The sequence below is a fragment of the Ruegeria sp. HKCCA4008 genome (assembly GCF_013033125.1).
GTDB lineage: Bacteria > Pseudomonadota > Alphaproteobacteria > Rhodobacterales > Rhodobacteraceae > Ruegeria.
Genome location: NZ_WQDM01000010.1, coordinates 57672 through 115342 on the forward strand (window position 1 = coordinate 57672; position 57671 = coordinate 115342).

48 protein-coding genes, 2 pseudogenes and 1 riboswitch (1 of these 51 only partly in view) are annotated in these 57671 nt (G+C 57.1%); of the genes and pseudogenes, 23 read left to right on the forward strand and 27 right to left on the reverse strand.

From position 1 onward, the window contains the following. Nucleotides 1-190: 190 nt before the first annotated feature. From GOW60_RS18355 to GOW60_RS18380, 6 genes are all read left to right on the forward strand, one after another. Complete coding sequence (locus GOW60_RS18355) at nt 191-1135, forward strand: ABC transporter substrate-binding protein (RefSeq protein WP_171230409.1); 945 nt, start codon at nt 191-193, stop codon at nt 1133-1135. A 74-nt stretch (nt 1136-1209) separates the two neighbouring features. Further along, nucleotides 1210-2232, forward strand: coding sequence for a glycine betaine/L-proline ABC transporter ATP-binding protein (locus GOW60_RS18360; protein ID WP_171230410.1), 1023 nt, complete (start codon nt 1210-1212; stop codon nt 2230-2232). Then, nucleotides 2229-4220, forward strand: coding sequence for a proline/glycine betaine ABC transporter permease (locus GOW60_RS18365; protein ID WP_171230411.1), 1992 nt, complete (start codon nt 2229-2231; stop codon nt 4218-4220). The genes GOW60_RS18360 and GOW60_RS18365 overlap by 4 nt, the downstream gene beginning before the upstream one ends. 1 nt (nt 4221) lies before the next feature. Next, complete coding sequence (locus tag GOW60_RS18370) at nt 4222-5103, forward strand: phosphotransferase (RefSeq protein ID WP_217355637.1); 882 nt, start codon at nt 4222-4224, stop codon at nt 5101-5103. Between the two features lie 8 nt (nt 5104-5111). Beyond that, on the forward strand, nt 5112-7556 hold the full coding sequence (locus tag GOW60_RS18375; RefSeq protein ID WP_171230412.1) for an FAD-dependent oxidoreductase: 2445 nt from the start codon (nt 5112-5114) through the stop codon (nt 7554-7556). 266 nt (nt 7557-7822) lie between these two features. Next, nucleotides 7823-8602, forward strand: a complete 780-nt coding sequence (locus GOW60_RS18380; RefSeq protein WP_171230413.1) for an inositol monophosphatase family protein — start codon at nt 7823-7825, stop codon at nt 8600-8602. Between the two features lie 23 nt (nt 8603-8625). On the opposite strand, the gene GOW60_RS18385 is transcribed toward GOW60_RS18380, so the two are convergent. The 11 genes and pseudogenes from GOW60_RS18385 to GOW60_RS18420 form a co-directional block, all read right to left on the reverse strand. Beyond that, nucleotides 8626-9636, reverse strand: a complete 1011-nt coding sequence (locus GOW60_RS18385) for an iron ABC transporter permease (RefSeq protein ID WP_171230414.1) — start codon at nt 9634-9636, stop codon at nt 8626-8628. 1 nt (nt 9637) lies between these two features. Further along, nucleotides 9638-10588: an ABC transporter substrate-binding protein gene (locus tag GOW60_RS18390; protein WP_254444024.1), complete on the reverse strand. Its 951-nt coding sequence runs from the start codon at nt 10586-10588 to the stop codon at nt 9638-9640. A 13-nt stretch (nt 10589-10601) separates the two neighbouring features. After that, complete coding sequence (locus GOW60_RS18395) at nt 10602-11378, reverse strand: ABC transporter ATP-binding protein (protein WP_171230415.1); 777 nt, start codon at nt 11376-11378, stop codon at nt 10602-10604. Then, the gene (locus GOW60_RS18400; RefSeq protein WP_171230416.1) at nt 11375-11731 is read right to left on the reverse strand and encodes a DUF1636 domain-containing protein; all 357 of its coding nucleotides are present in this window, start codon (nt 11729-11731) and stop codon (nt 11375-11377) included. Before GOW60_RS18400 ends, GOW60_RS18395 begins: the two co-directional genes overlap by 4 nt. 97 nt (nt 11732-11828) lie before the next feature. Then, nucleotides 11829-12026: riboswitch (cobalamin riboswitch) on the reverse strand. A 100-nt stretch (nt 12027-12126) separates the two neighbouring features. Then, nucleotides 12127-12252 (reverse strand): annotated as a pseudogene (locus GOW60_RS21465) (D-lyxose/D-mannose family sugar isomerase); the annotation flags it as partial. A gap of 46 nt (nt 12253-12298) precedes the next feature. Further along, nucleotides 12299-12505 carry a D-lyxose/D-mannose family sugar isomerase gene (locus tag GOW60_RS21470; RefSeq protein WP_371813386.1) on the reverse strand — a complete coding sequence of 69 codons (207 nt, stop codon included), beginning with the start codon at nt 12503-12505 and terminating at the stop codon, nt 12299-12301. Between the two features lie 53 nt (nt 12506-12558). Then, the gene (locus tag GOW60_RS21475; protein WP_371813387.1) at nt 12559-12678 is read right to left on the reverse strand and encodes a D-lyxose/D-mannose family sugar isomerase; all 120 of its coding nucleotides are present in this window, start codon (nt 12676-12678) and stop codon (nt 12559-12561) included. Nucleotides 12679-12796: 118 nt separating this feature from the next. Beyond that, the gene (locus tag GOW60_RS18410) at nt 12797-13723 is read right to left on the reverse strand and encodes a carbohydrate kinase (protein WP_171230417.1); all 927 of its coding nucleotides are present in this window, start codon (nt 13721-13723) and stop codon (nt 12797-12799) included. Nucleotides 13724-13753: 30 nt separating this feature from the next. Continuing rightward, nucleotides 13754-14812: an ROK family protein gene (locus GOW60_RS21220; protein WP_254444027.1), complete on the reverse strand. Its 1059-nt coding sequence runs from the start codon at nt 14810-14812 to the stop codon at nt 13754-13756. Continuing rightward, a pseudogene (locus GOW60_RS21225) lies at nt 14786-16090 on the reverse strand (GH1 family beta-glucosidase); the annotation flags it as partial. The pseudogene GOW60_RS21225 and the gene GOW60_RS21220, both read right to left, overlap by 27 nt. Further along, the gene (locus GOW60_RS18420) at nt 16087-17124 is read right to left on the reverse strand and encodes a LacI family DNA-binding transcriptional regulator (RefSeq protein ID WP_171230419.1); all 1038 of its coding nucleotides are present in this window, start codon (nt 17122-17124) and stop codon (nt 16087-16089) included. The gene GOW60_RS18420 and the pseudogene GOW60_RS21225, both read right to left, overlap by 4 nt. Before the next feature lie 220 nt (nt 17125-17344). Between GOW60_RS18420 and GOW60_RS18425 the strand changes: the two genes are divergently transcribed. From GOW60_RS18425 to GOW60_RS18490, 14 genes are all read left to right on the forward strand, one after another. Continuing rightward, nucleotides 17345-18703: an ABC transporter substrate-binding protein gene (locus tag GOW60_RS18425; RefSeq protein ID WP_171230420.1), complete on the forward strand. Its 1359-nt coding sequence runs from the start codon at nt 17345-17347 to the stop codon at nt 18701-18703. 55 nt (nt 18704-18758) lie between these two features. Continuing rightward, nucleotides 18759-19766 (forward strand): carbohydrate ABC transporter permease, encoded by a 1008-nt coding sequence (locus GOW60_RS18430; RefSeq protein ID WP_171230421.1) that lies wholly within the window; start codon nt 18759-18761, stop codon nt 19764-19766. Between the two features lie 3 nt (nt 19767-19769). Continuing rightward, complete coding sequence (locus GOW60_RS18435) at nt 19770-20918, forward strand: carbohydrate ABC transporter permease (RefSeq protein ID WP_171230422.1); 1149 nt, start codon at nt 19770-19772, stop codon at nt 20916-20918. 9 nt (nt 20919-20927) lie between these two features. Then, the gene (locus GOW60_RS18440) at nt 20928-22583 is read left to right on the forward strand and encodes an alpha-glucosidase (protein ID WP_171230423.1); all 1656 of its coding nucleotides are present in this window, start codon (nt 20928-20930) and stop codon (nt 22581-22583) included. A 3-nt stretch (nt 22584-22586) separates the two neighbouring features. Continuing rightward, complete coding sequence (locus GOW60_RS18445) at nt 22587-23669, forward strand: ABC transporter ATP-binding protein (RefSeq protein WP_171230424.1); 1083 nt, start codon at nt 22587-22589, stop codon at nt 23667-23669. 71 nt (nt 23670-23740) lie between these two features. Beyond that, nucleotides 23741-24490: a sugar phosphate isomerase/epimerase gene (locus tag GOW60_RS18450; protein WP_171230425.1), complete on the forward strand. Its 750-nt coding sequence runs from the start codon at nt 23741-23743 to the stop codon at nt 24488-24490. Continuing rightward, on the forward strand, nt 24490-25536 hold the full coding sequence (locus GOW60_RS18455; RefSeq protein ID WP_171230426.1) for a LacI family DNA-binding transcriptional regulator: 1047 nt from the start codon (nt 24490-24492) through the stop codon (nt 25534-25536). Before GOW60_RS18450 ends, GOW60_RS18455 begins: the two co-directional genes overlap by 1 nt. 22 nt (nt 25537-25558) lie before the next feature. Next, nucleotides 25559-26308 (forward strand): basic amino acid ABC transporter substrate-binding protein, encoded by a 750-nt coding sequence (locus GOW60_RS18460; protein WP_171119251.1) that lies wholly within the window; start codon nt 25559-25561, stop codon nt 26306-26308. A gap of 64 nt (nt 26309-26372) precedes the next feature. Continuing rightward, complete coding sequence (locus GOW60_RS18465; RefSeq protein WP_171230427.1) at nt 26373-28019, forward strand: amino acid ABC transporter permease; 1647 nt, start codon at nt 26373-26375, stop codon at nt 28017-28019. Then, a complete protein-coding gene (locus tag GOW60_RS18470) occupies nt 28016-29980 on the forward strand; it encodes a beta-galactosidase (RefSeq protein ID WP_171230428.1) in 1965 nt (654 codons plus the stop codon). The genes GOW60_RS18465 and GOW60_RS18470 overlap by 4 nt, the downstream gene beginning before the upstream one ends. A gap of 148 nt (nt 29981-30128) precedes the next feature. Beyond that, the gene (locus GOW60_RS18475; RefSeq protein ID WP_171230429.1) at nt 30129-31253 is read left to right on the forward strand and encodes an extracellular solute-binding protein; all 1125 of its coding nucleotides are present in this window, start codon (nt 30129-30131) and stop codon (nt 31251-31253) included. A 116-nt stretch (nt 31254-31369) separates the two neighbouring features. After that, nucleotides 31370-32482, forward strand: a complete 1113-nt coding sequence (locus tag GOW60_RS18480; RefSeq protein WP_171230430.1) for an ABC transporter ATP-binding protein — start codon at nt 31370-31372, stop codon at nt 32480-32482. Between the two features lie 12 nt (nt 32483-32494). Continuing rightward, entirely contained in the window at nt 32495-33415 is a 921-nt protein-coding gene (locus tag GOW60_RS18485) for an ABC transporter permease (RefSeq protein ID WP_171119259.1), read from the forward strand. Next, nucleotides 33412-34683: an ABC transporter permease gene (locus GOW60_RS18490; protein WP_171230431.1), complete on the forward strand. Its 1272-nt coding sequence runs from the start codon at nt 33412-33414 to the stop codon at nt 34681-34683. Before GOW60_RS18485 ends, GOW60_RS18490 begins: the two co-directional genes overlap by 4 nt. 40 nt (nt 34684-34723) lie before the next feature. Here the strand turns inward: GOW60_RS18490 and GOW60_RS18495 are convergent, their stop codons facing one another. The 10 genes from GOW60_RS18495 to GOW60_RS18540 all read right to left on the reverse strand — a co-directional run bounded on the left by GOW60_RS18495 (nt 34724) and on the right by GOW60_RS18540 (nt 45988). Further along, a complete protein-coding gene (locus GOW60_RS18495) occupies nt 34724-36640 on the reverse strand; it encodes a beta-galactosidase (RefSeq protein WP_171230432.1) in 1917 nt (638 codons plus the stop codon). Next, nucleotides 36637-37497, reverse strand: a complete 861-nt coding sequence (locus GOW60_RS18500; RefSeq protein WP_171230433.1) for an SMP-30/gluconolactonase/LRE family protein — start codon at nt 37495-37497, stop codon at nt 36637-36639. The genes GOW60_RS18495 and GOW60_RS18500 overlap by 4 nt, the downstream gene beginning before the upstream one ends. Beyond that, nucleotides 37494-38099 (reverse strand): 2-dehydro-3-deoxy-6-phosphogalactonate aldolase, encoded by a 606-nt coding sequence (locus tag GOW60_RS18505; protein ID WP_171230434.1) that lies wholly within the window; start codon nt 38097-38099, stop codon nt 37494-37496. The genes GOW60_RS18500 and GOW60_RS18505 overlap by 4 nt, the downstream gene beginning before the upstream one ends. Next, nucleotides 38096-38989 carry a 2-dehydro-3-deoxygalactonokinase gene (locus GOW60_RS18510; RefSeq protein WP_171230435.1) on the reverse strand — a complete coding sequence of 298 codons (894 nt, stop codon included), beginning with the start codon at nt 38987-38989 and terminating at the stop codon, nt 38096-38098. The genes GOW60_RS18505 and GOW60_RS18510 overlap by 4 nt, the downstream gene beginning before the upstream one ends. A gap of 4 nt (nt 38990-38993) precedes the next feature. Further along, nucleotides 38994-39758, reverse strand: a complete 765-nt coding sequence (locus GOW60_RS18515) for an SDR family NAD(P)-dependent oxidoreductase (RefSeq protein WP_171230436.1) — start codon at nt 39756-39758, stop codon at nt 38994-38996. Then, nucleotides 39758-41464 carry an IlvD/Edd family dehydratase gene (locus GOW60_RS18520; RefSeq protein WP_171230437.1) on the reverse strand — a complete coding sequence of 569 codons (1707 nt, stop codon included), beginning with the start codon at nt 41462-41464 and terminating at the stop codon, nt 39758-39760. The genes GOW60_RS18515 and GOW60_RS18520 overlap by 1 nt, the downstream gene beginning before the upstream one ends. 58 nt (nt 41465-41522) lie before the next feature. Next, nucleotides 41523-42863, reverse strand: a complete 1341-nt coding sequence (locus GOW60_RS18525) for an alpha-glucosidase/alpha-galactosidase (RefSeq protein WP_171230438.1) — start codon at nt 42861-42863, stop codon at nt 41523-41525. Then, a complete protein-coding gene (locus GOW60_RS18530; RefSeq protein ID WP_170345350.1) occupies nt 42860-43708 on the reverse strand; it encodes a carbohydrate ABC transporter permease in 849 nt (282 codons plus the stop codon). Before GOW60_RS18530 ends, GOW60_RS18525 begins: the two co-directional genes overlap by 4 nt. Before the next feature lies 1 nt (nt 43709). After that, on the reverse strand, nt 43710-44636 hold the full coding sequence (locus GOW60_RS18535) for a carbohydrate ABC transporter permease (protein ID WP_152460265.1): 927 nt from the start codon (nt 44634-44636) through the stop codon (nt 43710-43712). A gap of 92 nt (nt 44637-44728) precedes the next feature. Next, the gene (locus GOW60_RS18540; protein WP_152460266.1) at nt 44729-45988 is read right to left on the reverse strand and encodes an ABC transporter substrate-binding protein; all 1260 of its coding nucleotides are present in this window, start codon (nt 45986-45988) and stop codon (nt 44729-44731) included. A 141-nt stretch (nt 45989-46129) separates the two neighbouring features. Between GOW60_RS18540 and GOW60_RS18545 the strand changes: the two genes are divergently transcribed. The 3 genes from GOW60_RS18545 to GOW60_RS18555 all read left to right on the forward strand — a co-directional run bounded on the left by GOW60_RS18545 (nt 46130) and on the right by GOW60_RS18555 (nt 50523). Further along, complete coding sequence (locus GOW60_RS18545; protein WP_171230439.1) at nt 46130-46936, forward strand: IclR family transcriptional regulator; 807 nt, start codon at nt 46130-46132, stop codon at nt 46934-46936. Beyond that, complete coding sequence (locus tag GOW60_RS18550; RefSeq protein ID WP_171230440.1) at nt 46933-47991, forward strand: ABC transporter ATP-binding protein; 1059 nt, start codon at nt 46933-46935, stop codon at nt 47989-47991. The genes GOW60_RS18545 and GOW60_RS18550 overlap by 4 nt, the downstream gene beginning before the upstream one ends. Nucleotides 47992-48309: 318 nt before the next feature. Beyond that, nucleotides 48310-50523 carry an NADP-dependent isocitrate dehydrogenase gene (locus GOW60_RS18555; protein ID WP_171230441.1) on the forward strand — a complete coding sequence of 738 codons (2214 nt, stop codon included), beginning with the start codon at nt 48310-48312 and terminating at the stop codon, nt 50521-50523. Between the two features lie 574 nt (nt 50524-51097). On the opposite strand, the gene GOW60_RS18560 is transcribed toward GOW60_RS18555, so the two are convergent. From GOW60_RS18560 to GOW60_RS18585, 6 genes are all read right to left on the reverse strand, one after another. Then, entirely contained in the window at nt 51098-52153 is a 1056-nt protein-coding gene (locus tag GOW60_RS18560; protein WP_254444025.1) for a glycosyltransferase family 2 protein, read from the reverse strand. A gap of 173 nt (nt 52154-52326) precedes the next feature. Beyond that, nucleotides 52327-53436 carry a LysM peptidoglycan-binding domain-containing protein gene (locus tag GOW60_RS18565; RefSeq protein WP_152460270.1) on the reverse strand — a complete coding sequence of 370 codons (1110 nt, stop codon included), beginning with the start codon at nt 53434-53436 and terminating at the stop codon, nt 52327-52329. A gap of 44 nt (nt 53437-53480) precedes the next feature. Then, nucleotides 53481-54743 carry a transporter substrate-binding domain-containing protein gene (locus GOW60_RS18570; RefSeq protein WP_171230442.1) on the reverse strand — a complete coding sequence of 421 codons (1263 nt, stop codon included), beginning with the start codon at nt 54741-54743 and terminating at the stop codon, nt 53481-53483. A 21-nt stretch (nt 54744-54764) separates the two neighbouring features. Next, entirely contained in the window at nt 54765-55547 is a 783-nt protein-coding gene (locus GOW60_RS18575) for a PP2C family serine/threonine-protein phosphatase (RefSeq protein WP_171230443.1), read from the reverse strand. A 3-nt stretch (nt 55548-55550) separates the two neighbouring features. After that, nucleotides 55551-56588: an FHA domain-containing protein gene (locus tag GOW60_RS18580; RefSeq protein ID WP_171230444.1), complete on the reverse strand. Its 1038-nt coding sequence runs from the start codon at nt 56586-56588 to the stop codon at nt 55551-55553. A gap of 201 nt (nt 56589-56789) precedes the next feature. After that, nucleotides 56790-57671: the 3' end of a serine/threonine-protein kinase gene (locus GOW60_RS18585; protein WP_171230445.1), read on the reverse strand. Its footprint extends 1305 nt past the window's final position; 882 of the gene's 2187 nt are visible here — the last part of the coding sequence; its start codon lies beyond the right edge, outside the window — the gene reads right to left on this strand; the stop codon is at nt 56790-56792.

Genomic DNA, 57671 nt, shown 5'->3' on the forward strand with positions numbered 1-57671 from the left:
AGGGACGTTAAGCCATACCACAATACCCACATAAAGCAACGTTTTGCAAAAGGGCGGCCGTAGAAATTCGCTTAAAACAGGAAATTATGTGGCTTTACGTGGTTTTTATTGACACAAAACCCCACGATATGGTCGTCTGTACTCAATACCACCGATTCATCGAAAAAAATCACGACAGGGAGAAGGTGTTATGAATTGTAAAATGGGAATTTCCGCGCTGGCCATCATGGCCGCCGGAGCCGCAACAACTGCATGGGCTGTTGAGTCCACGGACCCAATCAAACTGACGCTGCACGACTGGTCGGGGCAGTTGATCAATACCAAGATCATGGGTTCGATCCTGGAAGAAGCCGGGTACAACGTTGAATATGTTCAGGCGGATTACATTGCTCAGTTCGCCGGTCTGAAAACGGGTGACCTGCATCTGGCAATGGAAATCTGGGAAACCACCGGACGCGAAGCGCTGGACGAAGCAACCGGCACCGGCAAGGTCGTCAATGTCGGCGAAACCGGCCTGATGGCGATCGAAGAATGGTGGTATCCCAGCTACATGAAGGAACGGTGCCCGGGATTGCCGAATTGGGATGCGCTGAAAGACTGCGCCGAGGAATTCGCGACAGCGGAAACTGCTCCGAACGGGCGTTATGTCGGCGGCCCGGTGACCTGGGGTGGCTTCGATGACGAGCGTGTCGAAGCGCTTGAACTGGATTTCGAAGTCGTCCATGCGGGTACCGACGCGGCCCTGTTTGCAGAATTGGAATCCGCTTATCAAAGGCAGGATCCAATTGTTCTGTGGGTCTACGTCCCGCACTGGGCACCGGCGAAATACGAAGGCGAGTTCGTCGAATTTCCACCATATACGCCAGAGTGTTACAGCGACCCTTCTGTCGGTGTGAACCCGAACATGGCCTATGATTGCGGCAAGCCGCGTGGCCCGATCTGGAAGGCCGCCTGGTCTGGCCTGCAAGAAAAATGGCCGGGCGCTTATGACATCATCGAAGCCTACAAAATCAACAATGATGAAATGAGCGCCATGGTTGGCAAGGCCGATCTGGACGGCGTGGAAATCGACAGCGTTGTTGCAGAGTGGATGGAGACCAACAAAGACCGCTGGTCTGGCTGGATCTCGAAGTAATCCACTGGCCAGAGCGGGCCTGTCGCTCTCTCGGACCGCTCTGGCCTTTTTCGCGAATGAACCGGACCACCCTGATGCCCCCCAAGACCAAACTGTCGTGCCGAAACGTCTGGAAGCTTTATGGCCCCAACGCAGATCGGTTGCTGCGGACAACCCCTGAACCAACGGCAGAAGAAATTCGCAAGGCAGGCGTGATCGGCGCAGTGCGCAACGCCAACATCGAGATCGCGGAAGGCGAGATCTTCGTCATCATGGGCCTGTCGGGGTCCGGCAAATCCACTTTGGTTCGGTGCTTGTCCCGGTTGATCGAGCCAACCGCCGGAGAAGTTCTGTTCGACGATGCTGACCTCTTGCGCGCCAGCGAGAATGAGCTGATCGAAATCAGGCGTCACAAGATGGGTATGGTGTTCCAGCATTTCGCGTTGCTGCCGCATCTGACCGTTTTGCAGAATGTGATGTTTCCGCTGACGATTCAGGCCACTCCCAAACCCGAAGCCGACGCCAAGGCCCGCGAGGTGGTGGAGCTGGTCGGTTTGAAGGGGCGCGAGGATTATTACCCGCGTGAGCTATCCGGCGGCCAGCAGCAGCGCGTCGGCATTGCCCGTTCCTTGGTGACAGAGCCTGATCTATGGTTTCTGGACGAGCCGTTCTCGGCCCTCGATCCGCTGATCCGGCGCGAGATGCAAGATGAATTCCTGCGGTTGCAGGAGCGGTTGCACAAGACCATCGTTTTCATCACCCATGATTTCGAAGAGGCCGTTCGCCTGGCCGACCGCATCGCCATCATGAAGGACGGAGAGGTGATCCAGATCGCCACGCCGGAAGAGCTGGTGATGCACCCGGCCACCGACTATGTGGCTGAATTCACGAAACATATTCCCCGTTCCAAGGTCTTGACCGTCGGCGGTGTCATGACCCCCGGCGCGGTGGGCGAGGGCAATCCGATCTCTCAAACCACGCGCATCTCGGACGTGGCGGAACGGATTATCGCGGCAGATGCGCCGATCCCCGTCGTGGACGCAGAGGGCCAACCCGTCGGAGCGATTGACCGCAAGGCCGTTGCGCATGTGCTGTTCGGCGGCGGAGACACGGCATGATCCGCCTGACCCGCAGCCAGATGGCCATTCTGCTGCTTGTGCTGGTCACCATCGTACTTGGCTATTTCGGTCGTGATTTGAGCAAGGCGCTGGATGCGCGCTGGTTGACCAAGTTCCCTTCGGCCTGGGTGATCCCGTTCAAAACCTACATTTCCTCGGCGATGACGTGGCTGATCGAGGATGCCGCCATCGGGCCGCTGTCCTTCACCGATGTCACCCGCGCCATCGCGTGGTTGATCGAGCAGCCCTACCATCTGGTATTGGCTCTGCTGGCCGATGGCTTTGTCAGCGGTCAGGGAAATGACGCGCAGGTCATCCTGCCTGCGATCAGCTGGATCGTGGTCATCACCGCCGTTGTCGCCTTGGGTCAATATTGCCGCGACTGGGGATTGGCCGCTCTGGTCGGGGCCTGCTTTGTCTATCTTGCAGTTTTCGGACAATGGGACAGCGCCATGGTGACGCTGGCCTCGGTCCTGATCGCGGTGCCGATTGGCGCGGGCGGAGGGTTGCTGTTGGGCATTCTCGCCTATCGCCATCCGCTTTTTGAAAAGATCATCTCACCAATCCTGGACCTGATGCAGACGATCCCGATCTTTGCCTATCTGGTGCCGATCCTGTTCATGTTTGGCTTTGGTCCGATCTCTGCCTTGGTTGCGACGATCATCTATGCGACCCCGCCGATGGTGCGGATCACAACGCTGGCGCTGAAAGGCGTGGATCCTGAGATTCTGGATTTCGGACGCATGGCGGGCACGACCCGGCGGCAGTTGATGTGGCGCGTGCTTGTGCCCTCGGCCAGCCACAGCCTGATGGTGGGCGTCAATCAGGTGATCATGCTGACCCTGAACATGGTCATCATCGCCTCGATGATCGGGGCTGGGGGGCTGGGCTTTGACGTCCTCGCCGCGCTGCGCCGTCTGGACATTGGGGCAGGGTTCGAAGCCGGCATCGCCATCGTGGTACTGGCCATCGCCGTCGACCGTCTGAGCCAGGCCTTTGCCGAACGGATGGGGCAGGTGCATCATGAGGTCCCCGGTTCGTGGATCGCGCGTCATCGCCGGACGTTTCTGGTCGTGGTCCTGATGCTGCTGACCTGGGTGCTGGGACAGTTCTCGCCTCTGTTGCTGGAATATCCTGAAAGTCAGACCATTACCACCGGCGCGTTCTGGGACAACACGGTCGAATACCTGAACGTCAACTATTTCGACACGTTCGAGGCCATCAAGGTTTTCTTCCTGACCTGGTTCATGATCCCGATCAAAACTGTTCTGCTGGGCATCCCGTGGCCATGGGCCATCGCGATGCTGGCCCTGCTGGGCTGGCACGCAGGCGGTTGGCGGCTAGCGTTGCTGTGTGGCGGAATGGCCTCGCTGATACTTGTCTCGGGCCTGTGGTCAAAGGCGATGGTGACAGTGTATCTGTGCGGCGCATCTGTCATTCTGGCGACGCTGATCGGGGTGCCTTTGGGTGTTCTGGCGGCACTGAACAAACGCGCTGGGACGGCCATCAACCTGCTGATCGACACACTGCAAACCCTGCCCAGCTTTGTTTATCTGATCCCTGTCGTCATGCTGTTCCGGGTCGGCGATTTCACCGCCCTGATTGCCATCGTTCTCTATGCGCTGGCCCCGGCGGTCCGTTATGCCGCCCATGGTGTGCGCTCGGTCAGTGAGGAACTGATCGAGGCGGGTCTGGTTTCGGGCTGCACCCGCAAACAACTGCTGCGCCATATCCGCCTGCCGATGGCGTTGCCTGAAATCCTGCTGGGCGTCAATCAGACGATCATGCTGGCGCTGTCGATGCTGGTGATCACCGCCCTCGTCGGCACCCGCGATCTGGGGCAGGAGGTCTATATCGCCCTGACCAAGGCCGATACCGGCCGCGGTCTGGTGGCCGGCCTGTCGATTGCCTTCATCGCCATCATCGCTGATCGGTTGATCAATGCCAGTGCCCGCCAGGCCCGCATCCGCTTTGGACTGGAGAGTTGATATGAGCCATCCCGACCTGATGACCCGCATCCGCGCTCTGCCGATCTGGCAGGGAGAGATCGAGGCCACTCCGCTGACCGGTGGCATCACCAATGTGAACTACAAGGTCACGGACGGCAGCGGGTCTTATGTGGTTCGTGTGGGCGACGACATCCCCCTGCATCAGGTGATGCGGTTCAATGAGCTGGCCGCCAGCAAAGCAGCCAATGCGGCGGGTCTGTCGCCTGCCGTGCTGCATTCCTCGGGCGATTTGACAGTGCTGGAATTCATCGAAAGCCGCACCTTGACGGAAGAAGATGTCCGCCACCCGAACATGCTGCCCCGAGTTCTGGAATTGGTAAAAGCCTGTCATATCGAAGTGCCGAAACACCTGCGCGGGCCGTCGCTGGTGTTCTGGGTGTTCCACGTCATCCGGGACTATGCCGCAACGCTGACCGAGAATGACAGCGCCCATGCAAAGCTTATCCCTGATCTGATCGACGCAGGCACGCTGCTAGAACATGAAGCAGGGCCGTATGACATCGTGTTCGGCCATAACGACCTGCTCTGCGGCAATTTTCTGGACGACGGCAACCGCCTTTGGCTGATCGATTTCGACTATGCCGGGTTCAATTCTCCGCTGTTCGATCTGGGCGGGCTGGCGTCGAACAATGGCCTGTCGTCTGAACAGGAAGACTGGGTGTTGGAGAGCTATTTTGAAGCCCCGGTCACCGAGGATCTGCGCCACCGCTATGCGGCGATGAAATGTGCCTCGCTGCTGCGGGAAACCATGTGGAGCATGGTGTCCGAAATCACCTCGGATATCGACTTTGATTACGCAGCCTACACAGCCGAAAACCTGGCGCGGTTCCGCGCGGCCCTAACCGATTTCAAAAATACCTGAGGACAGACATGACCGACCTTCCGAATACAGCCAAAGCCGTCATTATCGGTGGCGGGATCATCGGCTGCTCGACCGCCTATCACCTGGCCAAGCTGGGCTGGACGGATACGGTGCTGCTGGAGCGCAAGAAGCTGACCTCGGGCACCACCTTCCACGCCGCGGGGTTGGTGGGACAGTTGCGTTCGAACGCCAATATCACGCAATTGCTGGGTTATTCCGTCGATCTGTACAACAAGATCGAAGAGGAAACAGGGCTTGGCACTGGCTGGAAGATGAACGGCGGCTTGCGTCTGGCCTGCAACGAAGAGCGCTGGACCGAAGTGAAACGCCAGGCCACTACGGCGCATTCCTTTGGTCTGGACATGCAGCTTCTGACCCCATCCGAGGCGCAGGAGCTTTGGCCCTTGATGGATGTCTCTGACGTGATCGGCGCGGCTTACCTGCCGACAGACGGTCAGGCCAATCCGTCAGATATCACGCAGGCATTGGCTAAGGGCGCCCGTATGGCCGGAGCGAAGATATTCGAAGATACCAAAGTCACCGATATCGAAATCGAAGATGGCAAAATTCGTGCGGTAATCACCGAACAAGGTCGGATCGAGTGTGAAAAGGTGATCTGCTGCGCCGGGCAATGGTCCCGCACCTTTGCCAGCCGCTTTGGCGTCAACGTTCCTCTGGTTCCGATGGAGCACCAGTACATGGTGACTGAACCTTTCGACGTGCCCGGCAATCTGCCCACTCTGCGCGATCCCGACCGGCTGACCTACTACAAGGAAGAAGTCGGTGGTCTGGTCATGGGCGGCTATGAGCCGAACCCGATCCCCTGGGCCACCAAGGGGATTCCGCAAGGTTTCCACTATACCCTTCTCGACAGCAACTTCGATCATTTCGAACAGCTTATGGAACTTGCGCTGGGTCGCGTGCCCGCGCTGGAAAACGCCGGCGTCAAGACGCTGACCAACGGGCCGGAAAGCTTCACGCCCGACGGCAATTTCATCATCGGTGAAGCGCCCGAGTTGAAGAATTTCTTCGTCGGTGCGGGCTTCAATGCCTTTGGCATCGCGGCTGGCGGTGGTGCGGGCATGGCGCTGGCAGAATGGGTGCACAAGGGTGAGCCGCCCTTCGATTTGTGGTCTGCCGATATCCGCCGCTTTGGCCGCCCGCATTTCGACACCGACTGGGTTCGCACCCGTACCGTCGAGGCATATGGCAAACACTACACGATGGGTTGGCCGCATGAGGAACACGACTCGGGCCGCCCCTGCCGAAAATCGCCGCTTTATGACACGCTGAAAAAGCAGGGCGCGTGTTTTGGCGAGAAACTGGGCTGGGAACGCCCCAACTGGTACGCGGACGCGTCAAAGGGCGAGGTGCCCAAGGATGAATACAGCTTTGGCCGCCAGAACTGGTTCGATGCCGTCGGGCGCGAACATAAAGCGGCACGCGAAGCGGCTGTGTTGTTCGATCAGACCTCTTTCGCCAAATTCGCCCTCAAGGGCCCGGATGCTTTGGCAGCGTTGAACTGGATCTGCGCCAATGATGTGGACAAGCCGGTTGGCGCGCTTGTCTATACCCAAATGCTGAACGACAAGGGCGGGATCGAGTGTGACCTGACCGTTGGGCGCGTGGCCCATGATGAGTTCTATATCGTCACCGGCACCGGCTATGCCACCCATGACTTCGACTGGATCAACCGCAGCATTCCCGAGGGCATGAATTGCCAGCTTTTCGATATCACCTCATCGAATGCGGTTCTGTCATTGATGGGGCCAAAATCGCGTGAGATTCTGGCGGCGGTGACACGCGATGACGTCTCGAACAGCGGGTTCAAGTTTGGCACGATCCGCACCATCGGCATCGCCGGGTGCCCGGTCAAGGCGCTGCGCGTGACTTATGTGGGTGAGCTGGGCTGGGAACTGCACCTGCCGGTGGAATATGCACAGACCGTGTATGACGCCTTGATGGAGGCAGGGCACCCGCATGGATTGATCAATGCAGGCTACAGGGCGATTGAATCGCTGCGTCTTGAAAAAGGCTATCGCGCCTGGGGCTCGGATATCGGGCCGGATCATACGCCGTTCGAAAGCGGCTTGGGCTGGGCCGTGAAACTCCGGAAAAATATCGATTTCAAAGGGCGCGCCGCATCTGAGGCGCAAAAAACCGGCGGCGTAAAGAAGATGCTGGCATGTTTTATGGTTGACCCCGAGGTTGTTCTTTTGGGGCGTGAAACGATCTATCGGAATGGCGAAAGGGTCGGATGGCTGACTTCGGGCGGCTATGGTTACACCGTCGGAAAGTCGATCGGCTACGGTTACATCCGAAACGCCAACGGTGTCGACGCACAATACGTCACATCAGGGACATATGAATTGGATGTCGCCACTCAGAGGGTTCCTTGCGAAGTGACGCTGCAACCGCTTTACGACCCGCAGATGAGCCGGGTGAAGACCTGACCCGAGGGTACAAGAGCAGATCCACCGACACACGCACGGCGATCGGAACACATGGGGAAAGCATGCAAACAGGGCAAATCCGCCCCGAGTGTCCGAATGTTCGTCGAATCGGACGGATTTCGATCCATAAGCCATTGTTAAAGTTTCAGTATTGTCACACCCCATGCCCATCTGAAAACTGAACTGCGCGACTTCTCATTCAGCTTTCAGGGCAATCAACCGTTCATCCGTCGGAGATTGGATGACTTCAGCCGAAAGGACCGGAAATGGTAACCCCAGATGCGTTGACTGAGCATGCGATGAAGATTGCTGATATTGCCTCGGAGTCCGCGATGCGGTTTTTTCGGGGGTCTTTGGGCATTGAATTCAAACAGGATGAAAGCCCGGTGACGCAGGCCGACAAGGCAGTTGAGGCAGAAGTACGAACCTACCTGAAACAGCATTTTCCCGGACACGGCATCTTTGGCGAAGAGCACGGGCAGGAAGCAGGCGACGGGCGTCATATGTGGGTGATTGACCCCATTGACGGAACCCGTTCGTTTCTGTCTGGCCATCCTTTGTTCGGGTTCCTTTTGGCGCACCTTGTGGATGGGCGCCCTCGGTTGGGCCTGGTCGGAATGCCGGCCTTGCATGAGACCTATTTGGGTGTGGTTGGTAACGGGGCCAGCCTGAACGGGCGGCCGATAGAGGTGTCGCACGCCACGCGTCTGGATCAATCGGTTTTGTACGTGAATGAAGGCGACAAAATTTATCGCGATCATCCTGACCTGTTCAGACGGCTGATGAATGCAGGGCAGACGCGCCGATTTGCCTATGATTGTTATCCCCATGCCTTGCTTGCTTCGGGCCATGTCGATGCTGTGGTGGATTACGATCTGCAACCTTATGACTATCTGGCGCTCTCACCTCTGATCACGGCCGCTGGTGGAGTGATGACCGATTGGCACGGGCATGCGTTAACCCTCGATTCAGATGGCGCGGTCGTTTCCGCTGTAACCCCTGAACTGCATGCTGAACTGCTTGACCTCATCAATGTCGAAAAATGACAGTGTTGCGCAACCTTGGAAAACTATCTCCCGCGATCAGATTTGAACAAATATAAAAAGACAAAAAGTGATCCTATCGACGTCGTGACGATTCCGACGGGCAACTCCTGTGGGGCCAAAAGAAGGCGTGACAAGATATCGGACAGTGTCAGCAGAATCGCGCCCACGATCGCCGAGACGATCAGCAGGTTTCGGTGCAGAGTCCCGGCGGTGCCGCGTGCAATATGAGGCACCATCAGGCCGACAAAGCCGATGACACCGGCAACGGAAACGAAACTGGCCGTCGCCAACGCGGCAACGAAAAACATGCTGAACCGCAGACCTTGAACGGGAATACCCAGTGAAGAAGCTGTGAAATCCCCGGTCAGCAGCGCGTCAAGCCACCGGCTGCGGTAAAGTGAATAGCTAAGGATCAGGCCCAGTCCGATCAGGACAAGCGGGAACGTTTCCCATCTTGCCAGTCCCAGACCGCCAAGCATCCAGAATATCACCGAATGAGCCGCGCGATTATCGCCAGAGAAAATCAGGTAGTTGGTGATTGCGGAAAACAGAAAGGACACCGCCAGGCCAGCCAGGATCAGTTTTTCGGGTGCGCTCGTACGCAAGCCCTGAACCAGCGCCAGAACAATGCCGGAGGCGATCAGACCACCGCAAAATGCCGCCAGCGGCAACGTCCAGATTCCCAGGACATCACCCGTGACGGTGATCACCAGAACGGCGCCGGCAGCAGCACCCGAGGACAGACCGAACAGAAACGGATCTGCCAGGTCGTTTCGCGTCGTTGTTTGCAAAACTACACCAACGACGCCCAGTCCCGCACCAATCACGGCGGCAAACAGGGCGCGGGGCAGGCGAAGGTCGAAGACGATCCGGTGCAAGGGCGACATGTCTCCTTCCACCAGACCGGTTCCGAGGCCGATGGCCGAAAAAACTTCGCGCACGGGGATTGGGGTGGTCCCGTAGACGATCGACAACAGCAAAAGGGCGGTCAGAACAACCGCCCCCAGCACTATCAAACGGCCCAATTGGACCATATCAGTTGGTCTCCGGGTGCATCGCCTTCGCCATCTTCTCGATCGCCTCGATATTTGCCGGGCCGGGCGTCAGTTCCTCGTAACGCAGGCCGATCCAGCGCTCGTTCTTTACCGCGTCCGTTTGTGACATCACCGGGTGATCCTTGAGGAACTGAAAGGTGTCCTCTGCGCCGTTGCCGGACTGATAGTCGAGCAGCACCAGGAATTCCGGGTTGGCCGCTGCCACGGCCTCCCACGACGTGCGGCCCCAGCTGGTATCCAGATCATGCGTGACGTTCTCGCCACCTGCGGCAGCGATCATGGCATCGGGAATGGCGAACTTGCCGGCGGTGAACGGAGCATCGGCCGGTCCGTCCAACAGGAATACGCGGGGCTTTGCCAGATCGGCTGTTTTTGCTTGAATGGCGGACAATTTGTCTTTCCAGCTGGCAACCAGCGCCTCGGCCTTGTCTTCGACATGCATGACCTTGCCCAGACGCAGAACGTCATCGAACAACAGGTTCATGCTGGCCTCGGGGCGATCCTTGTCCAGATGCACGCAGCTCTCGGTCAGGATCATGGTCTTGATACCAAAGGGTTCCAGCGTGTCGGGCGTGACGTCACCGCCGGGTTTCATGCCATAGTACCAACCGGCAAAAAACAGATCGGGTTCGACGGCCACAAGGTTTTCAATCGTCGGGTATTTGGGGGCAAGCTCTGGGATGTCGCCGCGCTGAGCATCAAAATCAGGGCTGGTTTCATACCAGCCCGTAATTCCGGTAAGACCCACGATCTTGTCCTGAAGGCCGAGCGCAAAGGCCATATCCGCCATGTTCATGTCATGCACGACCAGACGTTCCGGCGCCGAGTCAAAAACCAGCGGTTCACCGCAATTATCCACGGTGACGGCTTCCGCTGCCGCGCCACCTGCCAAGCCAGCGAAAACAACCACCGGCCAGAGTTTCTGCATCATACTTAAGCTCCTGTTATTGTGACAATTTCCGTTTTCGGATATCTAGTGCGGGGATCATGCGGCCTTCGTGCTGAAAGCACAGGTAATCCACGCCGAATGTCTCGCGTACCCGGTCTGGGGTCAGAACTTCGCCAACAGGCCCGAACCCCGTCAGACGCGTGGCCTTCATCAACGCCACATGGGTGGCGAATTCCGGGATCATGACCAGATCATGGACGATCATGACGACCGTTACCCCCAGATCAGCGACCAGAGACAGCATGTGCCCCTTGGCATCGGGGTCCAGATGGTTGGTTGGCTCGTCCAGAAACAGCAAGGACGGGTTCTGGGCCAACGCGCGCGCGATATGTGCGCGCTGACGTTCTCCGCCGGACAGTTGACCCATCGTTTTGTTGGCAAAATGCGACAGCTCGGTCGTCTTCAGAACCCGTTCCAGATCAGCCTTGTGCTGAGCCATCGAACGTTCGCCCTGAATCGGGATTTGCCCCAGCCCAACATAGTCTTGCAGGCGCATCCGCCCGTCAGGCATTTCTTGCTGCCCGACCACAGCAATGGAGCGGGCACGTTGGCGGGCGGACAGGGTCCGAAGGCTTTGGCCTTCTATCCAAACATCACCCAAGACAACCCGTTCGATCCCGCACAGCAGTTTCAGCAGAGTGGTCTTGCCGGCGCCGTTCGGCCCGGCGATTGCCAGAATTGATCCTTCTTCCAGACGAAAGGACACATCCTGCAACAGGACATCGCCATTGAGCGCATAGTACTCCAAATTCTCGGCAACCAGAAAGCTCATGAAGCGCCACCGGACGGCAATGCGGGTATTCGCGACAAGGTCTTAGCGAAAAGGGCAGGGGGGCGGTCCGAGGCGCTGGTCCAGCCATCGTCACTGTCGCCGAACTGGGTCGCGAATTCGACCAGGGCGGACAGGTCGTGTGATGTCGTGATATCGCCAAACAGGTACTGCGCTTTGCCCGGGGCCTGAAATCCGACGGTCATGGCCCGTTCACAACCTGCCATGCAGGCCACCATTCGGGTTTCAAAACCGTCAGGCAACCGGGCATCCAGCACGTCTTGCGCAGCCTCGGCAGACATCGCCCCCTGACATGTTGAACAGATCAGAACGTAGTGATCAGAATAGCAGGTCATAGCCATCTCCGTCGTTTGCCAGACGCAGACAGAGGGCACATACCCAGATATTACGCAAACGCGCCATCAAGCCTCCTTCCGAGACGCCCCGCCTCGGGTTGGTTTATAGTGCGATGGCAGGTCTCCTGACTTGCGGGTCGTTGCTCGGCCGACCTTCCCAACCCATGCGAGTCAGTGGTGAAGTGGCGTCGCTCACCGCTTACAGTTGCGGGGGCAGTCACGGACTTGGCACATTCCAGCGCCGCACCGTGTTCCCATTTTCATCCCTTACGGAACCATCCCGCTCAGCTAGTCCGGCAATGCCAGACTTGTCAAGCGGCAGACAAAGGCGTTGGTAGATGGAATTGCGACAGCCGCGCCAGCTGTCCTGCCGCGCCAGCTCGGACCGAACGGTGTCAATAGTCTGATACAAGAAGAAAATCCGGCTCGAAATCTTTCTCGACCTTTGAAAACCGCGGGATTGGCTCTTCAAACCCATTGTCGGTACGGTCGTTATTCACGGTCGATCCCTCGCCAATAAGGCAATCGCCGCAAAGCGTGCCAGATGTCGGGCATCAGAGTTACGCTTTATCCGGGCTTCAGCCGCACGTACTCTTGGGGTTGCAAGGTTTCAGGGCAGGCATCGCTGGGGACCGTCACCGGGTTGTCGCGGTCGACGCCACCGTTTGGATCCGACGCATGAATTTCCAGAACGAGATCGCCGCCGCCCCGGTTGATGATGCCTTCTGCCTTGATAATATGCCGGTGCATCGGAGAAAGCTGATTGTCTTTCAAGATCAACAGTTTTCTGCACAGAGCATCCCACGCCCGGATTCCAGATCCTTCGTCTAACCATTGTGTAGAGTGAACGGGAATAGGCAATGTTCGTCGAAACGGCCTTGTGCGTAATTGGTAATGTTCCATCCCAGCCTGCGGCTGAGGACAGTTTCGACCAAAGAGATGCGCATTTTCTCGGACGATCAATCCGCAAAGAGCGGCTATGCGGCGCCGAAAGATTGAATGAACGTCTGGGCCTAGGGCTTGAGACGGTTGATTTAGGATCCTTGCAGTATGCCTTAACGCAGATCAAAGTTCGTGCGCCCAAGGGGGTTCTGCCCCGGCTCGGGAAACGGTCACGGCCGCCACGTCAGCGCCCAGTTCCATGGCTGCTTGCAGGCTTTCAACCGTCAATCCGCGCAGACCTGACTTGGTAAGATGCCCTGCGCGGCTGAGCTCGGTCAGAACGCCGGCATTAAACGTGTCACCTGCGCCGATCGTATCGACCACTTCAACGGGTTTCACAGGAACCGAGACTTCGGAACCATCCGCCAGGTAACCGTGCGCCCCGTCACTGCCACGCGTGACGATGACAACGGAAGGACCCGCCTGCAACAGCACAGACGCTTTTGCGGATTCGGCTTCAGCGCCCGGAATGATCCAGTCCAGGTCCTCGTCTGAAACCTTGACGATATCCGCACGCGAGATCATGCGGTTCAAACGCGTCCGAAATCGGGTTTGATCCTTGATGAAATCCGGGCGGATATTCGGGTCCAGCATCACTGCCCGGTCGGAACCGTGGCGGTCCAGAAGGGCGGCATAGGCATCTGCGCAAGGTTCACACGCAAGGCTGATTCCACCGAGATACAGGGCAGAGACAGCAGGAAGCTGATCGGGCATGTCTTCGGGCAGCAACATCCGGCCCGCAGTGTTTTCATCAACAAAGCTGTAAGTCGCGTGTCCATCCGAGAGCTGCACAAAGGCAAGCGTGGTAGGACGCTCCGAGATGATCACATGTGTCGTGTCCACATGGCTCGCTTTCAGCGCATCAATCAATTGCTGGCCGAACATGTCCGATGACAAACCTGTCAGCATCCCTACCGGAACACCCAGACGTCCCATCGCGACGGCTGTGTTCAGAACTGCACCACCAGTATGTGGCACAAAACCAATTGCGCCCGATGCGGTCGGTTCTGAAATCATATCTATCAGCGCTTCACCACAGCACAGGATCATGTCTTGGTCCTTTTAGGTAAGAAACTTCGGTTAGTCTGGTTGCTGTCTCAACGCATTCTTGCAGAAGTTGTTTGCGCCGATGATCCCGAACTCTGCCTGTTCTGACACGTATAGGTTCAGGGAGCGGCGCAAATCGCTGAAGCGGCCGCCGCCGTTGAACGCATCCTTGAAGCTGTCACTGAATAGCCAGCGGTTTTTCTCGGCAACGCCGCCGACGAGGAAAACGCCCCCTTCCGGCATCAAAGTGACCGCCAGATCACCCATCAAAGCACCCAGATGGGTGGTAAAGATCTGCGCCGCTTTTTCGGCGACCAGATCGGTGCCGTTGCGGGCATCCTTCAGAATGTCCTTTGCAGAGCGCGCCTGAGTTCGCGCTTGACCGGAGGCCAATTCAACCGCCTGATACAGGATCGGCAGGCCGGTTCCGCTTAGGAACATTTCCGCTTCCAGCGCCAGGCTGTCCCCAAAGAAACAGCCCGGTGCGATGCGACGTGCCGCCTCAAAGATATCAACTTCGTCGCGATGTCGCGGGTACAGGCCCACGTGCCCGCCTTCGCCGGAAACCGTGTGATACCTGCCTTCGGAATACAGCAACGCACCAACGCCAAGCCCGGTTCCGGGCCCTACAACCAGCCGTGTGCCTGCGGGCGGCGTTGCCTGACCCTGCAAGACCGCCACATCCGACCGGGTCACCTCGGCCACTGACCACGCCGCAGCGGTGAAATCATTTATGACAAAAGTGCGCTCTGCTCCTGTTGCTTTCGCCAGCTCGGTTTCCGAAAGATCCAGGTTCGCGTTGGTCAACTGAATCGTTCCGTCCCTGACCGGCCCGGCTCCGGCTGCTACGACGGCTTGCGGGTTGGTTCCGATCTCGTCCCTGAGGTCATGGAACGCCTCCAGCAGATCTTCCAATGTCCCTGTCGGGTGTTTCCGAAGATCTGCCAATTCTCCGTTCGTGACAACGCCCAGACGTGTGTTCGTACCGCCAATATCCGCGACCAGGTTCCAATGCTCATGCACGGCACCGAATGGTTGCGCTAACGGCTGAGAGACGCTCTGACCTCCGGACAGGGCGGATTTCAGCGCCATGAAAGACGCTTTGGGCGTTCTCGCAAGTGTTTCGAAATCCACGTCCACCAGTCCAAACCTCTTCTCGTACCCGAAGGCCCATTCATAATTGTCCAGCAGCGACCAGACAAAATAGCCATTCACCGGAACACCTTGTGCCAAAGCGTCCAGCACGGCCGCAAGGTGCTTGTCGAGATAATCGATACGATCATCGTCCTGCACGCGCTCCTCACTCGCCATACCGTTTTCGGTGATATAGATTGGCAACGCGCCCGTATAGTCTTTCCTTGTTCTGACAAGAAAGCGGGTAAGGGCAGAGGGATCGATTTCCCATCCCATCTGCGTTTTGGGTAACGGTCCGGGAACCTCTTGCAGGCTGGGCCAGGCAGTGTCCGCCGGGGCAATCAATTTTCGGGTATAGTAGTTCAACCCGCACCAATCGACCTGTGTGCCGATGGTTTCAAAGTCGTTCTGCCAGCCCTTGGGCAAGTGCGGCTCCAACCCCTCCAGGGCTGTTTGGGGATATTCCTTGTTGAAAACGCCGCCAAGGAAGAACCGGTTGTAGATCGCATCGTAGCGATCTGCCGCAAACCGCGATTCCGCGCTGTCATCCGCGGGCTCGGACCATTCGAGGTTGAACACGGCACCCAGATTGCTCATCCCAAGACTGCGCATGGTCTGAATGGCCCGCCCGTGGGCCAACAAAACGTGATGCATCGCCCGGGCCGCGGCGCGGATATCGCGCAGACCGGGCGCATGGTGGCCTTCAAAATGGCTCAGCCAACTGACACACCAGGGTTCGTTGATCGGAGCGGCACTGAACATCCGGTCGCCGATCCGACCCATGATGACCTGCGTATAATCCGCGAACCAATCCGCGATATCGCGATTGCACCATCCGCCCTGATCCGCAAGCGCTGACGGTAGTTCCCAATGATAAAGCGTCACGCAGGGGCGGATACCGCGTTCCAGCAGGGCGTCCGCCAATCGGTCATAATAGTCCAGCCCGGCCCGATTGACCTGACCACGCCCGTCCGGCAGTACGCGTGCCCAGCTGGTCGAAAAACGATAACAGTCAAACCCGGCCTCGCGCACCAGATCGAAATCCTGCGCGAACCGGTTCAGGTGATCGCAGGCGACGTCTCCGTTTTCCCCGCGTACGACGTTGCCTGGCGACGCCGCAAAGGTATCCCAATGAGTTCGCCCCGCCCCGCCCTGTGCGTGGCCTTCAATCTGGTACGCAGAAGTGGCAACACCAAAGAGAAAATCTTTGGGAAAATCAGCGCGTGCGTGTTTCATGGTTGCACCCTGTTGGTCGCAGGGCCGGTTGACCTGCCAACGACCAGTTCGGCCTCCAGCAGCCTGGTTTTGACGGGATCATTCGGGGATTTGATGCGCTGGATCAACATGTCAGCCGCCATTTCACCCGCCTGACGGACGGATGAGCGTGTTGCCGTGAAAATCGGAACATCCTGCCCGTTCTTCAAATAGGACAGGTCGTCGTCATGGGCGATCACTGACACATCCGTACCCATCTCAAACCCGTTTTCGGACAGCGCACGCCGTACGCCGATGGCAGAGATCATCGATGAACACAAAATAGCGGTCGGAGGGGACTCCAGGCGCAACATGTTCTGCGTTTCGTGATGGCCGTAAACCTCTGTCATTTCAGCGCTGCGCATCAGATTTGCATCGGGCGCAAGCCCGGCCTGACCAAGCGCCTCAAGATATCCGTCGCGGCGGCGTTGGGCAAAATCCATATCTTCCAGACCGTTGATCAGAGCGATACGGCGATGGCCAAGGTCAATCAGAAAGCGTGTGGCGCGCATGAACGAACTTTTGTTGTTGACGTCGATCCAGTCATACTGAGCGTCGACGCCGGTCGAGCGTCCGTGCACGATGAATGGGACGCCCATGCGGGTCAGGACTTCGATCCGTGGTTCGTTCACTTTGGGGCCTTGCAGCACGACTCCGTCCACCGCGCCGCGCTGAAAAAGACTCCGATACGCTTCTTCAATCGAAGTGTCGTCGGCATTGGTGAACATCATGTCATAGCCATGTTCAGCGTATTTCTTTGCGGCACCGGCGACGAAATCCCCGAAGATCGGGTTGACCATTTCATGCCGGGACGAGCTGGGAATGACGTGGCCGATCACCATCGATCGTCCGGTCGCAAGCCCTTTGGCGCGACTGTTCGGCCGGTACCCGTGTTTGCGCGCCGCGGCTTGAACGCGCGCACGTGTGTCCTCGCTCACTTCGGGGTACCCGTTCAGCGCCCGGCTGACCGTAGTTTGCGAAAGGCCCAGAACTTCCGAGAGCTGCTTCAGGTTCATATTACGATTCAAAGCGCCTTCAATTGAGTGGCTCTTTTTTGTTTTGTGAGCAAATACCGCATCCGTCAACTTGTTTTGCGTTGAAAGCAGATAATATAATTTATTTTGGCGCTGGGAAGCAAAATATTGACAGGGCGCCAGTGTTAGCGGATAACACACATCATCCAAAGCGCTTTGAAAGCGAGTCTTTGAATACATTAAAGCTTGGGAGGAGGATTTGATGAAACACGGGCTTTACGCAGGTGCGGCGGCACTCGCCCTGATGGCCGGATCAGTTCAGGCAGAGGGTGAGATGATCCATGCCGTCGGCGAGGGCAGTTTTGACTGGGATGGGTTTCAGGCCTTTGCCGAAGCGAATGATCTGTCCGGCGAAAGCCTGACCATTTTCGGCCCCTGGCTGGCTGGCGAGGGCAAGTCCTTCGAAAACCTCGTGGCCTATTTCGATGAGGCAACAGGCGCGAATTCCAGCTATGTGGGTTCGGATTCTCTGGAACAGCAGATCCTGATTGATGCGGCCGCGGGCTCGGCGCCGAATCTGACTGTTTTCCCGCAGCCTGGTCTGGCGGCAAACCTCGCAAAACAGGGCTATCTGACACCATTGGCTGAAGGCACTGCGGACTGGATCAAGGAAAACTTCGCCGCCGGTCAATCCTGGGTCGATCTGGGTACGTTTGAGAACGCGGAAGGGTCTGACGATTTTTACGGGTTCTTCTTCAATGTGAACGTCAAATCGCTGGTTTGGTACGTGCCCGAAAACTTCGAAGACTTTGGGTATGAAGTGCCCGAAACCATGGAAGAGTTCAAGGCTCTGATGGATCAGATGGTCGAGGACGGCGAGACGCCCTTGTGTGTCGGTCTGGCCTCGGGCGGCGCAACGGGTTGGCCCGCAACGGACTGGGTCGAGGATCTTATGCTGCGTACGCAACCACCTGAAGTCTATGACCAATGGGTGTCGAACGAAATGAAGTTCGATGATCCCCGCGTCATAGCCGCGATTGAGGAATATGGCAGCTTTACCCGCAATGACGACTATGTGGTGGGTGACGCGGACGACACGGCGGCAATCGATTTCCGTGACAGCCCCAAAGGTCTGTTCGATAGCCCGCCCGCTTGCATGATGCATCGTCAGGCTTCGTTTATTCCCGCCTATTTTCCGGAAGGCACCGAATTGGGGGTGGATGCTGATTTCTTCTACTTCCCGGCTTACGCAGAAAAAGACCTTGGGACACCGGTGCTTGGGGCAGGGACCCTGTTCACAATCACCAACGCAAACCCCGCAGCCGAAGCCTTTCTGGAGTTCCTCAAGACACCTTTCGCCCATGAGATCATGATGTCGCAGGATGGTTTCCTGACGCCTCATCTGGGTGCAGATCCCGCGAACTATTCGAATGATTCACAGCGCGGACAGGGCGAAATTCTGACCAACGCAACGACCTTCCGCTTTGACGGGTCCGACCTGATGCCCGGTGCGGTCGGGGCAGGTACGTTCTGGACCGGGATGGTCGATTACTCGTCGGGTGCAAAAGATGCAGCCTCCGTGGCACGTGAAATCCAGGCGTCCTGGGACGCAATCAAGTGACCAACTCATGGGGCGGCCCTGAGGCCGCCCCGTTTGCCGAACGGATGGGCGTATCATGACACCCGTACTACAAGGCCTGCTGACGATCGCCATCGGCGTGTCGGGTTGCGTGGGCTACTTCTATCTTTCCAACCAGTTTTTGGACAAAGTCCTGTTTCCGCCGCGCGGGCCAAATGCGGGCCGAAACATCAACCGCGCGAACTTGATCCGCCCGTGGTTGTTTCTGTTCCCGGCGCTTGCTGCATTGGGGCTGTATCTGGCGTATCCGGTGGTTGAAACCTTGCGCCTTTCGCTTACGGAACGCGTGCCCGGTGGCGGATACCGCTGGGTTGGCCTGGACAACTATTCCCAAATGGCGGCCGAGCCGAAGTTTTGGGAAGCCATGCGCAACAACATGTTCTGGCTGATCGTCGTGCCGGCCATGTCAACGGCTTTTGGTCTTCTCGTGGCGCAACTGACCGACCGCATCCGCTGGGGAAACTTTGCCAAATCCCTGATTTTCATGCCGATGGCCATTTCATTTGTTGGTGCGTCGGTGATCTGGAAACTGGTTTATGATGCGCGACCAGCTGAACAGGACCAGATAGGCATCCTGAACGCGCTGTACATCTTCTTCGGCGGCACCGAACCCAACACGTGGTTAACAATCCCTTTCTGGAACAGTTTCTTTCTTATGGTTGTCCTGATCTGGATACAGACGGGTTTCGCGATGGTCATCCTGTCGGCGGCCTTGCGCGGTATTCCCGAAGAAACCATCGAGGCGGCCATTTTGGATGGGGCCAATCCCTTTCAGATCTTCTTCAAGATCAAGGTGCCGCAGATCAAAACCACGATCCTTGTTGTTTGGACGACGATCACGATCACCGTTCTCAAAGTGTTTGACATCGTCTTTGCCATGACCAACGGCCAGTGGGAGACACAGGTGCTGGCAAACTACATGTACGACAAGCTTTTCCGCGCCAATGACTGGGGCGTCGGATCCGCCTCGGCCATGGTGATCATGTTGCTTGTTACGCCGATCCTCGTCTGGAACGTGCGCAACGCGCGCAAGGAGATGGAGTAAGCCATGAGCGATATCGCCGGAACCAAACCCGCGCTCAGATGGGTGGTGCATCTGTCAGTCATCTTCCTGGTGGCTCTTTGGGTCATTCCTACGCTTGGCTTGCTGATTTCGTCCTTTCGGACGGCAGATCAGATTTCGTCCAGCGGCTGGTGGCGGTCGCTGTTTCCCTCTGAACAAAACCTGACGCTTCGCAGTGCCGCGCCCGAGACGCAGGTGCTGGAAAACGGAGTGTATGTCATTCAGGGGGCGTTGTTCGGCGAAGATGAGCAAGCAACGATTTCCAGATGGGGGATCAGTTCGCGCGAGGTTGATGCATTTGAACCGGGCCAAACAGCCGAGCTGCGCCGAGGTGGTACGATCACGGTGGATGCGGCGGGCAACTATCGGATGGAAAACACCGAGGAGTTCGCCGGGAAACGTGGCGCGCGTATCTTCGTAACAGCCGAATTGCCACCCGAGTTCACCTTGGAAAACTACCGAAAGGTTCTTCTGGATCAAAGCAGTACGGACAGCATGGCCAAGGCGTTCTTCAACACGCTTACGGTGACCATCCCTGCAACAATCATCCCGATCCTGGTTGCTGCCTTTGCGGCTTATGCGCTGGCATGGATGGAGTTTCCCGGGCGCGCCCTGCTGATCGCGGCCGTTGTTGGCCTTTTGGTCGTTCCGCTTCAATTGGCCTTGATCCCGTTGCTGAAATTTCACCTCAATATCGGGATCGGCAAAGGCTATCTGGGAGTCTGGCTTGCGCATACAGGGTTTGGGATGCCACTGGCGATTTACCTGCTGCGCAACTACATGGCCGGATTGCCGCGTGATCTGATCGAAAACGCCCGCGTCGACGGCGCCACCGAGTTTCAGATCTTTACCAAACTGATCCTGCCACTCAGCTTCCCGGCGCTGGCGTCTTTCGCGATCTTCCAGTTCCTGTGGACATGGAATGACCTGCTTGTTGCCAAGGTTTTCCTGATCGACGCGACCGGCCAGACAACCGTAATGACGAACCGCATCGTCGAGCTGCTGGGTACACGTGGCGGCAACTGGGAAATCCTTGCGACCGCTGCATTTGTCTCGATCTTCGTGCCGCTGGTCGTCTTCTTCGCAATGCAAAAATACCTGGTCCGGGGCCTGTTGGCCGGATCTGTCAAATAGAGGCGTCTGATGAACGTGCAGAACAACCTTGAACAATGCAAAGCAACGAAACTGCCTTCGGATTGGTGGCGCGGTGGTGTGATCTATCAGATCTACCCACGCAGTTTTCAGGACAGCAACGGGGATGGAATCGGTGATCTGAAAGGCATCACTGCGCGACTGGATTACATCGCCTCGCTGGGCGTTGATGCAATCTGGATCTCGCCGTTTTTCAAATCGCCGATGAAGGATTTTGGTTACGACGTCAGCGATTACCGCGATGTCGACCCCATGTTCGGGTCGCTGGCGGATTTCAAAGAGCTTTTGGATCAGGCCCATGCGAAGGGTCTGAGGATCATGATTGATCTGGTCCTGTCGCATACATCCGATCAGCACCCTTGGTTCATCGAAAGCCGTAGCAATCGGGAAAACCCGAAATCCGATTGGTATGTTTGGGCGGATCCCAAACCGGATGGCACGCCACCGAACAACTGGCTTTCGATCTTCGGCGGCTCGGCCTGGCAATGGGATGCCCGACGGCTGCAATATTTTCTGCACAACTTCCTGACATCGCAGCCGGATCTGAATTTCCACTGCCCGGATGTTCAGGATGCGTTGCTGGACGTGGCGCGGTTCTGGCTTGATCTGGGGGTGGATGGCTTTCGGCTGGATACCATCAATTTCTATTTCCACGACAAGGCGCTGCGCGACAATCCTGCGCTGCCTATGGATCAACGCAACGCCACGATCGCACCGGCCGTGAACCCCTACAACCATCAGGACCACCTGTTTTCGAAAAGCCAGCCCGAGAACATCGCCTTCCTCGAAAGACTGCGGGCCTTGACGGACGAATATGAAGGCCGGGCTTGTCTGGGCGAGGTCGGAGATGCGCAGCGTGGGCTAGAGATCATGGGCGAATACACATCCGGGGATAAGCGGATGCACATGTGTTATGCCTTCGAGTTCCTGGAAAAACGTGCATTGACCGCCACTTACACAAAGCACGTTTTTGACCAGCTGGAAGCGAAGGCAGGTGACGCATGGCCATGTTGGGCATTTTCCAACCACGACGTGCAGCGTCACGTCTCGCGCTGGAATCTGGATGACGCCGCGGCCCGCCAGCACGCGGTTCTCATGATGTGCCTGCGCGGCTCTGCCTGCCTCTATCAGGGCGAGGAGCTGGGCCTGCACGAAGCGGATGTGCCGTTCGAGAAACTGCAAGACCCCTATGGCATCGAGTTCTGGCCCGAATACAAGGGCCGCGACGGCTGCCGCACACCGATGGTTTGGGCAGCACAAGATGAACAATCGGGTTTCAGCACCGCAGAACCCTGGCTGCCGGTAAGCGCACAGCAGGCCGGGCAGGCGGTGGACCGATTGGAAGCGGATCCAGGCTCGATGTTGAACCACTACCGTCGCGCCATTGCCTTGCGGCATGCGCATCCTGCTTTGGCAACGGGGGCGCAGACCGGCATGACGGAAACGGGTTCGATTCTGTCTTTTGTGCGTGAGGATTCTCATGAGCAGATATTCTGCGCGTTCAATCTGGGCACGGATTCTGCCGCGTTGAAGCTGCCCGAAGGCAGTTGGCAGGTCATGGGTCAGGACCTGGGCGGTGTCGAAGGAAGCGGCAACGTTGTCTTGAACGCGGCGCAGTTCATCCTGATGCACAGGAAAAAGGGATAAAGCATGTCTGAACTCAACCTTACGGATGTCGCCAAGTCCTATGGCCCTGTCGATGTTTTGAAGAACATCAACCTCGACATCGAACAAGGCGAATTGATCGTTTTTGTCGGTCCTTCCGGATGCGGCAAGTCCACCCTGCTGCGGATGATTGCCGGGTTGGAGAAGATTACAGGCGGCACGCTGGAAATCGAAGGGCAGGTCATGAACGATGTTCCGCCTGCACAGCGGGGCATCGCGATGGTGTTTCAAAGCTATGCCTTGTATCCCCACATGACCGTTCGCGAGAATATGGCTTTTGCCCTGAAAATCGCGAAGATGCCCACGGCCGAGATTGATGCTGCCGTGGACCGTGCCGCTCAAATCCTTCAGCTGGAACCATTCCTGGACCGCCTGCCAAAAGCTCTTTCCGGGGGGCAGCGTCAACGGGTTGCCATCGGGCGCGCGATCGTACGTGACCCAAAGGTGTATCTGTTCGACGAACCCCTCTCGAACCTCGACGCGGCACTTCGGGTGGCCACTCGGATCGAGATCGCGCGTCTGAAAGAGGCCATGCCTGACAGCACCATGATCTACGTGACCCACGATCAGGTCGAGGCGATGACACTGGCTAGTCGGATCGTGGTATTGGCCAACAAGGGCATCGCGCAGGTCGGGACACCGCTTGAACTGTATGAGGCGCCTGACAACGAGTTTGTTGCGCAGTTCATCGGCTCGCCTTCCATGAACCTGCTGTCCGGCACAATCACCGGAACCGGCGAAATGACCACCGTCGAACTGTCATCAGGCGGGATTGCAAGATCCGCGGTTCCAACCGAAGACAGTGACCTGGGGAAAAAGGTCAATATCGGGGTGCGTCCCGAAGACTTGGCCATGACGGAAGACTCCGCGATTCTGTCCGGCAAGGTGGATTTCACCGAAGCCCTGGGCGAAGTCACGCTGCTGTATTTTGAGAAAACCGATGGTGCGGATGCAGTCATTGCAAAGCTGCCGGGAGTTCAGCGAAACCTGCGTGGCCAGACGGTCTCGGTCACGGCCGCACCGGACAAAGTGCATCTGTTCCACAATGGATTGTCCATGCGTAAATAGCAGCGAAACGCAGTTCTTGACAGAATTGCGTTTTGTGTTTCACCATGATTGAAACGTTTCAATGGTGAAAAATGCGGGTATCGGCGCAGCTTTACACGGTTCGGCAATGCGGTGACCTCTCGGACCAACTGAAGTTGGTTTCTGCTTGCGGGTTTTCGGATATCGAAACCACCGGTCTGCATGACATGACACCGCAAGAGATGGCGTGCATCGTCCATCAATCAGGTCTTAACCTTCGTTCTGCACATTTCGATTGGGAGGAGTTCCACGAGCGTTTCGATGACATCGTTGAAGTACTTCACCTTTTGGAATGCCAGGTGGCGGTCATGCCTTGGCTGGCGCCACAGGCGCGGCCCGGCACTGTCGAGGGATGGAAGGCGGTGTCGGGCCAGTTGTCCGATTGGGCAGATCGACTAGGAGATCACGGCATCAGCCTGGCCTATCACAACCACGATTTTGATCTGTTCGGGGCGCCGGGAAAAACGCCTCTTGAACAGATTCTGGCGCAAGAAAACATCTATTGGCAACCTGATATCGGTTGGATCGTCGCGGCTGGTCAGGACGCGGCTGACCTGCTGGCGCGCCATGCGGATCGCATCCTGTCTGTTCATGCAAAGGACGTGGACCCGCAGGGCGGATCAGGCGACAGGCGCTGGCGCAATCCGGGTGAGGGTGTTGTCGATTGGGACGCCACGATACGAGCCCTTTCAACCACCAAGTGCACCGACCTTTTCGTCGAGCATGATGAAACCGCCGATCACAGGCGTACCTTGCAAACAGGCCGGTTGTTTTTGACTGAACGGCTTGGGGGTATCGGCTGATGGCGCGGGCAACGATCAAATCGATCGCCCGTATGACCGGCTATTCAGTCGGCACGGTTTCAAACGCACTGCGCGGCGCTTCTTCGGTAAAACGGGAAACGCGGGAGGAGATCCAAAAGGCGGCGTCCGAGCTTGGGTATCGGGTCAATCTGGACGGCCTGAAACTGCGCACCAATAAATCTTACAGGATTGCGGTATTGGTCGGCGTTTCGGGCAGTGCCGCTGAAGAATGGGAGGGTGTGGAGTTTACCCGGATTCTGGCCGGAGTATCCGACGCGGTTCAAGGGTCACGCTATGAGTTGAGCGTCTTCAGTGTACGAGATGTTGAAGCCGCATTGCAGACCCTACATTCCATCGTGCAGGAAGGGTTGGCAGACGGCGTGATCTTTTCCGGAACTCGCGTGAATGACCCGCGTATCGCCTATCTGCAAGATAAAGGTTTTCCGTTTGTCACATACGGGATGAGTGACAGTGCCCAACCACATCCTTACGTGGATCTCGACAGTCAGGCTGCTGCTTTTGATGCAACGGCTCGGCTGCTGGCATTGGGGCACAGGCGGATAGCGCTTATCAACCCGCCGGATGACCTGATCTATGCCCGTCAACGTCGCCAGGGATATTCAGATGCTCTGACAGCAGGTAGCATGGAACTTGACCCGGCCCTTGTTCTTCCCGGCCCGACCACGGCGAAGACCGGGCAAAGGGCCTTTGCGGCGCTCATGCGAATGCACAACCGGCCAAGCGCCATCATTTGCGCGAACGAGGCGATGACCCTTGGCGCCTTGTCCGCTGCGGCCGACATGGGCGTTCAGGTCGGCAGGGATGTCGTTGTTATTTCAAACGACGATCTGAAGCTTAGCCAGTATTTCATACCCCCGCCCAGCACCTACTATTTGCCGATAGGCGAGACCAGCCGCATGCTGGGGGAATTCATGCTTAAAGCACTGGACGGCGTTGATCCGTCGGAAACGCAAAAAAAGATCAGGGCCACATTGATCGAGCGGCAACCTGACACCCCGGCGCCGGGCATGGCGCAGACCAACTGAGCCAACAGAGGAGAAACCGAAAATGTTCAAAAACCTATTTGCCGTTGCAACGCTTGCAATGCTGACAGCGCCGGCGGCTTTTGCCGCCGATCTGGAAGGTCGCGTTCTCAAGATCGGAACGGATGCAACCTATCCCCCGATGGAAACCGTCGACGAAACAACCGGTGAAATCGTAGGCTTTGATGTCGATGTGATGAATGCAATCTGTGAAAAGATCAATTGCGTTCCGAATTTCGTAAACACCGCTTGGGACGGCATCTTTGCGGCGCTTCAACAGGGTGAGTTCGACCTGGTCATCTCGGGCGTATCGATCACGCCCGAACGTGAAGAAACTATGGACTTTTCCGAACCGTACATCGTTGTCAGCCAGGCCATTTTGCTGCAAGTCGACAACGCGGATATGACGCTTGAGGATTTCAAAGCCGGTGGCCAGAAACTGGCGGCACAAACAGCGACGACCAACGCCCAACTGGCGGAAGAGCTTGTAGGGCGCGAGAATGTCAGCCTCTACGACAACTTCTCGGCGGCTATTCTGGCGCTTCAAAACGCAGACGTGCAAGGGGTGATCATCGATGGCACCTCTGCCGCGGCCTACGAGCAGGAGTTTGCCGGAGAACTGACCGTGGGCATCACTGGCCTGCAATCGGATCCATTGGGTATTGTGTTTCAGGAAGGTGACCCGACGGTGGATGCAATCAATGCCGGTCTCGCCGCCATTCAGGAAGACGGCACGCTGGACGCGCTGAAGGCCAAATACTGGGGCACAAACTGATCCTTCAAGCCCTTCTGGGCCCGGCGGCTGAGGCTGCCGGGCCATGTTTCAGCGGAGAAATTCCATGTCGCGTCTCAGCACGATCCGCCCGAGCAATCTTGTATTGCTCGCAGCCGCCCCTTTCATCATCTATCTGTTCGCCACATCCTCGAAATATCTGCGATCTCTGATCGCAATTCTGGGGATCGGCAACAATGCAGGGCCGATTTTCGTCGGCTTTCTGCTGATCGTCTCGGTTGCAATCCTTGGATATCTCTGCGCCCGGTATGCACGTTTTACCAATCACGCCCTAGGTTGGTTGCGCATTTCGGCCTTAGCGGCGCTGCCCGCGTCAATTGCTCTTTTGGTCATAAGCTTTGTATCTCCAGAGCTTTTGATGCCCTTCGCGGAATCCGTTTTCTTTCATGCGCTCAGCGAGAACACATCAACCCTGATCGACCGGTCCAGTCAGACGTGGGTGTTGTATCCCGAAGTCGTGACCCAGGTTCAAACAGGGCTGCAAGTTCTTCTGGCCGCATACACGGCCGTTGTCGGCTTGAGCCTGCTGTCCGCGGGGTTGCAACCCCCTTGGCGCGGGCGCGTTCTTTTGGGGCTGGAATGCCTTACAGGTGCGGTTTTGTTCTATCTGATGTTCATGGCCCACTGGCAGTTCGCGACGGGCGTTGCCATTACGTTCCGCGCAGCCATCTTCGCCTATATCTTCTCGGCCATTCTGGGCCTGATCTGGGTGGGGCTGCAATCGTTCAAACCACGGGCGCGCACCACGATTCTGTATGGTTCCATCAGCCTGTCATTGCTTGCGATTTCAGCCTTTTTCTTCATGCAGCCGCAGGTCAGTTACGTTCTGGTCGGAAGCACCGAAGGGCGCATCGCTATCGTGCGCGGCACGCCGCAGGCGCAGGCTGACATCATCCGGTTTGGAGAGTTCGACGGTGCCGGCGACCAACAATACCGCATACGCAGCGCCACTGATGCGGCGGCCGCCCTGGAGCAGATTGAAACCGTCGACAGCGTTTCCGGAGCGTTTGTTCCCGTGGACGTTCATTCACAAGGCTATCCAGTTCTGTGGCAGACCAGTTTCTTGCCTGACAAATACCGGAATCCCGCTCTGGCTTTTGCTGTTTTCGGCTTTCTGCTGCTGACGCTGACCATTGGCGGCGCACAGCACAAGCTGCATCCCTTGGCGGTCGGGGCCGAATTTTTCGTGGACACGATACGCGGCATTCCGATGTTGGTGATCATTCTTTACATCGGTCTGCCCTTGGCGGGCGCGGTCAAGGATGCCACGGGGGGCGGCATTGATATGACCAACATGACACGCGGGATCATCGCGATTTCGGTCGGGTATTCAGCCTATATGGCCGAAATATTCCGATCTGGGATCGAGGCCATCCCGAAAGGGCAGCTGGAAGCAGGCAGTTCGCTGGGCTTGTCGCGCTGGCAGACGGCGCGGCTGATCGTTCTGCCACAAGCCCTGCGGATCGTCACCCCGCCATTGGGCAACGAATTTATCGCGATGATCAAGGATACCTCGTTGCTGTCCATTCTGTCCGTCCGCGACATGACCCAAAGGATGCGAGAGTTTCAGGCAGCAAGCTTTCTGCCCTTTGCGCCGTTCAATACGGCAGCAATTCTGTACGTGGTACTCACCCTCTGTTGCGCAAGCTTCCTGAAATGGATCGAACGGCGCACGGCAAAGGACAACCGATGAGCAAACTGGAGCTTGGGGTTTGCTACTACCCCGAACAATGGGACCCGTCCCAGTGGCGCAGTGACGCCGCGCGGATGGCCGAGATGGGTTTGGATTGGGTTCGGATCGCCGAGTTCACCTGGGGTCTGATTGAACCGGAACGCGGCCGGTTTCACTGGGACTGGTTGGATGACGTCATCGAGATTCTGGGGCGGGCTGGCCTGCGGGTCATGATGTCGACTCCAACGGCTGCGCCACCCAAATGGCTGATTGATGAGCATCCCGAAATTCTGCCGGTTGGCCCGGACGGCCGGGTCAGGGGCTATGGTTCCCGCAGACATTATTGTTTTTCCAGTGACGTGTACCTGGCCGAGGCGAAAAGGATCGCCACGGAATATGCCGCCAGGTATGGCCAGAACCCGCATGTCCATGCCTGGCAGATCGACAATGAGTACAATGACCACGACACCGTTCTCAGCTATTCCGATGCTGCACGGGCGGGATTTCGGCGCTGGCTGGCACAACGATACGGCACAATTGACGCACTGAACGAGGCCTGGGGGACCGTGTTCTGGGGGAGCCTCTATTCCGGCTTTGACCAGATTGAACTGCCAAACGGTCTGGTCGCTACACCCAATCCCACCCATGCCCTTGACTTCAGGCGCTATTCCTCGGACCGCGTGCGGTTGTTCAACAAGGCACAGGTGGACGTGCTGCGCGAACATGCGCCGGGTCGAGATATCACGCACAACTTCATGGCCGGCAGTTTTGAATTCGATCACCACGCAGTGGCCGCCGATCTGGATATCGTCGGCTTTGACAGCTACCCGCTGGGTAATCTGATGGGCTCAACCCTGTCAGAGAAGGAAAAACGCCGCTATCTGCGAACCGGTGCGCCTGACTATCAGGGATTTCATTGCGACCTGTATCGCAGTCAGGGGCGGGGGCGGGTATGGGTGTTGGAACAACAGCCGGGGCCGGTGGACTGGGCGGCACAGAACCCTTCCCCAGCCGAAGGGATGGTTCGGCTTTGGACCTGGGCCGCATATGCACACGGCGCGCAAGCTGTGATGTTCTTTCGATGGCGACAGGCAAAATTCGCGCAGGAACAATACCATACAGCCTTGCTGCGCTCGGATGACAGTCTGGATCAAGCCGCGCTCGAACTGGCTCAGATTGCGAAGGATCGCGAAAACCTGCCGTCAACGACGCGGGGAAAAGCCTCGGTGGCGATTATGCTGGATTACGCTTCGATCTGGGCGGCCGATATTATGCCGCATGATGATGACTTCCTCAATTCCCATATCTTCCGCGAATGGTACACTGCCTTGCGCAGTCTGGGTGTGGACATTGATTTTGTGGGTCCCGAGGATGGTTTGCAAGGTTACGCCCTGATCGTGTTGCCGCAAAGCATGATCGTGACCCCGGATCTGGCCGCGAGACTTGATGCTTCAGGCGCAAAGCTTTTGATTGGTGCCCGGTCCGGCAGCAAGACAGCTCAAATGCAGACCCCTTCGAATCTGGCGCCGGGTGCGTTGGCGGATCTGACCGGCGTCCGTGTCGCCCGTGTCGAATCGCTGCCGGATATTGCAAGGGAGTCCGTGCAGTTGCAGAACGGTCAGCTATTTGACTTTGCTGGTTGGCGCGAAATCGTCGAGACAGAGGCAAATGTCCTGGCGCGCTTCAAAAGTGCCTATTGCGACGCCAGCCCAGCGATCGTCCGGTCGGATCGTGCGACATATCTGGCCATGGTCCCCGGCGGTGCGCTCGTGCACGAGATTATGCGCGATGTCTTGGAATGGGCAGGGCTGAAGCCTTTAGACTGCGATCCAGACCTACGCGTAACCCGACTCGGTACGTTGCATTTTGCTTTCAATTTTGGTGACATGCCCAAACCCCTGCCTGGTGGTGGATCACGACGAATTTTGATCGGCTCTGATCCGGTTGGCGCGCGCGATTTTACCGTATGGCAGGTAAACTAACGCTCTGAAATTCAACCGAAACGTGTCAAGGGCAAAAACTGGATATAAGAATTCCATAAACTGTCACTTTTGGACTGACGAACGGGCACAGAAAGTCCTATGAATAAAAAATACAAAAACAAACTCATCCAACAATGGGAGATCACCTATGGCTAAACATTCTTCATTTTCGAGACGCTCTGTGTTGAAAGGCGCAGGTGCCGCGGCACTTGCGGCACCCCTTTACAGCAAGAGCGCTCTGGCGTCGTCGGGCGAAATCAACATTCTGATGTGGTCGGACTACCTGCCGCCCAGCTTCATCGAAGAGTTTGAGACGCTTACTGGAATCAAGGTGAACTATACCGGCATCGGCTCGAACGAAGAGATCATCAACAAGATGAAGGCCACCAAGGGCCAGGGTTTTGATATCGTTTCACCGACCAACAACCGGTCGTTGCAGTGGGAACCGCTTGAGCTGCTCCAGCCCTTCGACATGAACCGGGTTCCGATCGATCTGGTGAACCCTGCCATGGCCAAGATTGGTACTGATGCGTGGAACTTTGGCGATTCAGGTGCGCACTGGCTGCCGCATATTTGGGGTACGGAAGGTATCGCTTACCGTACTGACCTGTGGCTGCCGGATGGTGATGCGCCGTCCTATGGCGACGTGTGGTCGGAAGCGAACGCCGGGAAAACCATGGGCCGCGCGCATTCCATGATGCTGGGTGCCGGCCTTTTTATGGAACGCGCTGGCGAGATGGAGCCGGGTTCGGTCTGGGCGGCATATGGTGATGAAGACACCATGCGTAAGGTTTGGGGCCAGATCACCGATTGGTGCGTTGCACGCAAGGACCGCATCAAATTGATCTGGAACGACGCCGACACACAGAAGAACGGTCTTTTGAACGAAGGCGTTATTGTTGGCCAAACCTGGGACGGCCCACCCCTTGCACTGAAATCCGCAGGCGAGCCAGTACACTATCAGGCGCCTGTCGAAGGTGCGATGGCTTGGGTGGATGGTATGTCCATGCCGACTGGTGCCGCGAATATCGATCAGGTTTACGCTTTCATCGACTTTGCCTATCAGGCCAAGCCGGCCGGTGTTGCCATTGACAGTCACGGCTACAACTCGCCGGTATTGGGCGCCGACCAGTATTCTGGCGACACCTACAAGAAGAACTTTGCCGAGGCCTATCCGGGCGACTCGCTGGCCAATCTCAATCCGTGGCCGGCAGAAGCGCCGTGGTATGCTGAAACCCGGACCGAGTTCGTCAACAAGTTCAAGAGCGCTTAAGCGTTCCGAACCTTCGCTCTCCGCATCCTGCGGGGGGCACCCATCTGCGCGCCGTCCCGGCGTGGCGGACACTAATACTGTGTGGTGACAACACGCACCTCAGGGAGAAACCAAAAATGAGTGCAGGGGTCGGAGTCGATCTGGAAAACCTGTGGATCCGTTTCGGCGACTTCGTCGCTGTGCGCGATGCAAACGTCAACATCAACGGGGGCGATTTCTTTTCTTTCCTCGGGCCATCGGGCTGCGGAAAAACAACCATTCTGAGGGCAGTGTCCGGCTTTCTTGAACCAAGCGAAGGCAACGTCCTGATTGGTGGCAACAATATGCGTGGCATCGGGCCCAACAAGCGTCCGACGGCGCTGATCTTTCAGAACCTCGCATTGTTCCCGCTGATGAAGGTCTGGGAAAACATCACGTTTTCCATGGAAATCAAAGGGGCCAGTGCTGCCGAACGCCGCAGGCGCGCCGATGAGCTTCTGGACATGATTGCGTTACCGGGGCAGGGGGACAAGCTGCCAAGCGAATTGTCAGGCGGTCAACGTCAGCGTGTTGCGATTGCCCGGGCACTCTGCGCTGAGCCAGACGTGTTGTTACTAGACGAGCCCCTTTCGGCACTTGACCTGAAACTGCGCCAGCACATGCGGACCGAGTTGCGTGAAATTCAGCAGCGCGTGGGCATTACCTTCATCTACATCACGCACGACCAGGGCGAAGCGCTGACCATGTCAGACAATATCGCCGTCATGCGTGCCGGTGTGATTGATCAAATCGCCGACGGGAAGACGATTTACAACGATCCCAACACGGCTTTCGCGGCTTCATTCGTCGGCGAAAACAATGTGTTCCGCGGAAAAATCAAGCGGGTGATGGGCAAGGAAGCTTTGATCGCGACCAACCGTTCGGGTGATCTGGTGGCAAGGATTTCGACGGCCAATCAGGGCAAGATGAAAGAAGGTGATGACGCGATGATGTTCATCCGTCCCGAGGCCTTTGCGATTGCCCCCGATGGCGCAACGGGTGATCACTTCGTCACCGCCCGGGTCAATCATGAAGAGTTCGAGGGCAACGTCTTCAACATCTTTACCGAAGGTGAAGGCGGAAAAGAAATCAAAGTCTCGATCCCCAACCATGGGCAATCTTTCGAGGACCACACCGGACAGAACATCACGCTGGAATACGAGACGCATAACGCGGTCATCGTTCCTGCCGGTGAACTGGCAGCGGAATAGGGGGACGATCTCATGCCCCGATTTCTGAAAGAATTCTTCAATCGCAACGGCACCGGTATGGGCTTGGCGATCCTGGGTCTGGTTCTGTTCTGGACCATCGGCCTTATCATCCTGCCGCAGCTGTCGATGCTGGATTTCTCGTTCCGTCCAAATCTCCCGCCTCCAGAGATTGGCGGGCCGAAGGACGTCTATACGCTGGAGAACTACAAGTACCTGATATACGGCCCTGAAGGCGGCAGTCAGGATTACAACACGGTTGACCTGCGGGTGTTCTTCCGCACCCTCGTTGCGGCCGTTTGCGTGACGATTTTCAACCTGATCATCTGCTATCCGATCGCCTACTATCTGGGGCAGTCCGAAGGCAGCCATATCCGCATCTTCGCGATCATGCTGATCATCCCTTACTGGATCAATGAAATCCTGCGCGCCTTTGCCTTGCGGATTATCTTCGGTGAAACCGGTGTTCTGAACACGTTGTTCGTGGGGCTGGGGGTCTGGGATACGCCGTTCGACTTCATCCGGAACGATATCGCGCTCTATGCCGGGCTGGGCTATGCCTATATTCTGCTGATGATCTTCCCAATGTATAACGTCATAGAAAGCTTGGATAAAAATCAGATTGAAGCCGCGCGCGACCTTGGTGCGCCGTGGTGGCGGATACATTGGCGTGTGGTCATTCCTTATGCCAAGCCAGGGATCAGTTCGGGCTGTACGATGGTGTTCATGCTGTCTGCGGGCGCGCTGGCGGCACCGCAGATCCTGGGCGGGCCGTCGTCGCTGTGGTTCACACAGCTGATCTATCAGCAGTTCAACGATAACAACGACTGGCCGCAAGGGGCTGCCTACGCGATCGTCCTGCTGGTGACCTGTATCCTGTTCGTGCTGGCCATGATGCGCCTGTTCAAAGTGAACATGGGGGATATCGGGAAATGAACAATTCCTTTCTCCGCATAAGCATCTGGGTATATCTGGCGATCTTCTTCCTGTATCTGCTGGGACCGCTTGTGATCATGTCGATCACCGCGTTCAACTCGTCCGGCTTCCCGCGGATGAGCCCGTGGGAATGTCTGACCTTCCAGTGGTTTGGTGAGCTGTTTCAGGATCAGCGCATCCTGAACGGTATCAAGAACTCACTGATCATCGGGATCGGCACGGTCATCCTGTCAGTGGCCATGGGTTTGGCGGGTGCACTGATGCTGACCCAGATCTGGCCAAAACTGCGGGCGACTTACTATACGATCATTATCGCTCCGATCCTGATCCCGGGTGTTGTTCTGGGTATCTCTACGCTGGTGTTCTGGGATCGTATCAACCGGATGCTGGGACTGGGGGCGGACAGCTTCCTATCGAATGGCATTTTTCTGACGGTGATCGGCCAATCAACCTTTATCGCCAGCTACTGCATGCTGGTGTTGGTGGCACGCTTGCAGCGCTACGACGTGGCCTTGACCGAGGCTGCGCTGGACCTTGGCGCCAGCCACGCCCAGGCCTTCCGCAAGATCCTGTTGCCGTTCATGCGCCCGGCGATTGCATCGGCAGCGGTGTTGGCGTTCCTCGCATCGTTCGAAAACTACAACACCACCACCTTTACCTTCGGTGAATACCCGACGTTGACGATCGAGCTTGCCCAAAAGGTCCGGTATGGCATCACACCCGCCATCTCGGCGCTGGCCTTCATCATCGTGGCGCTGACAGTGTTCTTCGCCCTGCTGAATGAAGCCAAGCTGAAGCGTCAGGAACTGGTGGCAGCGGCGCGCAAAAACGCGACGGTTGAAGAGCTGGCCGGCAAGATCAAACTGCCCAGTTTCTTTTCCGGCAACATGGCAGCGGTTCTGCTGGTTGTATTTGCTGTCGCAACGATCACAGTTGTCGGCACTGCGGCCACCTACAATCCGGCGCAGTGTATTGCCGATGTCCGCGAGCAGAAGAAGCTGGAAGCGGAACAGCGTATTCAGGAGTTGCGCAAACAGCGTGAAGAACGCCGCAAGCAACGCGAAGCTGAAGAAGCGGAACAGGGCGGTGTTCAAACCACCCCGAAACCGTCGAACAACAGCGGCTTTGGCAATGTCTTTGCACCGAACTCTTTAGGGGGTGACGAAAACGAAGGCGCAGATGGTGGGTCTGACTCCGAAAGCGCTCCGTCCAACAACAGTGGTTTCGGCGGGGTGTTTGACCCCAATAGCCTGCAAAGCGACGAATAGCGGCGCAGCTTCGTAACCTCGGCACCCGCCCGGACTGACCTTAGGTCGGTTCGGGCGGATTGCGTTTCAGGATTTTGACGTCACAACCTTCTACGGTGAGCCCGTTCCAATCCACCGGCCCCGCGTTGTAGTTGATCAAGAAGTCATGATTGGCGGTCTCGCGCAGTCGCAGGCCTTGCGGCATCCTGCACAATGTCAAATCGGCTTCTTCCGCCGCCATCGCGATCACGCGGTCCCAAAGGTCTGCATCCGGGAAGCCTGCCAAGTACCAGATTCCGTCCCCTGCCTTGAGAGCAGGTGTTCCGTCTTCGAAACTCAGCAGGTCTTTGGCCGTTCCTGACAATCGGTCGATCCAATGCCGCGCCGCGCCACCACCCTTGACCGCGCGTTCAACCGTGGGCGGCAGAGTTTCGACCAGATCAACATCGCAATCGATCCTGCTCAGACCGGGTCTGCCCTTTTCCGGAATTTGAAAATCACGGGTGATCGCACCACTGCGTGGCCCCAGAATGGCAAGATCGCATCTCTCTGCCAGGCGGTGTTCCAAATCAGGATCCATTGTGGCCAAACCAGGTGCAAGGATCACCGAGTAATCGGCGGGAATGTCCTTCGCCGAAACAAAGTCTACCGACAGACCGGCCCGTCGCAGTGCGCGATATGCCGAAAAAACCAATCGGAAATAGTCAAATCCCGCGCCTTGTGGTTGTGTTGCCCACGCCCAGTCCGAGGCATAATCGAACAAAATGGCCGCTTTGGCCTGTATCTGTTGCACCGCACCCAAGTTGTTCAGATCATCTGCGGTCTGGCGGGCCTCTGCCAGTGCAGCAGCAGGGTGATTGTTCGACGTCAGCAAGCCGGCATGCATTTGCTCTTGCGCAAACGGGGCTTGCCGCCATCGGAAATAACTCACCACCTCGGCGCCATGAGCAACCGCCTCCAATGACCAAAGCCGCACCATTCCGGGCAGCGGCGCCGGATTATACGGTGCCCAATTCACCGGGCCGGGTTGTTGTTCCATCACCCACCAACGGCCGCGCCCGACCGCCCTGTAGAGATCATGATGAAACGCCTGCATGTCCGGATCGCCCTGTTGCAAAAAGGCGGTCTTGTGCGCGTCGTCGGCGTCCAGCCGGTCCGACAGAAAACCGATCGGGTAACTGTCCCAGGTGGCGATATCCAGATCCGCGCCAACCTTGAAATGGTCGAATTCCAGAATACGGCCCATGTAATTGTGCAAAAGCGGCGCATCGGTCAACGGGCGCAGCGCATCCACCTGTGCTTTGTTGAAAGCCGCGACCTGATCCGAACTGAAGCGCCGGAATGCCAGTAAATGAGCCGGGTTCGGCTCGGTCACGGTTTGATTGGGCAGGTCGATTTCGCTGAAGTTGCGATATTCCATCGACCAGAACACATTGCCCCACGCTTGGTTCAGCGTTTCAATCGTTCCGTACCGTTCGACTAGCCAATGGCGAAACACCTGTTGGGCAGCAGCGCTGTAGCTGAGAGTGGTGTCGTGACACCCATATTCATTGTCAATCTGCCACGCGACCACATGCGGGTTCTTACCGTACCGTTCACCCAATATCCGGGCGATACGGGTAGATTCGTCGATATAGCCTTGATGGCTAAAGCAGTAATGCCGCCGGGATCCGAACTTGCGCGGGTTGCCGTTTTCATCGGCGGCCAGCATGTCCGGGTGTTTGTCCAACATCCAGCGCGGCGGTGTTGCGGTTGGCGTGCCCAGCACGACCTTCAATCCGGCTGCTCCGAGTGTCTCAATCGCGCGATCCAGCCATTCGAACTGAAAAACGCCGGATTGCGGCTCGATGCGGCTCCACGCGAACTCGCCAATGCGCACCCATGTCAGGCCTGTTTCGACCATTTGCGCGGCATCGTCGGCCCACATCGCCTCTGGCCAATGTTCAGGATAATAACAAACGCCCAGTTCCGGCTTCATAAGATGACCTTGTGTTCTGCCTGACCCTGACCTGCGTTTCGCGCGGCAAAGGTCATGCCGTTGGTCGGTTGGCTGTCTATTGTTTCTGCGCTCAATCCCTGACGGGCCGTTGTGCAGAAAAGCGTATTCAGTTCATCGCCCCCGAAAGCGGGACATGACGTATGGGATGCGTCAAATGCAACGGCCTTCAGAAACATGCCGTCGGCCGTGTAGGCCGCAACCCGGCTGGCACCCCATTGTGCAATCCAGATATTCCCCTGGGCATCGATGACCGCGCCATCCGGGTTCAGACCTTCTTTGCGCAAATCCAGAAAAACTGCGCTGTCGCCTTCCGGCCACCCGGTTTCGGCGTTCAGACGCCAGCGCCTGACTTGTTTCGTTGCGGTGTCACAGAAATAGGCCACCGAACGATCGGGGGCAAAACAGATCGCGTTGGAGATTGTCACATCCGGAACCAATCGTCTCAACTCACCTTTCCAGAAGCGATAGATTGATCCGGCCCTGGGTTCCGCCTGCTTGCCCATTGTGCCGATCCAAAACCCACCCCACGGATCGGCGCGGCCATCGTTTGAACGGGTCACGGGGTTGTCGGCTTCCAGAGGCGTGATCAAGTTCCGCTTTCCGGATTGCAAATCGAGACGCCACAGCCCCGTTTCCGACGCCATAAGAAGCGTATCGCGATCCACCCAGCCCGCGGCCGAGACATGTTCATCGAAGCTCCAGCTTTTGGGCGCGTCCCGCTCGCGGGTCATCAGACGTTTGCCGATGATATCGAACCAGAAAAGCTGACGCCTTTCAGGATGCCACAACGGGCCTTCGCCCAACTCGCAGGGGCGGTCGTCAAAGATGGTGCTCATCCGGCAGCCTCGTCATAGGCCGTAACGATATGCCGGGCGCGCTCGGCGATTTCGGCGACATCCATTCCGGGTTTGTAAAGTGCAGAGCCTATCCCAAAGCCATCTGCGCCCGCTTTGATCCACTGCCCGAAATTGTCGGGTCCGGCACCGCCAACAGCAAAAACAAGCGAGCCTATGGGCAAAACCGGTCGTAAGGCGGCCAAACCCGCCGGACCAGCCATCACCCCGGGGAACAGCTTCAAACCGGTGGCACCGGCCTTGAGGGCCGCAAAAGCTTCGGTCGGGGTGTAAACCCCCGGCCAGCTTTGCAGGCCCAACGCGACGGAACGCTTGATGACCTCGGCGTCATAGTTGGGCGATACGATCAACTTGCCTCCGGCGACCGACACAGCGTCCACCTGATCGACTGTCAAAACAGTACCCGCGCCGATCAGGGCCTGATTTCCAAACGCATCAACCAAAGTGCTGATACTGTCGAGCGGATCCGGAGAATTGAGCGGCACTTCGATCCGGTCGATGCCGGCATCGATAATGGTGCGGCCTACGGCTTTGGCTTCGTGCGGTTGCAAGCCACGCAATATGGCGATGATGGGACGGCTCATGCGGTTTGCCTTGTCATGTTTCGGGCCAGCGCAAGCCCGGCCAGAGTTGCCTTCGTGGCGTTTGCCGTTTCCACGAATGCGCCTTGCCGTTGCAGGGCTTTTGCATATGTCTGCGACACGCCTTCTGCTCCGATAATGGCCAGTTGCTGCCCCAGCCAATACGGCCGTGTCGCTGCCAGTTCGGCCCCGATCAACAATCCAGAAAGGCGCGCGCGTGCGGTGGCTTTGGCCTGACCTTTCAGCAAGTCCGCCGCTCGCAAGTTAAAGAGACGCGCAGCCAATTGTTCGGGCTTTGACAACGTATCCGCAACCGCCTCGGCGAAGGCGTCTTCGTCCCAGCCCGGGCCTACAGAGTGCCGCAGCACGGACTGACCACATAGCAGGTCGAACAACTCACCCGTCATGAAGGTACGAAAGCTTACAACCTCGCCAGCGCTTACCTGAACCCATTTCGTGTGGGTTCCGGGCAGGCAGATGACGCCGTCCCAATTCTGGCGCGTGCCCAGAAATCCGGCAATCTGGGTTTCCTCACCCCGCATCACATCCGGCGGAGTTGCCTGTTTCAGACCGGGTATGACAAAGGCCCGAATGCGCGGGTCTGATCCGGGTACGCGGATCGGGACATCCGGCAAGGGGTCCGAGGGCACGGTCGAATAAGGGGCTTCCACCCAGCCCTGGCGTGCGCCGACCATTCCGCAAGCGACCACATCCACCGGCGCGCCGGGCAACCAGTTTTCGATCAAGTCCAGCAAGGCGGCTTGAAACCCGTCAGGCCCGACATGCGCCATGCCCTTGTCGGATTGCGCATGGTCCAGCGCAGTCGAGCCCTGCATGGCCCAGGCCCGTAAATGAGATGTTCCCCAGTCGACGGCGATCCATTCAGTATTCATAACATCATCCCGAAACCACGACGCCGCCATCAACAGCCATACATTGCCCGGTCATCGCATGGCTGGCCCTGGACGCCAGAAAAAGTGTTGGTGCTATCATATCCTCGGGCTTCAGGTGCTCTTTCAGACATTGCCGGTCCAAATGGGCCGCCAAATCCTCGGGCGTGGCCCATTTATCCAACTGTTTTTGCGTCAGAACCCAGCCGGGGGCCAGAGCGTTTACGCGGATTTTCCTCGGCCCAAGTTCTCGTGCCAATGACCGTGTCATCCCCGTGATCCCGGCATTCGAGGTCGTATAGATCGGATAGCCAGCATTGCCCATCATGTAACTGATCGAGCTGAAATTGATGATCGACCCGCCATCTTTCATTTGCCGGGCGGCTTCCTGACACGCGAAATAATAGGCTTTCAGGTTCACCTCGATCATCCAGTCCCAGAATTCCGTCGTGGTTTCCTCAAGCGTATGACGTTGGTCGTTGGCTGCATTGTTCACCAAGACGTTCAAAGGGCCATGAGCCTCGACAGCTTTGGCCATCGTCGCGTGCAGCAGTTCGGTATCCGTCATGTCGCCTTGCAGGAACAGCGGCGCGCGGCCGTGCTTGTCGCGCATCTCTTCGACAAAACCGCTGGCATCCGACCGACCAATGAAGGCCACATTGGCCCCTTGTGCCATAAATCCATCTGTCAGCGCCGCACCAACGCCCGAGCCGCCGCCGGTGATATAGACAGAGGCCCCGTTGAGATCGTGGAATGTAGCTGGTTGGGTCATCAGTGGCTCTCTCTGGTCACGAGGCGGGTGTCTTTGCCAACAAGGAAATCCAGATCCGCCCCCTGATCCGCTTGCAGTACATGGTCGATGTAAAGTTTTGCATATCCGCGTGTGTAGTGCGGATTATCCGGTTGCCACGCGGCGCGGCGGGCGTTCAGTTCGTTTTCGTCCACAAGCAGTTCCAGCTCGCCGCTGCTGGCTGAAACACGGATGCGGTCTCCGGTTTTGACCAGCGCCAGCGTGCCACCCGCCTGTGCTTCGGGGCTGACATGCAAAATGACGGTGCCATAGGCTGTTCCCGACATGCGGGCATCCGAGATCCGGATCATGTCTCGTACACCCTCTTTCACCAATTTCGCCGGAATTGGCATGTTGCCGACCTCGGGCATGCCCGGATACCCTTTGGGGCCACACCCTTTGAGCACTAGGATGCTCTTGGCCGTGACCGGCAGGTCTTCACGATCTATATTGGCCTTCAGGTCTTCGATGTTGTCGAACACGAAAGCCTCGCCCTCGGTTTCAAGAAGCGCGTCAGTGGCCGCCGAAGGCTTGACGATTGCCCCATTCGGCGCAAGGTTGCCGCGCAGAACACGCAGGCCCGCAGCGGGCTTTACAGGATCATTGAAGGGACGGATGACGTCGGTATTGAAACACTCGGCTCCTTCGAAGTGAGCCGAGATATCCTTGTTCAGAACCGTCTTTGCCGGGCGCAGGAACGATTTGAGTTCATTCAGTACAACCGGCATGCCGCCTGCGTAGCAGAAGTCTTCCATCAGGTATTTGCCCGACGGCATGCAGTTGACCAGCAGTGGTATTTCGGATCCGATTTCAAAGTCCTTCAAGGTCAGGTCAACCCCGACACGTCCCGCCAGCGCCAGCAGGTGAACCACCGCATTGGTCGAGCCTCCTACGGCGGCATTGGCGAGGATGGCGTTCTCAAACGCCTCTTTGGTCAGGATGTCCGAGGGCTTGAGGTCTTCGTCGACCATCTCGACGATGCGCCTGCCTGTCATGTGCGCCAGCGCCATGCGGCGAGCGTCGACCGCCGGAAGCGCGGCATTGGTGGGCAGGCTCATGCCCATCGCCTCGACCAGCGACGCCATGGTGGACGCGGTGCCCATGGTCATGCAGACCCCGGCGCTGCGCGACATGCCGGATTCGGCGTTCATGAAATCCTGCAAGGTCATTTCGCCGGCCCGAACCGCTTCGGAAAACTTCCAGACGTCGGTGCCGGACCCGATATCCTGTCCGCGGTATTTACCGTTCAGCATCGGGCCGGAACTGACGACGATCGAAGGCAGATCGACTGACGCGGCCCCCATCAACTGACCCGGCGTGGTCTTGTCGCAGCCGCCCAGCAGAACGACCCCGTCAATACCATAGGCGCGGATCGATTCCTCGACATCCATGGCCAGCAGGTTGCGGAACAGCATCGCGGTGGGTTTCATCTGGGTTTCACCCAGCGACATGACGGGGAATTCTACCGGAAAGCCGCCCGCCTCCCACACGCCGCGTTTTACGCCCTCGGCCAGATCGCGCAGGCCCGAGTTGCAGGGGGTCAGTTCCGACCACGTGTTGCAGATGCCAATTATGGGTCGCCCGTCAAAAGCGTGGTCGGGAAAGCCCTGGTTTTTCATCCACGACCGGTGGATGAAGCCATCCTTGTCGAGTTTTCCATACCAATGTTGTGAGCGGCGTTTTGTCATTTCTGGCTTTGTTTTTCTTGGCGGAAGTTGGATCTGAGTATTTGTGAAAAGATGAAGATCAGGCGGCGCGGGCCGGGCGGCACCAGTCGGGCAGCCAATCGTTGTGGGCCGTCAGCAGATCCGTGACAAGGTTGCGGATCTGGCGCAGGTCCAGTTCGGCGGCGGTGTGCGGATCCATCATCGCGGCGTGATAGATATATTCGGGGTTCTGTTCTGTCAGGGCCCGAACAGTCAGTTCCTGTACGTTGATCTGGGTGCGCATCAGGGCAATCAACTGCGGCGGGATGTCGGTCACGACAGAAGGCTGTACGCCGTTGCTGTCGACCAGGCAGGGGGTTTCGACCGCCGCGCCCATGGGCAGTTGCGGGATCTGGCCGGTGTTGGGCAGGTTGCCATAGGCCATGTAGGGCGTGTTCGTAACGATCGCGTTCATCAGGTCGGCCGCGAATTCGTGGCTGCGCGTGACATCGATATTGCGCCCGTCGGTCAGGGTCTTGGCCTGTTCCTTCCACATCTCGACCTGCTCGATGCAGCGGGTGGGGTATTCGTCCAGCGGGATGGAAAATTCCTCGATCAGGTCCTGTCGCCCTTCCTTGATGAACCACGGCACGTATTCGGCCAGGTGTTCCGAGCTTTCTGTGCAGAAATAGCCCAGGTGATCCATCACCTCGTACCGCACCTTGTTGGGGCAGCGCGGCATCAGCAGCGGTGCCTTCGGGAATTTCCCCGTGTGATAGCCCTGGCGCAGTGCCGGATACAGGTCGCGGCCTTGATGTTCCAGTTTCAGAAAGAATGCGACGTGATTGACGCCCGCGACTTTGTAGCGGAACTCATCCTTTGGCAGATCCAGATCATGGGCCAGTTCCTCGACTGTATTTTGAACCGAGTGGCAAAGGCCCACATGTTTCAGGGAAGGGAAGCGTTCGGCCAGTGCCCAGGTGTTGATGGCCATCGGATTTACGTATTGCAGCAATGTCGCGTTCGGACAGAGTTGCATCATGTCCCCTGCGACATCCCAAAGCACCGGAACCGTGCGCAGGCCTCGCATGATCCCTCCGACGCCCAGCGTATCAGCGATGGTTTGACGCAAGCCATACTGTTTGGGGATCTCGAAATCGGTGATCGTGCAGGGATTGTATCCCCCCACCTGAAACGCGGTGATGACGAAATCGGCCCCGTCCAGCGCCGCGCGGCGGTCGGTATGGGTCGAGACGGTCGCCCCGGCCCCGACCGAGCGGATCATGGAGCGCGCAACTGCTTCGCTTTCCGCAAGGCGCTCGGGATCGATATCCATAAGCGCAAAGTGACTGTCGGCCAGCGCAGGGGTCAACAGAGCATCCCCAACGATGTTCTGCATGAAAATTGTGGACCCGGCACCGATAAAGGTAATTTTGGTCATTTCACAGCTCCGAGGGTCAAACCCGCAATGAAGTGTTTCTGCATCAGGAAGAACATGGCCACCGGTGGCAGAGCCGCCACGATGGAGCCCGCGCTCATCAATTGATAAGCGGCGCGGAATTGTGCGTTGAAACTGGTGATTCCGGCAGTTACAGGCTGGCTTTCTGCGCCTTGCGTCAGGACGACGGCCCAGAAATAGTCGTTCCAGATGAAGGTGAAGATCAGCACGCTGAGCGCGGCGATCGCGGGCTTCATCAGCGGCAGGACCACGTACCAGAAGATGCGCCATTCGCTGATACCCTCGACCCGTGCGGCCTCGATCAGTTCAAAGGGCAGGGCGCGGATGAAGTTGCGCATGAACAGGGTGCAGAACCCGGTCTGAAATGCGATGTGGAACAGGACCAGCCCGGTCTTGGTGTTGTAGAGCCCAAGTTGCAGGGTCAGGTCGCGCACCGGCACCATCAGGATCTGGAAGGGCACGAAATTCCCGGCCACGAACATGAAAAAGATCCAGAGGTTCGACTTGAACTTGTAGATGCCAAGCGCGAAGCCGGTCATGCAACTGAGGGCCACCGCTCCGATCACGGTAGGGACGGTGATCATAAATGAATTCAGCAGGTATCGCGGCATGTCCGAATTGAAGAACACCTGACCATAGTTGAAGGCGCCCTCAAAGCTGGACGGCATCCCCCAGTAATTCGCGTTGGTGAAGTCAGCAGCAGGTTTTACCGAGAAAAGAGCAACCGCCAGCAGGGGGCCCAGCCACAACAGAAGGGCCAATGGAAGCATGGCTTGATACGTGATCTGCGCCGCGCGGGGTTGTTTTTCGATGGGTTTGGGAAACATCTTAGCGCCCCTTCTCTTCACGGTACATCGACCACAGGAAGTAGGCGATGAAGCACAACATGATCAGGAATAGGATCACGGCGATGGCCGCGCCATAACCCATGCGGAAGCCATATTCGGACAGCGCGACCTCGAACATGTAATAGGCCAGCACGCGGGAGGATCCGAAAGGTCCGCCTTGCGTCATAATCGAGATCAGGTCGAAAGATCGCAGTGCGCCGATGATGGTCACGACAAACGCGATAAAGGTTGCAGGTCGCAGTTGCGGGATAATGATGTGCCAGAGCATCTTCCAGCCCTTGGCCCCGTCCAGGCGTCCTGCTTCGATTTGTTCCGGGTCTACAGCGTTCAGGCCGGTCAGGTACAGGATCATGCAATAGGCGGTTTGTGGCCAGAGGCCGGCGAAGATGATGCCATAGGTCACGAAACGCTCATCGCCCAACACGTTTACCGGGCCGAGGCCGAAGAAGCCGAGGAATTCGTTCAGCAACCCGAAGGTCGGATCGTAGAACCAGGTGAACACCAGCCCCACCACGACCTGAGAAATCACGAAAGGAAAGAAAAACAGGGACTTATACAGGCGGATGCCCCAAACGGTCTGATTCAGGAACAGGGCGATGAACAAACCTGCCGGAATCGCAGCCAGGTAAAGGATCAGCCAGATCAGGTTGTTTTTCATCGAGATGTAGAAAGCATCCCGATCCACCCACTCCCAATAAAGGTCTTCGTAGTTACGAAAGCCAACGTATTCGGCAGCGCCCAGGCCGTCCCACTCGTAAAGAGACAGGTTGAAGGACTGGAATACCGGGATAATCACATAGACCAAAAAGAACAGCATCCCTGGGGTCAGAAACAGCCAGGGTGCGATGCGTTGTTGGTTGCGATGGAACCAGCTTTCCTGTTCTGAGGCGTCGGCTGCAACTGTCATGGGAAACTCGGGTCTGTTGGAGCAAGGCGGGTCGGAACCCGCCCTACGATTCAAAGGAGCGTGGGCCGGGCTTTGGCCCGACCCTTGACTGGTCAGTTATCGTAAATACGCTCGCGCGCGCGTTCGAGTTTGGCCAGTATCCGGTCCAAGTTGTCGGGTTTGACCATGAATTCCTGGAAACCTTCCATGGACACTTTGGCCATTTCCGCAGGCGCGTCGCGGTCCCAGAACTGGGCTACCCCACCGGGGCTGTTGGACGAAAGCATTTCAAAGCCCTGTTGCAGGAACTTGTCGTCATCCACAGCGGATTGCGCGTTGACCGGCAATTGGCCGAGATTCGCGCCGTTGTTGATTTCGGTCTGTTCATCCGCAGAGACCACGAAACGCAGGAATTCGCGCGCAGCTTCCTTGTTCGAAGCATTGGCCGGGATGTGGAACGTGTCGGTCGGGGCGTCTTCGGCCAGCTCAACATCGGGATTGATCGCGACGAACTGGTAGAAATCCAGCTGGTCATCTGTCAGGCCCGCATCGCGCAACGGTGCCACTGCGAAGTTGCCCATCAGATAGGCTGCTGCCTCACCATTGACCATGAAGGGCAGGGCTTCTTGCCAGCTATATGTCTGATGATTGTCGATGAAGGCGCCCATGTCGATCAACTGTTTCCAGTTGGCGAAAGTCTGTTTTACCCGGTCATCTTCCCAGCTGACTTCGCCGTTGGCGAGTTGCTGGTGGAAGTCGAAACCATTGGTCCGCATGTTCAGATAATCAAACCAGCCACCGGCGGTCCAAAGGAACTTGGTGCCAATAGTATAGCAGGCACGTCCAGAATCGACGATTTTCTGGCAGTTGGACAGTTCTTCCTCCCAAGTTGTCGGCTCGCTCAGGCCTAGCTCGTCAAAGATGTCTTTGCGATAGTAGACACCCCACTGATAATAGGTATAGGGCACGCCCCATTGCTTGCCGTCGATTGTCAACGCGCCTTTGGTCGAAGCGAGGTTGTCGGCGATCTCGGGCTCGGCCCATAAATCTGAAACATCCTCGAACAGACCCGCCTCGACATATGGTTTCATACGGTTGGCCGCGTACCACGTAGCCACATCCGGGGTGTCGGCCGTCAGGAAGTTCCGGATCTGTGTTTTATAGGCTTCGCGGTCGATGACGGTTGTTTCGATTTCCAACCCGGGATGCTGTGCCCCAAACCGTTCGATCATCGCCTCCATCGTCGCGCGTGGCGCCGGGTTCGATGTGTCCAGAAAAATCCGCAGATCTCCGGTAAGTTCCGCAGCAGCTGGCGCCGCCATCGCGACACCAAGTGCCAGCGCAGCCGTCGTGCGCTTGAAAGTTGAATACATGGTTTCCTCCCTGTTGCTCTCCTACAAAGTTCCAAATAATGAAACCTTGTTTTATATATTGAAAACTACACATCGACTCGGTTACTGTTGTCAAGACCCTCGTGAGGATGGCGAGGGATAATCGGAGGAGAATGATGGCCCGTGTCAGGTGACGGAACTATAGGCAAAGCATGTGATGTACTGGATCACGTGGCATCGTTCGAGCGCCCTGTTCGATTCGCTGAACTTTTGGAAAACAGCGATTTTCCAAAGGCAACCCTGTATCGATTTCTGCAATCCCTGACCAACCAAGGAATGCTGTCTTATGACCGCGACAGGCAGACCTATGCGCCCGGGATGCGGTTGGTTCGGTTGGCCCATGCGGCATGGACGCAAAGCTCGCTGGCTCCGATAGCGCGGCCTTTTCTGGATGCCCTCAGCCGAGAAACCGGTGAAACAGTGCATCTGGCGCAACTTGATTCCAGTCAGGTTCTTTACGTCGACAAACGCAACGCCGCACAACCGATCGAGATGTACTCTCAGGCTGGAAAAGTTGGCCCGGCCTACTGCACGGGGGTCGGCAAGGCGATGCTGGCCTTCTTGGATGAAGATGCGCTGAACAAGGCGGTGTCGCAGCAAAGCTATCACCGATTTACCGACAAAACGCTGACATCCGAAAAGATGTTGCGGGCTGATCTTGGCAGAATTCGCAGCCGGGGATTTGCCATCGATGATGAAGAGCACGAGCCGGGCATCATTTGCATCGCCTGCCCAGTTCTGACGTCAAACGGTCGGATGCTTGGCGCGATTTCGATAACCGGGTCCACCGAACGTATGGATTTCGATCAACTCGAAGCCTGGGTGCCGCGCCTGCGGCGTGTGGCCGAACAAATTGGAACCGAGGCACAAGCCTGGCGGTTTCCCGAAACAGGCCAAAGTTCCAAAAACGACAGGATGCTGATGACATGACAGGTGTAACTCTGAATCGGGCAATCAAACGGTATGGTCAGACACAGGTCATTCATGGGATCGATCTGCAAATCGAAGATGGAGAGTTCTGCGTTTTTGTAGGGCCTTCAGGGTGCGGAAAATCCACGTTGTTGCGGATGATCGCAGGGCTGGAAGAAACCTCGGAAGGTGAGATTCACATTGGATCGCGCGAGGTGACACATATGGATCCAGCCAAGCGCGGCGTGGCGATGGTGTTTCAGACTTATGCGCTTTACCCGCACATGTCAGTGGCCGAAAACATGGGATTTGGCCTGCGCATGAACGGTGTCCCAAAAGCCGAGATCGACCAGAAGGTGCAGGAGGCTTCGAGCATTCTGAAGCTTGACCCCTATCTCAAGCGCAAACCCAAGGCCCTGTCCGGGGGGCAACGGCAAAGGGTTGCGATCGGGCGGGCGATTGTACGCGGGCCCGAGGTTTTTCTGTTCGACGAACCCCTGTCCAACCTGGACGCTGAATTGCGTGTCGAGATGCGCGTCGAAATCGCGCGTCTGCATCAGGAAATCGGTGCAACCATGATCTATGTGACCCATGATCAGGTCGAAGCCATGACGATGGCCGACAAGATTGTGGTGCTGCGCGATGGCCGGATCGAACAGGTCGGCGCCCCGATGGATCTGTACCGTGATCCTGACAACCGGTTTGTTGCAGGTTTCATCGGTTCGCCCGCGATGAACTTTCTTGATTGCGATTATGCCGACGGCCATGTCACCCATCCCGCTTTGGGCCAGCCATTGCCGGTCTCGGCAGCTGTTCCTGCCGGAAAGGACAAGGTGACATTGGGGATGCGCCCTGAACATATTCACATCGACCGGTCTGCGGACATCTGCACCGTGGACCTGACAGAAGCGCTTGGGGGTGTATCCTACTCGTATTTGCTGACGCCAAATGGCGACAAACTGATCGTCGAAGAGCGAGATGACCAGCGCAGCAAAACCGGCGACCGGATTGGCATATCCATTCAACCTGACCGTGCCATGGTATTTGATCCCGAGACAGGGCAGAGATTTCGGTAATCCTTGGCCGCAACCCGAAAAACTTCGTGGGACAAGCCGTACAGTTTCATGGAAAACACTTGGCGTGACCTGAAGGGAAACGCCAGAGACAGGTGGGTGAAACGTTGAGCTGATGACATCAAAAGCCATCCACACCCAGCCCGTGGCAAAACGCGCGGGCACAGATCATTGATTCCCAGCGCAACGTGATTTAAGGGAGGCCCTGTCAAAACAGAGTCACCCAGGGGCGGTATCGTGATCGCGCCCCTCCCGCGCCACGCTGAAGTGGCTTCAACTCTTGGATCGCACGCCCCGAAAGGCTTAAAAAGGTAAAAGAATATGGCAGATAAATCGAACTTCGACATATTGTATACCATTGTAGACGAAGCGCCCGAACTGGCCAGCGCCTCGTTCCTGCCCATCATTCGCAAGTTCGCTTCGGCTGCTGGCGTCAGCGTGGGCACCAAGGACATTTCACTGGCCGGGCGCATTCTGGCAGCCTTCCCCGAGAACCTGACGGATGAGCAGCGTGTTTCGGACGATCTGGCGGCATTGGGTGAGCTAGTAAAGACCCCGGACGCCAATGTGATCAAGCTGCCGAACATCTCGGCATCGGTTCCGCAACTGGTTGCCGCCATCGAAGAGTTGCAGTCGCAAGGCTATAATATCCCGGCCTATCCCGAAGAACCTTCGACCGACGAAGAAAAGGCGATCCGTGCGCGTTATGATGCCATCAAAGGCTCGGCCGTGAACCCGGTTCTGCGTGAAGGTAACAGTGACCGCCGTGCGGCGCGGGCTGTCAAAAACTATGCCCGCAACAACCCGCATTCCATGGGCGAATGGACCTCGGACAGCAAAACCAAAGTCTCGTCCATGTCGGGCAACGATTTTTACGCCAATGAGAAATCGGCCACCATCACCGCTGCCCAGGCAGGCGATGCAAGGATCGAGTTTGTCGGCAAAGACGGCAGTGTGACTGTCCTGAAGGACGCGTGGCCGCTGGAAGAAGGCACCGTGGCTGATGCGACCTTCATGTCGGTCAAAGCACTGTCATCCTTCCTTGCAGAGGCCATCGAGGACACCAAGAAAGACGGCACAATGTTCTCGTTGCACCTGAAAGCCACGATGATGAAGGTCTCGGACCCGATCATCTTTGGCTATGCGGTCAAGGCCTGGTTGGCGCCGGTTTTCGAAAAATTCGGTGCGGAACTGGATGCGCTGGGTGTGAATCCGAACTCGGGTCTTGGCGACTTGCTTGAGCGGGTACAAAACAATGCCGAGATCGTCGCCGCAATAAACGCGATCAAGGCTGATCGTCCATCCATGTATATGGTGGATAGCGACAAGGGTATCACCAACCTGCATGTTCCTTCCGACGTGATCATTGATGCTTCGATGCCAGCGGTGATCCGCGCGGGCGGCAAGGGTTGGGATGAGACCGGTGCCAAGGGTGATACTAATTGCGTCATCCCCGACCGGTGCTATGCAACTGTTTATGATGAAAGCATCAAGTTCTTCAAAGCCAATGGTGCATTGAATCCGGCCACTGCCGGTGCGGTCGCAAACGTTGGTCTCATGGCGCAGAAGGCCGAGGAATACGGCAGCCACCCGACCACCTTCGAGGCACCCGCCGACGGCACAATGCGCATCGTTCTTGCCAATGGCGAGACCTTGCATTCGCACGAAGTCGAAAAGGGTGACATCTGGCGGGCCTGCACCGTCAAGAAGGCGCCGATCGAAAACTGGATCCAACTGGCGATGGACCGTCAGCGCCTGACCGGATCCGAGGCGATCTTCTGGCTGGATGCGAACCGCGCCCATGACGCCGAGCTGATCAAATACGTGGAACCGGCGCTCAAGGCTGCGGGCGTGGCTGACAAGTTCCAGATCATGGCCCCGCGCGAGGCAACCCGCCAGACGCTGGAAACCATCACCGCCGGAAAGGACAGCATCGCCATCACCGGCAACGTGCTGCGTGACTATCTGACCGACCTGTTCCCAATCCTCGAACTGGGCACCTCGGCCAAGATGCTGTCGATCGTCAAGCTGATGAATGGCGGCGGCCTGTTCGAAACCGGGGCAGGGGGCTCGGCACCGAAACACGTGCAGCAACTGGTCGAGGAAAATCACCTGCGCTGGGATTCGATGGGTGAATTCTGCGCGCTTGGGGAATCCCTGAACTTCCTGGCCGACGCCAAAGGAAACGCGAAGGCAGGTGTTCTTGGCGCTGCGGCAGAGGCCGCAACTCAGGGCATTCTGGACAACAACCGGTCGCCAAGTCGAAAAGTCGGCGAACCGGACAACCGCGACAGCCACTACTGGTTCGCGCGCTACTGGGCCGAAGCCTTGGCTGCCCAATCTGACGATGCCGATCTGGCAGCTGAAATGGCACCACTTGCAAAAGAGCTGGCAAACAAAGAAGAGCAGATCTTGTCGGAGCTGGCCGCAGTCCAAGGACCGTCGGTGGATTTGGGCGGATACTATCACACTGACCCGGCCAAAACCGCCGCTGTGATGCGCCCCAGCGCTACACTGAACGCAATCATCGGCTGATCGCCGTCGAACAGGCGGGCGAGTTTCGTCCGACATCAAAACACGAAGGGACCGCCTTTGCGCGGTCCTTTTCATGGAACGCGGGATTGCCAAAAGACCCGCGCCGAAGCTTGCGCCTGACGATCTGTAGCTTGCTGTGGCTACGCCGTTAAAACCAACCTTGTCAGGTTCTATGAACGACTTGCGCAATGTGTGCCCGGTAAACACTTGGGCATCAGTTTGGATTTCAGCGCGTGGCCGTCCGGACGCCAGGCGCAAGTTTCGACCGCTTTCCTGAAACTGCGAACAGGGCGGTCAGCAAGGATCGAAAGAACCTGATTTTTGGAAAAATTTAAGATTTACGGGATTCCCCCAATAGCGCCGGTTTTCAGTCCGCGTTAGGTATTTGGGGACAAAGAATTTCACTGGTGAGGCCTTAGGGCTATATCACTCACTCAGAAAAATGGCCAGCATTTGGGGTGCTGGCCATTTGCGTATCTGGTTCACCAAATCCTTGAACAAACCAGCGTGTTCAGACGCTTACGCGCGAACAGGCCGTTCATTTGCCTAGCATTGAACTGGAGGTTGATTTTTATCAGCCAAATCGACGGGTTTGAGCCTCGACAAGCGATGGCTTGATTTGGTCAACGCCTGACGCAGCTACACCTTTGTGCTGCAAATATGACAGACGACGTGCTTCCCTCCGGGCAAGAGCCAGAGATTCCAGAATCAAAGCGCAGACGATGGACAGCATTGTCGCAACAAAACCGGATACTGCGACGACGACAGACGGAATTCTATCGACAAGCCCTGTTTCCAAAAATTCCCGGAATACGGATACAAACACAAAGAGCGAAGGTAAAAACATCAACACGGCCAATGACAGGAAAAACGCAACGGGCTTTTCATCCTTGATCAACAAGCCGATCATTTTGAGAATCCGCCACCCGTCGGAAAACGTCGCTAGCTTGGAGTTCGAATCTGGCAGGCGTGACGAGTATCTTGTTTGAACTTCACCGATTGGCACGCGCATCTGCATCGCATGAACTGTGAGCTCTGTTTCAATCTCGAACCCGTTTGATACCGCGGGGAAGCTTTTGACAAAGCGTCTGCTGAAAACGCGGTAACCCGAAAGCAGGTCGTTGATTTTGCTGTTGAAGAAGAATTTCACAAGCCAACTGAACAACGCGTTGCCAAATTTGTGGCCGCGTCGATAGGCTTCGGTTTCTTCATTCACACGGGCGCCGTTGACCATATCCAGATTCTGCGAAACGAGCAGGTCGATCAATTCCGGCGCCGCCGCGCTGTCATAGGTCGCATCCCCGTCAGCCATAACGTAGACATCCGCGTCAACGTCGGCAAACATACGACGGACCACGTTGCCTTTGCCCTGGTATGTTTCGGAATAGACAAGGGCGCCTGCCTCAAGCGCGACCTTGACGGAGTCGTCTGTGGAATTGTTGTCATATACGTAAATCGTCGCGTCGGGCAGGGCCGCGCGGAATTGCCGAACGGTTTCACCTATGGCAACGGCCTCGTTGAAGCAGGGCAAGATCACTGCAACGTCCAAATCCGATCTGGTCGTCGACGACGGTGAGCTGTTCTGAATATCGAAGGCGCCCTGTATCATATGCAAATCACGCTCTTTCATTGGCATCAATTGAATGATGATCGTGCTTGGGGTTAGAAGGTGCTGCGCATTTGAGGCTGTTATGAAGCAGATAAGAGGCCAAAATTTGTCATTCTGAAAAACCTCGTGTTTAACGCTGACAAAAAAGGGGCCGATTGAAGAACCGGCCCCAAAGTTTCAGCTGAACCGAGGGATCAGTTCGACGCTGCCATCAGTTTTTCGTTGTGCTCGCGCAGCGTGTCGGAGACGATCGCGTACCATTCCCCGGTTTCGCGCATCTCGTTCAGGCCTTTGTTCAACATCGCTAGGTATTGCTTGCCGAACGGATTGCTGCGGTGGCTGATAAAGCGCAGCGAGGACAGCGAGGTCACGTACGGGTTCTCAACCAGGTCGTTCTGGTTCAGTCCCATTTCAACCATTGTGTCCGAGAACAGCTGAACTTCAAAAGTTGCAACATCTGCGGTGCCGGTAAGGACCGCGTCCAGGCATTCACGTGCGGTGATCGGCTGCATCAGCGTAATGGTTTCACCATTGTGCAGACCTTCCTGTTCCAGGTCATGGATGAACCAGCCATCCATACGGCAGATCGTGGCGCCCTTCAGTTCTTCAAAGGTTGTCGCATTCGCATACTGGCTTTCCGGAATGGTGTAGAACCCGACGACAATGTCGTAGACCGGAACAGATGAATCGAACTGTGTGCAGCGCACCTCGGTTTCCCAGGACCATTCGTAAGTACGGTTGGTGCAATCCGGCATGTTCCACGCCATGGACACGTCAAAGGCGCCAAGAGGCAGAAGAGTTTCCAGGTGCGAGTTCCAGTCATCCACGAAGCTTACGGAATAGTCGCGCGCGTTGCCGCCGCGCTGCAAAGCCGTGGTGCCCAAACGGGTGATTGCTCCGCCACCGTTCAGCGATTCATCTGCGAAAGGTGCCCAGCCATTGCCGGTCACCAGCTTGATCGGCGGCTGGTAGACGCTCGAACGTTTGACGCTGGCTGCACGTTGTTCTTCAGCTGCGATGATTTCCTGCGCGCTCTGACCATTGGGCAGGCTGCCGTCTTCACAGGGAAGGGCCAGAACCAGACCTGGCTCCAGAGCGTTGGGATTGGTGATTTCGTTCCGGTTCGCGTTGAAGATCGGCTGATAGTTCGACGTGCCATAAGCTGCGATTGCAATGGTCGCCATGGTGTCACCGTCTTGGACGGTATAGTTGGTACAAGCTTCCTGCGCCGCAGCGGCGCCCGCACTCAGAGCAGTGATCGCGGTTGCTGAAAGCGCTACCTTCTTTATCTTTTCGTTAAACATGTCCACTTCCTCCAGACTTTAGTTTGTCAGGCCAGATCGGGGCCTTATCCATTTTCCATTTGATGACGCAGGGCGGTTGACACGATGTCGCGCCATTCGCCCGATTGCTGCATGATTGCCAGACCCTGATTCAGCGTCTCAAGGATCGCTTCCCCATCAGGATTATCTTTGTGGGTCATGACGTTAAGCGACTTGATGGCCGCAAGGTTGGGGTTTTCGATAATCCGGTGCTTGTACCCAAGCCGATCTATTGCCTCGGCTGCCAGATGTGCTTCGATGGCAACGATATCTGCGGTGCCTTCCATCAGAGAGTGAAAGCAATCATCCGGTGACGTTGGGCGCAGAAGTTTGATGACCGGTTCGTACAGGCTTACCGCGTCCATGTGAGACAGGGACCAACCTTCCGGCCGGCAGATCGTTGCACCGGCAAAGTCGGCATAGGTCAATGTCTCCTCATAGCCGGAACCTTCCCGGGCGAAGAACGTATCCACAACCTCGTAGAACGGGTTTGAGAAATTGTAGGTCTCGCACCGGTTGCGATCATCTTCCGACAGCGCAACGGCCTCTTCGCAATTGGGGCGCGACCAGGGGAAGGTGGCGTCAAATGCAAGCGTCGGCATCAACAGGTCCAGATGGGATGACCAGTCATTGACGAACTGAATCTTGTAGGCCTGTTCGGGAGCGGCACGAAACATCGCTGTCTCAACCAGATGGGTATAGAGCCCCCGATTGGGCAGAGATTCATCGGTGAACGGAGCGTAGTTCCCACCGGTGATCAACAGCAATTGACGGTCCCGGATTTCGGGCCGTTCACCCGTTCCGGCATTCCGGATCAAAGCAGCAGCTTCGGCGCGGGCGGCTTCGATCTCTTGCTTGGCAGCAGCCCGTGCTGCAACGACCGCGTCTTCACTCGCTTTCTTTGCCTCGGCTTCCGCTGCGGCAACACGTGCTTCTGCTTCGGCCACAGCTTTTTCAGCGCGTTCTTCTGCGGCTTTTACCAGTTCAGCCGCCATTTCCGCAGCCAGCCGCTCTGCCTCGGTGTCAGCCAGCACCGGAGCGCGTCCGACATCTTCCAGACATGGCAGTTCCAGAACGTCGCCAACACGGATGATATTGGGGTTGGAACCGATAACATCCCGGTTCGCGTCGAAAATGATGCGAAAGTCTTCCGTCGCATACACTTCGATTGCCAATTCCCGTAAGCTATCGCCGCGTTGAATTTCATAACTTGAACACGCCTCTTGCGCAGTTGCCGCGCCCGTGGCGGCGGCAAGGGCAAGGCTTGATATGAGTAAGTGCTTTTTCATGGGTCCTGTTGCTTTGCCTGTTTAGGTTCTTGTAAGTTTCGCCACTGCGATAGAAACGTTGTCCTGATCCGGGTCGCCCTTGGCCTGCACGGCCCTCAGCAATGCTTCGGCAATGTCTTGTGCCAGACCCTGTTGATGATCCCGCAGAATGTCCTGAATTTCGGCGTCGCTGATGTACTGCAACCCATCACTTCCAAGGATCAGGACATCGGCGGGCGACACGATCAATGGATCTTCCGGGCAGTCCACTTTGGGAATGGCCCCGCCCGTAACCACGGACGTCAATTGATTGCAGTCTATTTCCCGTGCTTCTGCTTCAGTGATCTCTCCCGAAGCCACTTTCGACGCAATCACGGGTGCCATCGAGTGGTCTTCGTTGACCTGCGTCAACGCTCCATCTCGAAACAGGTAAAGAGGGCTGTCGCCGATCGAAATCCAGAACACACGCCGCCCCAGAAGAAGGACACCCAACATGGTCGATCCCATGTTGAACCCCTGGCCCCGGGCCTCGGTGTAGTTGGCGATCGCGGCATTGGCTTGCATGGCGGCCAAAGGAAGCGCATCTATCGCGGATCCTTCGTTGAGGGTGTCTGCCTCAAGTTCTGCATCCAGCGCGTCGCGCCATGCGGCCACTATCATTTCCGAAGCTATTTCACCCGCCTCATGGCCACCCATACCGTCCGCGATCACAACATAGCCCGCGTCCGACGCGTCAAACATGCGGGCCGCAATCGCGTCTTCCTGCGTTTCCCGCTGACCCTGGTTCAGGATCAGCGCAACATCATATGCCGGAGTTGCCAGCATCAATCAGGAATCCCGCCAATCAAAGCCGTCGTCACAGAAGGCCATGAACCGGATCGAGGTTTCGCTGATGCGGATCAGGTCTCCGCTGGACAGGGCCACGGTACTGAGAACAGGTTTGCCATTTAGACGTACAAGATTGGCCTTGCCGCCATGGCCCAAGTAACACTTCCGGTCTTCGGGGTCATAGGCGATGACTGCATGGTTCGAGCGCGAAATGCCGGTATCGCCAAAATCCAACTGAATGGCCTGGTCATCGTTGCGTCCGATTTGCATCAGGCCTTCGGTGAGCGTAATGCTTGAACCTCGTCCCGGACCGGCTGTTACTACCAGCCAGCCCACCGGGAATGTCTCTTGCGCCGCTTCTGCTTTCGCCACGGGTTCGGAGGATTCGATCAAGTCCTGAACATGCGTATCGGCGCGCTCAAATCCCAGAAATGTCGTCTTGACCCGTGAACGGCGATCCTCGACCGGGGCGGGGGCTGGTGCAACCTGCTCAATCACCGGCTCAGGGGTCTCTTCGACCTGCTTCGTTTCTAGGGCCGGAGCTTCGGCAACCTCAACCTCGCCGACTTCTGGCTCGGTAGGTTCGGACACGACCTCGGCCGTTGCTTCCTCTGGCGAAGTCTCGGCGGGTGTTTCCGTCACATGCAGGGTGACAACCTGCTCGACCTCAACCAGTTCTTCGACATGCTCTTCCACCAGAACGTTTTTCGGAGCGTCGTCCTCTTCCAAGTTGTCTTCTTCCGAACTGTCTTCGGCGAAGATCGACTCCTCGGGTTCGGTCACTGCCTCCGGCTCGGCCTCGTCGAACTCGGGCATCTTTTCTTCGGGGATCAGTTCCTCCGTTTCCTCATAGGATTCGGATGTCATGTTTCCACCGGCCAGGGCGGCGCGCAAAGCGTTGAAATCCGCAATGGGTTCCTGCTTTTCTTCTTCGCTTACGGCGCCGTCTACTGCGGCCGGTTTCTCGGCAACGTCTTCTTCTTTGGATTTGCCGGCACCTTCGAGAAGCCGGCTCAGAGGGCTTTTGTATTTGAACATGGTGTCGACACCTTCAAGTTAGTGACGCAGATAAGCCGCGTCGTAAGCTGCTACTGTTCCCTGCACGTCAGCGCAGAGCCACTCAATGGATACCCATGGGAACTGGTACATTCTGCGGCGGGCCGGTTCCCGCCAGGGTGGCAAACCTTGATACCACCCTCAGCAAACACACACTGGCAGATCACTTTTGAACCGGTCAGATTACTCCTGTGCAAGCTGCATGATTGCGGCCGTCTCGGCCCCATTGCGCAACACTGTCAGATTTGCCTCGGGCTGCTCGCTTGAAACGAGTGCGGCCAGCATCTCATCAAGGCTTTCCGAGCCGTCAAATGTGATGCCGGAATGGCTTTCATTCAGCAGGACATCGTCTTTTTGCAGGCTTCCTGCCGCGTCAGCCGGAACTGCGTTCACCGTGGTTTGCCATCCGCTATTGCCTTCGGCGCTAACGGTAAAGGTGTAACCATTTTCCAAACCAACGGATCGTATGGCGGGAAGGGCCAACAGACCATTTTGCGCCCGGGTCTGACCCAGCGGGCGATAGCGGGCAGCAACCCTTGTGTACCCATCGGCGTCAACCTTCAGGTTATCCAGAACCTGCGCCGCAAAAGGAACATCCTGACGAACCGGGCTGCCATTCAGGGTATAGATGACAGCGCCACGCTGTACCCAATCGCCGATCACGCTCATGTCCTGATTGGCGTCCACCCCCGTAACTGCAATGGTGGCTCCGGTCGAGCCGCGGCGGCGGGATGTCTGGAAGGGGATATCGACATCCCAATGCGCAAACGCCACCTGCTGTTCCGCCGGAACACCGGCGTTGGCAATCGCATCAGTCGCAGGGGTCTCGATCTCAGACACTGCTGCAATATCAGTCGCTTGTTCCGAATGCGATGGATCCTCGGAAAGTTCAGTGTCTGCGGAGACTGTTTCTGTGGCAGCTGGCTCCGCAGGTACTGGTTGTGCCTGCTCGACAGGCTCTTCCGGCTTGGGTTCGGGTGCGATGGCCACGTCGGGTTCGGGATCGGTGGCCTCTGTGACAGAAGGATCTGTAACGGGCGCCTCTGTCTCGGCGGATTGTATGTC

Bases quoted from the DNA above. Each gene is read 5' to 3' on its own strand.
- GOW60_RS18470 (WP_171230428.1), top strand. From the start codon at position 28,016: ATGAGCAAACTGGAGCTTGGGGTTTGCTACTACCCCGAACAATGGGAC.
- GOW60_RS18450 (WP_171230425.1), top strand. From the start codon at position 23,741: ATGCGGGTATCGGCGCAGCTTTACACGGTTCGGCAATGCGGTGACCTC.
- GOW60_RS18505 (WP_171230434.1), bottom strand. From the start codon at position 38,099: ATGAGCCGTCCCATCATCGCCATATTGCGTGGCTTGCAACCGCACGAA.
- GOW60_RS18550 (WP_171230440.1), top strand. From the start codon at position 46,933: ATGACAGGTGTAACTCTGAATCGGGCAATCAAACGGTATGGTCAGACA.
- GOW60_RS18570 (WP_171230442.1), bottom strand. From the start codon at position 54,743: ATGAAAAAGCACTTACTCATATCAAGCCTTGCCCTTGCCGCCGCCACG.
- GOW60_RS18365 (WP_171230411.1), top strand. From the start codon at position 2,229: ATGATCCGCCTGACCCGCAGCCAGATGGCCATTCTGCTGCTTGTGCTG.
- GOW60_RS18425 (WP_171230420.1), top strand. From the start codon at position 17,345: ATGAAACACGGGCTTTACGCAGGTGCGGCGGCACTCGCCCTGATGGCC.
- GOW60_RS18360 (WP_171230410.1), top strand. From the start codon at position 1,210: ATGCCCCCCAAGACCAAACTGTCGTGCCGAAACGTCTGGAAGCTTTAT.
- GOW60_RS18380 (WP_171230413.1), top strand. From the start codon at position 7,823: ATGGTAACCCCAGATGCGTTGACTGAGCATGCGATGAAGATTGCTGAT.
- GOW60_RS18440 (WP_171230423.1), top strand. From the start codon at position 20,928: ATGAACGTGCAGAACAACCTTGAACAATGCAAAGCAACGAAACTGCCT.
- GOW60_RS18530 (WP_170345350.1), bottom strand. From the start codon at position 43,708: ATGTTTCCCAAACCCATCGAAAAACAACCCCGCGCGGCGCAGATCACG.
- GOW60_RS18400 (WP_171230416.1), bottom strand. From the start codon at position 11,731: ATGACCTGCTATTCTGATCACTACGTTCTGATCTGTTCAACATGTCAG.
- GOW60_RS18465 (WP_171230427.1), top strand. From the start codon at position 26,373: ATGTCGCGTCTCAGCACGATCCGCCCGAGCAATCTTGTATTGCTCGCA.
- GOW60_RS18375 (WP_171230412.1), top strand. From the start codon at position 5,112: ATGACCGACCTTCCGAATACAGCCAAAGCCGTCATTATCGGTGGCGGG.
- GOW60_RS18395 (WP_171230415.1), bottom strand. From the start codon at position 11,378: ATGAGCTTTCTGGTTGCCGAGAATTTGGAGTACTATGCGCTCAATGGC.
- GOW60_RS18525 (WP_171230438.1), bottom strand. From the start codon at position 42,863: ATGACCAAAATTACCTTTATCGGTGCCGGGTCCACAATTTTCATGCAG.
- GOW60_RS18460 (WP_171119251.1), top strand. From the start codon at position 25,559: ATGTTCAAAAACCTATTTGCCGTTGCAACGCTTGCAATGCTGACAGCG.
- GOW60_RS18495 (WP_171230432.1), bottom strand. From the start codon at position 36,640: ATGAAGCCGGAACTGGGCGTTTGTTATTATCCTGAACATTGGCCAGAG.
- GOW60_RS18500 (WP_171230433.1), bottom strand. From the start codon at position 37,497: ATGAGCACCATCTTTGACGACCGCCCCTGCGAGTTGGGCGAAGGCCCG.
- GOW60_RS18540 (WP_152460266.1), bottom strand. From the start codon at position 45,988: ATGTATTCAACTTTCAAGCGCACGACGGCTGCGCTGGCACTTGGTGTC.
- GOW60_RS18370 (WP_217355637.1), top strand. From the start codon at position 4,222: ATGAGCCATCCCGACCTGATGACCCGCATCCGCGCTCTGCCGATCTGG.
- GOW60_RS18420 (WP_171230419.1), bottom strand. From the start codon at position 17,124: ATGAACCTGAAGCAGCTCTCGGAAGTTCTGGGCCTTTCGCAAACTACG.
- GOW60_RS18490 (WP_171230431.1), top strand. From the start codon at position 33,412: ATGAACAATTCCTTTCTCCGCATAAGCATCTGGGTATATCTGGCGATC.
- GOW60_RS18515 (WP_171230436.1), bottom strand. From the start codon at position 39,758: ATGACCCAACCAGCTACATTCCACGATCTCAACGGGGCCTCTGTCTAT.
- GOW60_RS18445 (WP_171230424.1), top strand. From the start codon at position 22,587: ATGTCTGAACTCAACCTTACGGATGTCGCCAAGTCCTATGGCCCTGTC.
- GOW60_RS18560 (WP_254444025.1), bottom strand. From the start codon at position 52,153: ATGAAAGAGCGTGATTTGCATATGATACAGGGCGCCTTCGATATTCAG.
- GOW60_RS18410 (WP_171230417.1), bottom strand. From the start codon at position 13,723: ATGATCCTGTGCTGTGGTGAAGCGCTGATAGATATGATTTCAGAACCG.
- GOW60_RS18390 (WP_254444024.1), bottom strand. From the start codon at position 10,588: ATGATGCAGAAACTCTGGCCGGTGGTTGTTTTCGCTGGCTTGGCAGGT.
- GOW60_RS18355 (WP_171230409.1), top strand. From the start codon at position 191: ATGAATTGTAAAATGGGAATTTCCGCGCTGGCCATCATGGCCGCCGGA.
- GOW60_RS21475 (WP_371813387.1), bottom strand. From the start codon at position 12,678: ATGCGCATCTCTTTGGTCGAAACTGTCCTCAGCCGCAGGCTGGGATGG.
- GOW60_RS18580 (WP_171230444.1), bottom strand. From the start codon at position 56,588: ATGTTCAAATACAAAAGCCCTCTGAGCCGGCTTCTCGAAGGTGCCGGC.
- GOW60_RS18520 (WP_171230437.1), bottom strand. From the start codon at position 41,464: ATGACAAAACGCCGCTCACAACATTGGTATGGAAAACTCGACAAGGAT.
- GOW60_RS18475 (WP_171230429.1), top strand. From the start codon at position 30,129: ATGGCTAAACATTCTTCATTTTCGAGACGCTCTGTGTTGAAAGGCGCA.
- GOW60_RS18535 (WP_152460265.1), bottom strand. From the start codon at position 44,636: ATGACAGTTGCAGCCGACGCCTCAGAACAGGAAAGCTGGTTCCATCGC.
- GOW60_RS18510 (WP_171230435.1), bottom strand. From the start codon at position 38,989: ATGAATACTGAATGGATCGCCGTCGACTGGGGAACATCTCATTTACGG.
- GOW60_RS18555 (WP_171230441.1), top strand. From the start codon at position 48,310: ATGGCAGATAAATCGAACTTCGACATATTGTATACCATTGTAGACGAA.
- GOW60_RS18430 (WP_171230421.1), top strand. From the start codon at position 18,759: ATGACACCCGTACTACAAGGCCTGCTGACGATCGCCATCGGCGTGTCG.
- GOW60_RS18565 (WP_152460270.1), bottom strand. From the start codon at position 53,436: ATGTTTAACGAAAAGATAAAGAAGGTAGCGCTTTCAGCAACCGCGATC.
- GOW60_RS18435 (WP_171230422.1), top strand. From the start codon at position 19,770: ATGAGCGATATCGCCGGAACCAAACCCGCGCTCAGATGGGTGGTGCAT.
- GOW60_RS18575 (WP_171230443.1), bottom strand. From the start codon at position 55,547: ATGCTGGCAACTCCGGCATATGATGTTGCGCTGATCCTGAACCAGGGT.
- GOW60_RS21220 (WP_254444027.1), bottom strand. From the start codon at position 14,812: ATGGCGCTGAAATCCGCCCTGTCCGGAGGTCAGAGCGTCTCTCAGCCG.
- GOW60_RS18455 (WP_171230426.1), top strand. From the start codon at position 24,490: ATGGCGCGGGCAACGATCAAATCGATCGCCCGTATGACCGGCTATTCA.
- GOW60_RS18385 (WP_171230414.1), bottom strand. From the start codon at position 9,636: ATGGTCCAATTGGGCCGTTTGATAGTGCTGGGGGCGGTTGTTCTGACC.
- GOW60_RS18485 (WP_171119259.1), top strand. From the start codon at position 32,495: ATGCCCCGATTTCTGAAAGAATTCTTCAATCGCAACGGCACCGGTATG.
- GOW60_RS18480 (WP_171230430.1), top strand. From the start codon at position 31,370: ATGAGTGCAGGGGTCGGAGTCGATCTGGAAAACCTGTGGATCCGTTTC.